We start from the raw sequence: 54920 nt of genomic DNA, 5'->3' as shown, positions 1-54920 counted from the left end.
GATCATGCCAAGACGCTCCATCAGCCCCCAACTGCGGGTATTGGCAATGTTCGTGATGGCCATGATGGCAGGGACGGAGAGGTTCTCCCATGCCCACGCGAGCGAAGCTTCAGCCGCCTCTCGTGCATAACCATGCCCCCAGGCGTTCTGTGCCAAACGCCAGCCGATCTCGTACTCGAAAATGGGCGGGCGCGGGGGAAGTATGCCGCAAAAACCGATGAAATCGCCTTCGGCTTTGCGCTCAAGTGCCCAGAATGCATGTCCATGTTCGCGCTCGATCGCAATCATCCGGTCAACCGCCTCGTCGCTGTCTGCGCGGGTGAGCGGAGGCAGATAAGCCATGACGCGGGGATCGCAAGCCATCGCCCAGAACGGCTCGCAATCACCCTTGCACCAAGGGCGCAAGATCAGCCGCTCGGTGTCAATCATGCAGCCTTCAGGAGCCCATCAGCCGAGCTGCATGAAGTGCATGGTATGTGAGCACACCCGAGCAACCTGCGCGCTTGAAGGCAAGGAGGGTTTCCAGCACGAGCGCATCGCGGTCACCCGCCCCCACTGCCGCCGCCGCCTCGATCATGGCATACTCTCCGCTCACCTGATACGCGAAGACTGGTACCTGGAAGGCTTCCTTCACGCGCAGCGCAATATCGAGATAAGGCAGTCCAGGCTTCACCATGACGCTGTCGGCGCCTTCGGCAATGTCGAGTTCGACCTCGCGAAGAGCTTCCTCGGCATTGCCGGGATCCATCTGGTAGGTTTTTTTGTTGCCCTTGAGCAATCCGCTCGATCCGACGGCATCACGGAACGGACCGTAGAAAGCGGATGCATACTTCGCCGCATAGGCCATGATCTGGACGTTGATGTGCCCTGCCGCTTCAAGCGCTTCGCGGATCGCACCAATGCGGCCGTCCATCATATCTGACGGAGCGATGATGTCAGCGCCAGCGGCCGCCTGATTGAGGCTCTGTCCGACCAGGACATCGACCGTTGCATCGTTGAGGACATACCCCTCGCCATCGATCAGACCATCCTGCCCATGGCTGGTGTACGGATCCAGTGCTACGTCGGTCAGAACGCCGAGTGACTCGCCGCAGGCATCCTTGATCGCCTTGATCGCGCGGCACATGAGATTGTCCGGATTGAGCGCTTCGGCACCGTCCTCGCTGCGACGTTCCGGTTGGGTGTTCGGAAAAAGTGCAATGCAGGGAATGCCGGCCGCAGCCGCCTCACGGGCCCGCTCAGCCACCAGATCGACCGACCAGCGCGATACACCAGGCAGCGACCCGATCGGATCCTCAACCCCGCGCCCCTCCGTCACAAACAGAGGCCAGATCAGATCGGCGGGGGTGACAAGCACTTCGCGGTGCAGGGCGCGGCTCCACGCAGTGGCGCGTGTGCGGCGAAGGCGAACGTTGGGATAGCCGGCAGACATGTCCCCGTTCTAGGCGCTGCAGCACCTTTGAGCAACAAGACGAACGCGTCTACCTAGCGCTGTGCGCCAAGGACAACCCCTGGCCGGATGGAAAGAAGCGCCTGCAACCGCGCCTTGAATGCAGCAACCTGCTTGGGATCAACGGTCTGGCGTCGCTGGACCATTCGCACTGAACGAGGATCGACAGCCTGCCCACCGCGATAAACCTCGTAGTGGAGGTGCGCACCGGTCGAAAGGCCGGTCGATCCAACATAGCCAATGATCTGCCCGCGTCGCACAAGCATACCCGGCGCAACCGCAATCCGGCTCATATGTCCATATCCGGTGGCGATACCTCCGCCATGATCAAGCCTGACGTAGTTTCCGTGCCCGCCATGCCAGCCGGCGTATTGCACACGGCCATCGGTGACAGCGTAGATCGGCGATCCCCAGGAAGCAGCGAAATCGATGCCGGAATGCATACGGGTATAGCCAAGGATCGGATGGCGGCGCATGCCGAACCCCGATGTCTCGTGTCCTGCGACCGGTGCGCCAAACAATCCCGCTTCTGCCTGCCCACTTCCGGAAAGGTCTGCCAGCGAGGTGAAACTGCCGTCAGGCCCCCACCGCAGCAACTGTGCACGCGGCTGACCCGAACGCATTATGCCTGCATACAGAAGCTCACCGGCCTCCCCCGCCCCATCCGCAGCATGCTTGTATGATACCACCAGATCGAAGGTGTCCGTCGGCTGGATCTCCTCGAATGGTACGGCCTGATCGATCGCGCGCAGATAATCCTGGACGGCGCTTGGCGGAGCTCCGGCTGCGCGAGCTGATCGATAGAGGCTCGAACTGACAAGCCCCTGAACTCTCAGCGGGGTAACGTCGATGGCAATCGCCTTGCGCGCGAGCGATAGGCCACCACCTTGCCGACTGATAGACAAGGCCAGATCGAACCGCGGGCGAAAGCCGATGGTGAGCAGCGGCCGAGGATCGGAAGCATTGCTGCGCGGCCCGAGCGTAATGGAAAAGCGGGTGCCGGGCGCGATATCCGAAAGGGGGACTGCACTGGCGACCATGGCAGCGACTTGCCCCGCATCCCCTGAACCGACACCGGCTCGCTGCAGCATCCGCGGTAGGCTGTCGTTCTCGCCGATCGTAGCCGAAAGCTGGATTTGCGGCCGCTCGGGAGCTGCAGCCAGACGGTTTACAGCGTCAGTTGCGGCGAAGTGCCGCCCCTGTGTCGACCCGGTCGAGAGCGATCGCAGCGATTGCGCGCGGAACTCGTTCAACGACGCTTCGTCCAGCGAAACCAGTGTTGCCGCCTCAAGCGGTGCGAAACGCGGCCAACACATGATTGCAATGAGGATGAGACCCAGAAGAAGACCAAAGCCTCGAAACCATCCGGCACTGCCGACATTCTCGGCAAGATCGATTGTAAGTTCATGGCGATCCGTCCACCGTTCAACACGGCGGCACCAGAGGGTCCATCGCCTTGAAGGGTGACAATCGCTCACCTGAGGTGGCGGCGGAGGAGCGATAGGCGCTTCTGACGTTGGAAGTATACGCGCGCGGCGTGCAGGTGCGACGCCCGGACGCGCGCGACCAAAGGTCACGTGGTTGGCCAGCCCGAAGTCCTCGCGTGGGCCCAACACTCCGGCTGCTTCCCTTTCCACCGCTGAACCCGATCCATGCGGATAGGCATCGCATGCTCCTGACAGGCGACAAGCCCTGCACCTTCAGGGTTAATTCGGCGTAAACTCATGGACCGCAGGTGCATTGGGCGCTTGCAAGGATTTCCGGTCTATTGCGGGCTGACTGCGTTTCCAAGCATGGTCAGCACGAGCAGGATTCGCTACCGTCAGGGCCTGATCCGAACACAGCAAGGCGGGACTGCGGGGCATGAGCGAGGCACAGGTACTGGGTGATGCCATTGGCGCAGGTCTGACCGCGCGGGCGTTCGAGCCTGAAGCAGGTGAGGGCGAAGACGGGCATACCCATGAAAGCGCGTGCCTCAACTGCAATACGCCCTTGATTGGCAGCCATTGCCACAATTGCGGACAGACAGCGCACGTGCATCGAACTCTTGGCGCCTTCTTCCACGACTTGCTCCACGGCGTATTTCACTTCGAAGGCAAGATCTGGCGCACACTTCCGCTGTTGGCCTTACGGCCTGGTCGGTTGACCCGCGAGTATATCGATGGCCGCCGAGCCAGCTACGTTTCTCCGCTTGCCCTATTTCTGTTCAGTGTATTCGTCATGTTCGCCGTCATTCAGCAGACGGCCGGCGAACTGGACCTGGACAAAGACAAGCAGGTCCAGATCAACGTTGGATTGTCCAAGGGCACCCAAGAGGTGGAGAGATCTCTAAATGCTTCGCGGGCAAGGCTGGCCGCAGCAGAAGCGAAAGGAGTGGATACGGACGACCTCGAGACCGAGGTCGCCCAACAGGAAAGAGCACTTGCTGCCATGCGCCGACTGGGCGGGGAAAAACTTTCGTCGACTGGCTTTTCGATCCTCGACGAAGTGATCGACGAGACGAAGAGCAACCCCAAGCTGGCGCTCTACAAGATGCAGAGCCATGCCTATAAATACAGCTGGGCCTTAGTGCCTATCTCGGTCCCGTTCCTGTGGCTGCTGTTTCCGTTCAGTCGGAGGTTTCACCTCTACGACCATACGGTTTTCGTTACCTACTCGCTCAGCTTCATGACCCTGCTTTTTGCGGCCAGCATGGTTGCGAGCGCGATCGGCGCTGAGTCATTGGGCGGTCTGCTCGCGCTGGTTCCACCCCTTCATATGTACAAGCAGTTGCGCGGCACCTACGGCGTTTCGCGTTTCGGCGCTTTTCTGCGAACGGGAGCGTTGCTCGTCTTCGCGTTCACCGCACTTGTGATCTACCTTGTCGTTATTGCCGCGGAAGCGGGCGCGGGCTGAACCCGCGACACGATCAACAATCGAGCACGAACGGACCGGCTGCCCGCGTTTCCAAGGCGCGATGCGCTTGTGCCGCATCTGCCAATGCATAGCGGCCGCCCAGCGTGAGCGGTAATTCGCGAGCTTCCATTGCTGCGAACAGCTTCCGTGCTGCGCCGAGGAGTGCATCGCGCGTCGAGATGTAAGGCCACAGGAACGGCCGCGAGACTTTGGCGGACCTGCTGCCAAGGCGGGAAAGATCGAACGCCGGAATGGGCCCGGACGCCTGACCATAGTGGACAAGGTGTCCCTTGATGGAAAGCGATGCCAACGAGCCCTCAAAGGTATCGGCGCCAACTGCGTCGTATGCCGCGCCGACACCTTCCCCGTTCGTCAAAGCCATGACGCGCGAAGCGACATCTTCCTCCCGATACAGAATCACTTCGTGGCATCCGGCAGCAAGCGCAATTGCCGCCTTCTCCGGAGATCCAGCAGTGCCGATCACGAATCCGCCCTTGCGACGCGCCATCCTCGCCACAAGTTGGCCGACACCGCCGCCTGCCGCCTGAACCAGCACGGACATGCCGGGCCGAACCGGCTCGACCTCGTCAACCAGCGCCTGCGCCGTAAGGCCTTTGAGGAACCAGGCCGCCGCCATCCCATGATCGAGGCCGGCCGGCACCGGCACAGCCAGCGCTCCATTGATGACACGGTGGCGTGCATAGCTGCCGTAGTTTCGGGCGATGTAAGCTATCCGGTCGCCTACGGCGAAGTCGGTCACCCCCTCGCCGACAGCCTCGACTGTAGCAACAGCCTCAAGGCCCGGGATGCCAGGAAGCTCGAGGGTCCGATAGGAACCCGAGCGAACATAGATATCATGAAAATTGACGGACGCTGCATGCTGGCGAACGAGCAGTTCGCCTGGTGCTGGCAGAGGGACTTTGACTGGTTCAAGTTGCAGGACGCCCGGTCCGCCATAGCGGCGGATGACAATGGCTTCGCTGTCAGTGCCCATATCTCGCTTACGAGCGCTTGCTCAGGCCCCGGCAGGGTGGGGATCGCCCGATCCAGCGAATCGCCGTCCAGCACGCGGTACGGTCGCTCCTTGCGAGGTCACAGGCCGCGCAGGACCGCTTGGCGCTTCGGGCCGGTCGAGCTTGCCGTTCTCCATCAAGGCGCGGATTTCTTCTCCGCTCAGCGTCTCGTACTCCAGCAGGGCCTGCGCCAGCAGATGAAGCTTGTCCTCATTCGACTTCAGGATGTCAGTGGCCCGGGCATGCGCCCCATCGACCAGCATCCGGATTTCGCTATCGATGAGCTTGTTTGTCTCGTCCGACATCATGGTGCGCTGCGAGCCGCCCATGCCAAGATAGCCTTCCTGCGCTTCTTCGTATTGCAGCGGCCCGAGCTTATCGGACATGCCCCACTTGGTGACCATGCTGCGCGCCAGGCTGGTGGCGTACTGGATATCGGACGACGCGCCGGACGAAACCTTGTCGTAACCGAAAATCAGTTCCTCGGCGACGCGGCCACCCATGCTGACTGAGAGATTGGCGTGCATCTTGTCGCGGTGATAGGAATAGCTGTCCCGCTCCGGCAGGCGCATCACCATGCCAAGTGCACGGCCACGAGGAATGATCGTGGCCTTGTGGATAGGATCTGACGCAGCTTCGTTGATCGACACAATCGCGTGACCGGCCTCGTGATAGGCGGTCATCTTCTTCTCGTCGTCCGTCATCACCATCGAGCGACGTTCGGCGCCCATCATGACCTTGTCTTTGGCGTCCTCGAATTCCTGCATCGCGACCAGCCGCTTGTTGCGGCGGGCAGCGAGTAGCGCCGCCTCGTTCACGAGATTGGCAAGGTCCGCACCTGAGAAGCCCGGGGTACCGCGCGCGATAACCCGCGGGAGGACGTCGGGAGCAAGCGGCACCTTCTTCATGTGCACGCTGAGAATCTTCTCACGCCCGTCTATGTCAGGGATTGGAACCACGACCTGACGGTCGAAGCGGCCAGGACGAAGCAAGGCTGGATCAAGCACATCAGGCCGATTGGTTGCAGCGATAATGATGATGCCCTCGTTCGCCTCGAAACCGTCCATCTCGACCAGCAGCTGGTTGAGAGTCTGTTCGCGCTCGTCATTCGAATTGCCAAGGCCATGGCCGCGATGACGGCCAACCGCATCGATTTCATCGATGAACACGATGCATGGCGCGTTCTTTTTCGCCTGATCGAACATGTCACGGACACGGCTGGCACCGACGCCGACAAACATCTCGACGAAGTCCGAACCGGAGATGGTGAAGAAGGGAACGCCAGCCTCGCCGGCAATCGCGCGGGCAAGCAGGGTCTTTCCGGTGCCTGGCGAACCAACAAGCAATGCACCCTTCGGAATCTGGCCGCCAAGCTTGGAGAAGCGGCTTGGATCTCGCAGGAATTCGACGATCTCCTGCAATTCCTCGCGGGCCTCGTCGATGCCAGCCACATCATCAAAGGTGACCTTGCCGGAACGCTCGGTAAGGAGTTTGGCCTTCGACTTGCCGAAGCCCATCGCCCCGGAGCCGCCACCCTTCTGAACCTGCCGCAGCGCGAAGAAAGCCACGCCCAAAATGAGCAGGAACGGCAGCGACTGTGCAAGGATATAGAGCAGGAGGTTCGGCTCTTCCTGCGCCTTGCCCGCGTAACGGACGCCATGTTCCTGCAGAAGCTTGGTCAGTTCGACGTCGCCAGGGACCGGGACTGTGCTGAATTGCTGGTCGTTCTTGAGCGTTCCGGTGATCCGGTCCGGCCCGACCTGCACTTCGCGCACGTTGTCCTGCACGACGCTGGCGCGGAAGTCGGAGTAGGGAATCATCGTGCCGGCCGGATCGGTCCGCGTGTTGAACATCGACACGACGAGCAGCAGTGCAAGAAAAATGCCGCCCCAGATCAGGAGACTCTTGATCCAGGGATTGCCCTGCGGCTGGTCATCATTCATGGCGCGGCTTTCGATCCGGGGTAAGTCACTATCTCCAATGTAGGACGACCTTGGGGAATGGCAATATAACCCGAGGTGCGATTTTCTTGCCCTTAGAGACGTCCCGTCTCGGAATCGGATGAAGTTCGCGGGTTCGGAGCACGTGCAAACCGCCATTCTGGCCTTCGCCCGTCACCACGTACCCCGGCAAGCGTAGCGATCCCGCCTGTCCGCAGGTGATCATGCCAGCGGGAGATAGCACTGCCGCGTGGCTTTCCGGCACCAAGTTCGCCTACAATCCGCTCGAGAACGCGCAGGGCCACGACCTTCGGGACATCACCCGGATCCCAGTATCCGATACCATCATCCATCCTGAAGCAGGCAAAGCAGTGCTCCACCGCCCATGTGATGGCGGTCTCTGCTTCGGCAAGATGCCGCGCGCTGGCGGCCACGGCCAAAGGGTCGAGACTCTTGATGGCGCCCAGCTGCTGGCGCATCCTTGCGCGTTCAAAGCGAAGGTCGCTGTTCGAAGGATCCATCACGGGCTGGATGCCGGCTTCGGCCACAATCCCCGCCAGTTCGCTACGGCGCCAGCCGAGCAATGGACGCAGCAGCAGGCATTCTGGGTGGCCGGGCAGCGGGGAGCGCGCGCGCATAGCCGCAAGTCCGCGCACACCGGCGCCGCGTGACAGGCGCATCAGAAGCGTTTCGGCCTGATCATCGGCGTGATGGGCTGTCGCAATGGCCGGCAGGCCGTTCTTGACCGCCCATTGCCCGAGCGCCGCATACCGAGCTCTGCGCGCACGCTCCTGCAACGCCGGCCCTGGGGATAATTCAAGGGTCAATGTGTCGTGCCGGACGCCAAGCTTGCCACACAGACTGGCGACATATCGCGCCTCAGCCGCACTCTCTGGGCGTAAGCCATGGTCAACCGTTGCGACCATGAAAGAGCCCGGGATCGCAGAACGGGCAAGCAGGAGGAGTCCCAGACTGTCAGGCCCGCCTGAAACGGCCAAGCCTACTGATCTCCGCTCGGGCCAGATCGCCTCCCACTCCGCCGCGAAGCGGGTTTCCATCACCCTATCAATTGCAAGCCACCGGCTTGGTCGCCGCCTCATATTGCGACTTCAGGCGCCCTGCCAGTTCCGAGGGATAAGTCTGGCGAAACTCTGCAAACGCGACACATGCACGCTTCTCTTCCTTCAGGCGGCTCATCGCGACACCAAGATAGAGCAAGCTGTCCGCTGCACGATCGCCCTTGCGATCGGCCTGATAGTTCTGGAGAAAATACTGCGCGGCGGTTCCGGGCTTTCCATCATCCAGATAGGCCCGGCCCAAAAGGTTGCGTGCATAGCTGATGCGGGCGTGGCGGGGATATTGCTGGACCACGCGCAGCAGCTGCTGCTGAGCCTCAGGGAAGAACTTGGCTTCCCAGAGACGGTAGCCGTACGTGTATTCGTCCTCACCCTTGTCGTCGCTCGAAGGCTTCTGGATAGCCATCACTGCGGCCACGCGGTCGGGAGATGCTTCGGCCTTCACAACATCAGGTTTCGTCGTCGTCGTCGGTTTCGAAGCGGGCTTGGGTGGTGTCACCGCTTCAGCAGAAGGCGACGGTGTGGAAGGGGCCGGATTTGTCAAAGGCTGTTGGGCAGCGGTCGAACCTGCTGTTGGCGCCGAAGAGCCAGCCGCCTCCAACGCCGCGAGGCGGGCTTCAAGCTTGGCGACGTGATTCTGGTTTTCCTCGCTTGCAGCTGTCAACCGCTGAAGCTGCGCTTCAACAGCGTCCATGCGCGTGAGGAGATCGGTGACCGCAGTAGGCGTCGGCACGGGCGGGATTGTGCCACTTGCGGGCGCCGTAATGTCAGGGCCGAAAGTCTTGCCGGCACCGTCGGGGAAGACCTTGCGCTGAACGGCCCGTAACTCCGCCTCGATTCGCCGCAGCCGAACGTCGGTGCTCTCAGATGCTGCTTGCGCTTGCGCGGCAGAGTGTTGCCCCAAGGGGGTCAAGGTTGCCGAGAAGGCCGCCAGGGCGAGGACCATCGCCGAACCTGTACGGCCAGAGCCGATCATGATCTTCATTGTCACTCCCGTCGGATTATCGCGCCTTCCATGCGCTGCGTTGCGGTGCGCGTGCAAGCATCAGGACGAGAATTCATTCGCCAATTGTCGGGTTTCTCACAGATTGCCACTGCTGCTCGACGCACTGCGACCGGTTGGCGAAGCACCTGCATCGGGAGATGGCTGGGGCGAAGCCGGGCGAGCGCGCAAGCTGGCTGCATCAACGGCCACGTCCTTGATGACCTTCTCGGCATCTGACAGCCGAGGGATCGCTTGGCCGCCAATCGTGATCGAAAGGGCGTCCGGCCGGCCTGTCCAAAGCCTCGGCTCGGCAGCGTCAGCAGGCACGGTGTAGCTTTCACCCTTGGCAAGCTGCTTCTGCATCAACTGCTTGCCTTGCCCATCGTAGAACTTGACCCAGATGCCCTCTTCCAGCGCGGTGAAGATCACGGGACCATTTTCGGGCACCCGAGAAGCAACTGCCTGAGGTGCAGCTACTTTGGTGGGCGGTGTACCGACCGGCAACTGCTCGGGCTCGCGCACCAACGAAGGCAGGGCCACGGCCGGCGCATAATAGCTGCGCCAGAACACGCCTCCCAAGGCGAGAATCGCGCCGACAAGCAGCAGCGCAAGCCAGCCGACAAGCCGTGAAGGGGTTTTGGCAGGATCACCTACCTCGAACTGGTTGAGCATACGCGGCTCAACGCGAGGTGCATTGCCCTGAAGCTCTGCCCGGACTGCATCAGCAATCTCTGTATCCGGCAGGCCTACAGCCCGCGCATAGGCCTTTGCGAAGCCGATTGCGTAAGGCCGCCCGGGCATCGCACCGTAATCCCCTGCCTCCAGAGCCTCGATATGACGCAGCGTGACGCGCGTGCGCAATGCCACTTCAGCCACACTAAGCCCTAGCGCCTGACGAGCCGCCGCGAGCCGGAGCGATACGCTAGCAGGTGCATCGGTACCGATCGGCAAAACAGACTCGACTTCGGAACTCTCCGAAGCGTGCGAGTGGTCAGCAGGGACCAGATTGCGGTCGCCGCCCTTGGCCACGGCGTAACTCCCGTCGTTCATTGTTGTTCCGGGTATTCTCTATCTGAGTGCGAGCCCGGGGAGAGGCAGCATGTACCGGCCAAGAAAGTCAATGATTTTGAGTCCGCAGCGGTATGATCCGACGCTATGCTGCGACGAGTTCAATCATAGTCAATGCCATGCGCGGTCGCCCAGGCAGCAATCTCTGCGCGCAGATCGGCAGGGGGCTGCGCAAGCCAGCCGGCCATTGCGGCCTGAATGGCAGGAAGCTCAACCTTGCGGACAAGCTCCTTGATCGGACCGACCGCCGCAGGGGTAATCGACAGCCGGGTGATGCCGATACCGAGCAAAGCCAGCGCCTCCAGCCGCCGACCGCCCATCTCCCCGCACACCGTGACATCGGTGCCCGAGGGTGCAACCGCCAGCACAACACGGCGCAAAAAGCGAAGGATTGCCGGAGATAGCCAATCATACCGCTCAGCCAGTTTTGGGTTGGCGCGATCGGCAGCAAAGAGGAACTGCGTCAGGTCATTCGTCCCGATGGAGAGGAATGACAAGCGCGGGGCCAGGATATCGAGACATTCGGCAAGCGCCGGCACCTCAAGCATGGCGCCGTAGCGAATCGCATCAGGCAAAAGCTTCTTCTGCTGCTTGAGAAACGCGAGCTGGCTTTCGAATACGGCCCGGGCCGCATCGAATTCCCAGGGTTCCGTGACCATGGGGAACATCACATTGAGTGTACGTCCACCCGCGGCTTCGAGCAGCGCCCGAGCCTGCACCTTGAGGAGACCGTCCCGCTCAAGGGCCACCCGCAATGCGCGCCAGCCCATGGCGGGGTTCTCTTCGGTCTCACCGTCGTTATGGCGCAGGTAGGGCAGAACCTTGTCGCCACCGATATCCACCGTGCGGAACACGACCGGACGATCGCCGGCGGCGTCCAGCACATCGCGATAAAGCCGTGTCTGACGCTCACGAGCGGGAAGCGTTGCAGAAACCAGAAACTGGAACTCGGTGCGGAACAGTCCGATGCCATCCGCACCGGTCAGGTTGAGCATCGGCATGTCATCGCGCAGACCCGCGTTGATCATCACTCGCACGCGCTGACCATCGGCCGAAATGGGCTCGACATCACGCATGGCCGCGTAAAGCGCCTGCCGTTCGCGATTTCGCGCAAAGCGGGCCTCGAACGCCTCCACAAGCGTGGGGGCTGGTCTGACATCAACGACACCCTGGTCGCCATCGAGCAACAACTGGTCGCCCTCGCGAACCTTTGCGCGCAACCCGCGAATGCGCCCGACAACAGGGATCCCCATCGCGCGTGCGACGATGACTACGTGGGCTGTGAGCGATCCTTCCTCCAGGATCACGCCCTTCAGCCGGCGCCGATCATATTCCAGCAGTTCGGCGGGACCAAGGTTGCGCGCAATGAGGATGGCATCGCCTTTAAGCCCCAGGCTGGCTGCCGTTCCCAGCTGCCCGGAAACGATACGGAGCAAGCGGTTGGAAAGGTCTTCGAGGTCGTGCATGCGATCGGCCAGCAGCGGATCGTCGATCTGCCGCATGCGCATGCGGGTTCGTTGCTGGACCCGCTCGATCGCCGCCTCAGCAGTAAGGCCCGAATCAATTGCTTCGTTGATCCGGCGGCTCCATCCCTCATCGTAGGCAAACATGCGGTAGGTCTCGAGGACCTCCTCGTGTTCGCCGCCCATGCCGAACTCGGCCTGGCTTGCCATCCGGTCGATCTGCTCGCGCATCTTGTCAAACGCGAGATAGACCCGCTGACGCTCAGCCTCAGTGTCTTCAGCAACGACATGTTCGATCGTCACGCGGGGCTGGTGAAAGACGGCAATACCGCTGGCGAGTCCCTTGACCAGCGTAAGTCCCGGAATGCGCTCATGCCCTGTGAGGTGCGCATCGGCCCCGAGCGCATCCTCTTCGTCGATCAGATCGGCGTTGGCGATGAGCTCGGACAGCACCATCGCAACGGTCTGAAGCGCCTCGATTTCAACTTCTTCATAGCGCCGCGGTTCGACATGCTGCACGCCCAGCACGCCAACCGCACGCGCGCGCCGGACGATCGGCACACCGGCAAAGGAATGGAAGCGTTCTTCCCCCGTTTCCGGAAAGAATGCGAAGTCCGGATGCGCTGCCGCTTCAGCCAGATTGAGCGTCTCGATATTCGCGGCAATGGTGCCGACCAGGCCTTCGCCCACAGCCATGCGGGTCACATGGACCGCCGCCTGATTCAGGCCGCGGGTGGCGAACAGCTCGAGCATGCCTTCGCGCAACAGGTAGATCGAACAGACCTCGCTGTTCAGCTTGTCGCCAATGATATCAACGATCTGGTTGAGCTTTGCCTGGGCACCGGCGCGGGATGCCATGACCTCGTGAAGCGATGTCAGGATCGCGCGGGCAGCGGCGGCAGCGGTGATCATGAGAGAAGGCCTAGCGCAGACCAGGCAGTTTGCAAACTGCAGCGCCGCTGGCGTTCATGAATTCGTATCCGATTGACGGGAAGCGGTGGCGGTATTGGCCACAGGTGGCGTCAACGCAAAGCCACACTGCGGTGCGGCGGGCCTGCCAAATGCTCGGGCTGCCCGCCGCCGACTAAAAGAGCAGGTAGGTCAATGCACCTGCTGCACCTGGGCCAACTCTTCTTTGATTCGCAGCTTTCGGCGCTTGAGTTCCTTCAGCAGGGCATCGTTGGGCGACGGACGGCCCTGTTCTTCGGCGATGCGCCGTTCAAGACCTGCATGCTTGGATTCGAGAGCGCTGATATGCGACAGTTCCATGCGGCAACCTCCTCAAGGACACCAGCTTCGCCTCATCCCGGCGGCAGGATCGCTGCCGGAGAATAGGAGCCGAAGTTTCGCGCCGGCAAGGACGTGTCGGCCTCGACTCGTCCGAGCGGGCGCGTTGTCATGGTCCCACAATCACCGTATCTTGCAAGCCTCTCTGCGCCGGGATGTCCAACACGCGCGTTTGTGCGTATCCGGTTGCAGAGAAGCGTTAACACGTGGTGGCCTGCAATCGCGCCAGACGGCGGAAGAGGACCACGGCGTGCGAGACAATATCTAGGAGTGGCGCGGTTGACCGAAGACGAAATGCGCAAGCGGCTCGAAATGCTGCGTATCGAGCATCGCGACCTCGACGCGGCCATCGATGCCCTGTCAGGCACCGGTGCCCATGATCAATTGCAAGTAGCCCGCCTCAAGAAAAGGAAGTTGCGGCTGAAGGACCAGATCGCCTTGCTGGAGGATTATCTGATTCCCGACATTATTGCGTGATTACAGATTCTTGGCTGCGCGCGAGCAACCCCCGCCGAACGGGGTTAGGCGTATCGTTCCGGCACAGTTTCAAAACGTGGTGAATGCGCCATAGGGCATGAGTTGAAGGGTGGGGCGCGATGGGCTTAAGCGCGTTCCATGGCACTCATGCCCGACCTCAACCCGCGCATCATCGAAGCGCTCTACGCCGAGGCACTCGTGCTCGCGGAGGAGGTACGCGCGGTGTTCGACCGGCTCCGGCAAGGGCATGACAGACGCGCGCTGGTAGGGGCAAACGACGATCCCGACGCTGATCTGGCGCATGTGCAAGTAAGCTGCGAGGCATTGCGTACGACGACCCGGATCATGCATTGCCTCGCATGGTTGCTCAATCATCGGGCCTATTTTGCCGGCGAACTCAGCGAATTGCAGCTACGCCGGCACGGGCGGCTGATCGCGAATTTCCCCCTCAGCGATCCAGTGCAGGTGCAGAGCCTGCCTGCCGAGGCCCAGCGCTGCGTGCATGAAAGCGAACGGCTCTATGCTCGCATCCAGCGGCTCGAACGTGCCTGGCGGGGCGACCAGTCAACGTCCGCAAGCGCGATCGAGCGCTTGCGCCAGCGACTGGCAGCCGCAATCCCGGCTCCAATGTAACCCTCGGTAATACCGATCAAGCCACGCAGCGTTGCGCGGCTGCCCGAAAATCCCCATACGGCATGCATGGCTTCTACCTCTCCTGCGCCGGGCGTCTCGATACCCGATCGGTCCGAATGGAATACCGGCCTTGCGGTGCTGGTCGAACCGCTGGTGCGTCGCGTGCTCGCTCCGAACCCTTCCCCCTTCACGTTCAACGGCACCCAGACCTATCTGGTGGGCAACGGACAAGATGTCGCGGTTATCGATCCTGGCCCCGCCGGCTCGGGAGTCCCCGGTCACGCGGACACGAACGGCGACGGGCATGTCGATGCAATCCTCAAGGCTATCGAGGGTCAGCGGCTGGTTGCGATAATGTGCACCCATACCCACCGCGATCACAGTCCTGCTGCGGTGCCTTTGCAGGCTGCGACGGGCGCGCCAGTCATCGGTTGCGCTGCGCTTGCCATCGATGACAGCGGCGCCGGTATCGGTGTCAGGGCCGATGCTGAATTTGATCCGCTCTATAAACCCGACCGGGTTCTTGCGGACGGGGAGCGGATTGCCGGCGATGGCTGGACGCTCGAGGCGATTTCAACCCCTGGCCACACCAGCAATCACCTGTGCTTTGCCTTGCTGGAAACCGGCGCCTTGTTCACAGGCGACCATGTCATGGGCTGGTCGACGACTGTCGTGTCCCCACCAGACGGCGACATGAGCGCCTATATGCTTTCGCTGCAGAAACTCCAAAGCCGTGCGGATCAGGTCTACTATCCGGCGCATGGCCCTGCCGTCACAAAGCCCCAGCAGCTCGTGCGCGGGATGATCGGACACCGGCGCCAGCGTGAAGCGCAGATCCTGCGCCTGCTTGGCGAGGCATCTTTCACCATCCCGGAAATGGTCGCCCAGATGTACAAGGGCCTCGATCCGCGCCTGAATGGTGCGGCGGGCCGTTCCGTGCTTGCGCACCTCATCGATCTCGAAACGCAAGGCCGCATCGCCCGCGGGCCCGAGGCGCCGGAGCTGCAATGGACCTTGATCGCCTGACCCCGTCGCCCCTGCCGTCGGCACAGGTGCAACCGGTTCGTCGACAACTGGCGGTTTTGCCTTGGCTGCTGTTCCTTGGCGCGGCCGCCATCGCGGTCTGGCTGGCTTGGCTGATCTGGCGACCGGAACCGATCGGCGATCCGCTTGCGACGAGCCTGGTCGCATTCGACAAGCAGGATCGCCTGACTGTGTTCAGCGCCGAACTCGCGCCGGTTGTCGCCAGCGATGATAGCCGGTTGTTTGGGCTCGTCACATCGCGACAGGTTGCCGTCATCCCGGCACGCGTGGATTACGCTATAGACCTTGGCAGAGTTGGCCGGGACCGCATGAGATGGGACGCTGCAAGCAAGACCCTGACCGTGCGCTTGCCCGCTCTCGAAGTCACGCGCCCGAACCTCGACGAAGCGCGCGCGCAGTATCTGAGGGAAGGCGTTTGGATCACACGCGCCGCGCAGGACAAGCTGACACGGGACAACACCAAGCTCGCCGAACAACTTGCGGTGCAGCAGGCAGCCAATCCGGTCCTCCTGGGATTGGCCCGTTCCGCGGCGAAAGACGCCATTCGTCAGAATCTTGCTATCCCCTTGCAGGTGGCCGGATTCGGCGACGTCAAACTGTCGGTTTCGATTGATGGAGAAGCCGCAAGGCCATAGCTTGCCCTTCCGGGGGATAGCTTGGCCCAGACGGTCACGTCACTGACAAACCATGGGAGTGGGCATATGGAACTTGCAGCAGTGCGGTCGCTGTCTTCGTATCAGTCCGATCAACAGTTCTTCACCCGCCTTGCGCAGGTGCTGGCCGCCCTTATCGTATTCGGGTTTCTGCAGTGGGCCTTGCGCGGATTCGTCAACCCGGTCAGGACTCCGTTCTATATCCATGCCCATGGCCTCGCCATGCTCGGCTGGCTTGGAACTCTCGTCGCGCAAAACAGTCTTGCGGCAAGCGGAAACCTCGTGCTGCATCGACGTCTCGGGTGGGCAAGTCTCGTGCTTGTTCTCGTCATTGTCGGGCTCGGCGCATTCGCGGGCCGAATGGCCCTCGCCATGCACCGCGTTCCGCCATTTTTCACGAATCCCTATTTTCTGGCACTCACGCATGTCGAGGTGACCGTCTTCGCGCTGATCGTGGCGACCGCGATTGCCCTGCGCAGGCAGACGCAGTGGCATCGGCGGCTGATGATCGTTGCAACCGTCATCCTCATGGAGCCGGCCCTTGGTCGGCTCCTGCCTATGCCGCTGCTCGGCCAGATCGCGGGCGCCTGGGTCGAGGCCGCCTTTCAGATCGGCTTCCTCGGAATCATTGCGCGGCACGACGCAAAGGTGCTCGGCCGCGTCCACCCGGCCACAATCCTCGGCATGGTGCTGATTGTCGCGGTTCACGGGCTCATCCAGCTGCTCTCCGGCATGCCGGTGGTGGCGGCGTACGCAGAGGCTATTGCCCGTAGCTCCGGGCCTGCCTAAGTGCCGGGCGCAACAGAGAGGGCACGGGCTCTCTCTCGACCAAGGGATTTCGAGCCATGACAGCCCAGCCCGCCAACCTCGCCGGTCTTGATCTGCGCGCCGAAATCGACCGGCTGCGCAAAGACCGCAAGGCAGTGATCCTGGCGCACTATTACCAGAAGCCCGAGATTCAGGACCTTGCTGATTTCGTTGGCGACTCGCTTGAACTCTCGCGCAAGGCTGCTGCGACCGACGCCGAAGTGATCGCCTTCTGCGGCGTGAAGTTCATGGCCGAGACCGCCAAGATCCTCAGCCCGGAAAAGGTCGTAATCCTGCCCGACATGGACGCGGGTTGCAGCCTCGAAGATTCCTGCCCGCCGGAGAAGTTCCGCGCGTTCCGCGAAGCCCATCCCGATCACATCGCGCTTACCTACATCAACTGCTCGACCGAAGTGAAAGCGCTCAGCGACGTCATCGTGACGTCTTCGAGCGCCGAGACGATCCTCGCGCAGATACCGCCAGAGCAGAAGATTATCTTCGGCCCGGACCGGCATCTTGGCGGCTATCTCAATCGCAAGTTCGGGCGCGAGATGCTGCTCTGGCCCGGTGTCTGCATCGTCCATGAGGCCTTCTCCGAGACAGAATTGCTGAAGCTCATGGCCCAGCATCCCGGCGCGCCGGTCGCCGCGCATCCGGAATGCCCGCCGACCATCGTCGACCACGCCGACTATGTCGGATCGACCAGCGGTATCCTGCAGTTTGCGCGCACATTCCCAGGTGACACGCTGATCGTAGCTACCGAGCCGCACATCATTCACCAAATGCAGCTGGCGCTTCCTGAGAAGACGTTCATCGGCGCACCGGGTGCGGACGGAAACTGCAACTGCAACATCTGCCCTTACATGGCGCTCAATACGCTGGAGAAGCTCTACATCGCCCTGCGGGATCTGACCCCGCGGATCGAAATCGAGGAGACGCTTCGCCTCGGCGCCAAGAAGAGCCTCGATGCCATGCTGGCGATGGCGAGTGGTACGATTGGCCATGGTGATCTCGGCGCACGCACGTAAGGCTGCAGGCAAGGCATGAGCTCTTCACCGTCGCCATCCCGGCCCGCGCCCGTGAAACGCCCGGCAAGGGCGCGGGAGATGCAGGACGCGCTCAACCACTACCTGTATCATCCACTCGCCTGGCAGCTTGCCCGGTTGCTTGCGCCAACGCCAATAACCCCCAACATGGTCTCCGTGTTTGGCGGACTGATGGTTGTGGCCGCAGGCATAGTCTACTGGAGCACATCCGGGCCGATCTGGGCGCTGCTGGGCTTGCTGCTGCACATGTCGTGGCATGTTGTGGACGGCGCGGACGGAGACCTGGCCCGCATCACGGGACGCACCAGCCCGCTTGGCGAACTAGTGGACGGCATCTGCGACTATGTCAGCCATATCGTGCTCTATGTGCTGCTGGCTTTCGTTCTAACCCGCACCTTCGGCGCAGGCTGGGCGTGGTTCTGGACCCTTGCCGCTGGTGCCAGCCACATTGTTCAGGCAAACCATGTCGAAGTGCAGCGGCGGTTCTACCAGCACTGGACCTACGGAACGCCGTGGCTCCACAACTCGAGCAGCAATGGGAAGGCCCTGTTCAGCGACAAGGGCGGCTTCGGAATTCTGCTACGGGTGGTCGTGGCCGGTTACTTGCGCCTTGCTGCGGGCATGAGCCCGAATGCCCTGCGCATCGATGCTGCAGTAACCGGCGCCATGGCGAGCGATCCGGCACTCCTTGCTCGCATTCGCGCCGAAGTTCAGCGCGAACAGCGGCCTTTGCTCGTAATGCTGCGCTATCTTGGGCCTAATCCGCGGGCGATCCTGCTGGGTTTCTCGATGATCGTCGGCAGTCCGCTGTGGTACTTCATGTACTTGTCGATCGTGCTCAACCTCATGCTGATGCTGTCGGTGCGGCTCCACGATGCGGCAGCAGGGCGCGTAGTTGCCCGTCTCAATCTGCCATAGCGGCATCAGGTTGCGGCATCGCGGCGCATACCGAACAGGCAAACCAGAATGACGGTCAGCGCAAGCAGCTCGACCACACCCCATGCCAGCCAGCTCGAGTGATTGTAGAGCCACACGCCAATCGCCGGCGAAATAATGTAGGCCGAACCATTCACCGCGGCGACGATCCCTGCTGACTGACCCTGTTCGGCCGGAGTTACCGCAAGGCTCGCGCCGGAGGTAAAGCCCGGGCGAAACAAACCGAAACCCAGCGAGCAGATGGCAAAGCCGGTGGCGATGGCATGAAGATCGCGGCCCGTTGCCATACAAAGGGTGCCAACGGCTACGAGGCCCATTCCCCACAGCGTCGACGTGCGGGGCCCAAGCTTCATCATGGGGATCAGGCCCCACTGTGCCAGCAGGGTGGCGACCGCGCCGCACATCAGGACAAGACCGATTGGCCCCGCTGCCGCATCGGGCTGATGCCGAAGGCCAAGTCGGTCGAGCAGCAGAAAGCCGATCACGCCAAGCAGAATCGACTGCGCCTGACCGCCCAATGTTCCAGCCGCGAGCCAGGCCCGCAAACGCGGATCACCCCAGCGCAATCTACCGGCTTTCGAATCGTCCGAATGGCCATCGAGTTCGAGATCGCCATGCAGACGGTCGCCTGCCTCGTCGCCCACTTTGCCCATCCGCGGGCTTGAGGAAGCGCTCATCGGCTCCCCGAGAATTTCGCCGCGGCCGGCAAATCGCGGATCATCGTCCGGTAGTCGCAGCCGCAGCAGAACGAGAACAATCACTGCGGCCAGCGTGAAAGCCGCGAATGGTCCAATCAGGCCAATACCGGGCAGGATCAGCAACGGGGCAAGTGCCGGCCCCAGCACGGTCCCCAGTCCGAAGCTCGACGAAACCATCGACAGCGCTTGCGTGCGCTCTGCGCGGCTTGTCCGGCTGGCGACATAAGCCTGCACGGCAGGCGGCGCAGCCGAACCGAAGCCGCCGTAAAGTGAGCGTGCCGCAGCGAACAGGAGAATGGCGGTGAGACCGCTTATGCTGCCCTTGAGCCCCGCGTAGAGGGCCGCTCCGCACAAAGCGAAAGAGACCGCGAAGCCGACAAGACCCAACGCCATCATCGCCTTGCGCCCCCGCCGATCGGAGCGGCGGGCCCAGAACGGCGCAAGCAACATCCACAGCAGGGCCGACCAGCTGTAGGCCAGGCTCACCCAGACATCGGCGATCTGGAGGTGCGTGCCGATCGAGGGCATCACCGACTGCATCGCGGTATTGCCGGCGGCCGTGACCAGCATGACCATGAACAGCAGCGCCATGCGGCTGCGCGGCAGCTGCACGTCAGTCTCGTCCACCCGGGTCACCGGCCTTCGGGGCCAGCCATATCGCTGGCAAGTTGGCTGTAAATGGCCGCGAGCATGGCCACAAAGTAGGTGTAGCCGATGGCCAGTAGCACGCCCGCCACGCCTTCGCCCAGCAAACGCTGGGGCTCGCCTTTGAACATCAGCACAAGCACCACGCCAACGAACATCATGACAAGGCCGTACACGACCAGAAACACAAACGCGGCGAGACCAATGAACAGGAGAATCCGCCCGGCATTGCGCCGTGTGAGCCGGATGCTCTCCCGTATCGCAGCAACGGGATTCCGCACGCCCTTACCCGCGACGACGGGCCCGACCAGCATCGTGCGCATGATCGGATAGAGCAGCAGGCCCAGCGCGACCGAGACCGCGAGCCGGTCATCCGGCAAGAGCAAGGCAAGCACGCTTGCGAGGGCCATCGAAACAGGCAGGATGGCCAGCGCGATCAGCAGCTGGGCAGCGAAATAGGAGGGCAGAGCGCGCAGACTGTGCCGGATCGCCTGCGCAACTGTTGGCCTTGCCGTATCAAGCATGGCCACGAGCATTGTCAGCATACCGGCCATGGGAAACAGCGAGAGGATCAACAGGGCAGGCAGGGAACTGGCATAATAATCCTGCATCACCGCAAGCACTTGTGCCTCGGTCATGTCAGGAGTCATTGCTGGTGACGGCACGAACACGGCGCCGGCGAGGCCCGGGAGCACATAGAACACTCCTGCTATTGCCATGAGCAGATCGCGGTTGGCAGCAACCATCCGCGTGGCACTTGCCCAAGCCGCACTGCTGTCCAAAGTCGTCACGCCGGTCATGTCCCTTTCGCTCGCAGCCCTAGCAGGACCGAAAGGGATGCGCACCCCTTGCCGTAGTGCAATCAACCTCCGGGTCTTGCCAGCAAGAAGGCACGCGTTCATGCGCATGGACCATGCAGGTTCCGGATCAGATAGAGATAAGACAGGCTCATGACCTGATACCGTATCGCGAGGCCCTCGATGAAATGACGGCCCGCAACGCAGCCGTGCATGAAGGCACGGCGCGGGAGCTCGTTTGGCTGCTTGAGCACCCGCCGGTCTATACAGCCGGAACCAGCGCAGCGGCTGACGAACTGCTCGATCCTCGCTTTGATGTCGTGGAGGCCGGACGCGGCGGGCGCTATACCTATCACGGCCCCGGCCAGCGCGTCGGCTATCTGGTCCTCGATCTAGGCAAGCGCGCGCGCGACGTGCGCGGGTTTGTCCATGCCGTCGAAGGTTGGGTGATCGAGACGTTGGGTGATTTCGGCGTCAACGCGTGGCGGGCCGAAGGGCGCGTTGGAATCTGGACTCGCGGCGCTGACGGCGGGGAGGCCAAGATCGGCGCGATCGGGATCCGCATTCGCCGGTGGGTAACGATGCACGGCTTTTCGGTGAATCTTGCACCGGATCTGACGCATTTCGGCGGAATTGTGCCCTGCGGCATCGAGGATTATGGCGTCACCAGCCTCGCCGCACTCGGCATTGCGGTCGCGCCGGAGGAGTGGGATCGGGCATTGCTGGCAAGGACTGAAGCCTTCCTTGCCCGCCTTGAACCGCGTGGGGCGCAAGACTTTGGCGATAAGGACCTTTCATGACCAGACTGCTGTTCTCACCTTCGCTTGTTGTCGTGCTGGCGCCGGTCCTGCTCCTTGGCGCCTGCGGCAAGTCTTCGGCTCCGCAGGCGGGCCCGACCGCCAGCGGCGAGGTACTGCCGGGCACCGTCAGCGACGCTATGCTTGAAACCGATCGGTCGCAGGCCCTTGCACCATTGGCTCCCGCCGCACACAGCGCTGCTGCACGGCCGGACGCAAGCACGGCTGCCGATGCTTCCGAAGCTGCCAGTGATCCTGCCGCGCCTGCCGAAGCCACGCCCGCAGGTGAGGCGTCAAACCGGCCAAAGCCAGCCGCCAGCGCCAAGCTGGCCGTACCCTAGCATCCCGCCGGGCTATTCCATTCCGAGTAGCGCCTTTGCCTGGCGCAAATGCGGCTGATCCAGCATCCGCCCATTGAGCTGGATCGCCCCGACCCCGGGGTTTGCCGCGAACGCATCGACGATGGCACGCGCGGCGGCAAGTTCATCCTCGCTTGGGGTAAAAGCAGCGTTGATCAGCGGCACTTGCGTGGGATGTATGGCCAGCATGCCCGAAAAGCCATCAGCCCGTGCCGCCTGTGCCGCCCGCCTCGTACCCTCGACGTCCCTGAAGTCGGCATAAAGGGTATCGATCGCCCAAACGCCTCGGGCGTGCGCAACGAGCAATGTCTGCGCTCGGACGAAACAAAAAGCATCTGTCCACTGGCCATCATCATCGCGCTTGCGCGCCGCCCCAAGCTCGGCGGAAAGGTCCTCGGCGCCCCACGTCAGGCCGGCCAGCCGGGGCATCGAAGCATCCATGTAGGCTGGAATGGTGAGGGCCGCCCGCGGCGTTTCGCTCACGAGGGGTAGCAGCCGGGTCTGGCCATTGGGAATGCCGTGGCGCTGCTCAAGCTCATAGATTTCCGCCGCCACCTGCCGGATCTGTTCAGGCCCTTCTGCCTTGGGCAGCATGATGCCCTCCGGAGCTCCGGGCATCACCGCCGCGAGGTCTTCCCGCCACAGCCCCGTTTCAACGGCATTGATGCGCACCCAGCGCGCCTGCTTGCGCATCGTGATCTGGCGCTTGTGGGCCTCCAGCCAGTCGCGCGTCATCCGGCGCGCAGCCGGCTTTACGGACAGGGCGACCGCATCCTCCAGATCGACGATCAGCGCATGCGCGCCCGTCTCTGGCGTCTTGAGCAGTTTCTTCTCGCTATCGCCCGGGACAAAGAGCCAGGATCGCGGAACCGTGCGCATGTCTTGCTCCTATTATCTCCTGGTGCAGCGCCGCGCGGTCACGCTGTAGCGCGTGCACGTTCCTCGGCGAGCGTCGGATAATCGATATATCCGGCCTCACCTGGGAAATACCATGTCTGCGGCACGCCGACATTGGGTGCGAGCTCTGCACTGATCCGGATGCGATCGACGAGATCGGGATTGGAGATATAGGGCCTGCCAAAGCTGACAGCGTCCGCGCGGCCAGACCCCACATCGGCGGCCGCGCTTTCGGGCGTGTAGTCGCTGTTGAGCACCAGTGGCCCGGTGTAGTGCGCGCGGAAGACATGGTCCTGCGGCGGAACGGTCGTCGCGCCAAAGGTGCCGTCCGGCCCAGGCTGGCGCAGCTCGATGAAGGCAACTTTAAGCGCTTCGAGCACGCGTGCCGCTTCGGCAAACAGGGTTGCGGGGTCGCTGTCGTCAACACCCTGGCTCTCACCGTTGGGAGAGAGCCGGATGGACACGCGATCGGCGCCCCAGATCGCGACAAGACGCTCCATGACCTCGCGCATCAACCGCACGCGGTTCTCCGGGCTGCCACCGTAATCGTCATCGCGAAGATTCGAGGAATCGCGCAGGAACTGGTCGATCAGATAGCCGTTTGCACCGTGGAGTTGCACACCATCGAACCCGGCCCGCTTCGCGTTTTCGGCAGCGCGGCCATAGTCGTCTACGACGCGCGGCATCTCGTCGAGCCGGAGGGGGCGCGCAATTGCGTTCTCCTTGCGGCCTTCCGGCGTGTGGGCATGCCCAGGCGCCTTCGTTGCCGAGGCGGAGACCGGCGGTTCGCCGCCGAGGAAGTAGGGATGAACGACCCGCCCCATGTGCCAAAGCTGCAGGATGATCCGCCCGCCCGCCTCGTGTACGGCCTCGGTTACAGGCTTCCATGCCTCGACCTGCTCGTCGGACCAGATGCCCGGTGCGCTCGGCCAGCCGGAGCCTTCGCGGCTGATGCCGGTGGCTTCACTAATGATGAGACCCGCGCCCGCACGCTGGCGGTAGTAGGTCTGCATGATCTCGGTCGGCACGGCATCAGGGCCAGCGCGACCCCGCGTCAGCGGAGCCATCAAGATGCGGTTCGGCGCGGTAATCGCACCAAGCTGGATCGGCCGGAACAGCGATTCGTGCATCAACGGGGCTCCTTCTCGGGATAGGGATGCTCAAACTGATTGATCACCATGCGCTAGGCGCGTGGAACATGAAGACGCGGGGCTTGGGAAACACGAGCGGGCGCTCTATGGCCATGCCCGAGAGTGAGGCATCGCCTGATCGGCGTCAGCCCCACAAACATGATAGCCCGACCCCGTCACGCCCGACAGGGTTTCCATTTGCAACCCAGCTAGGATGCCGGTGTCCGCATGACAAGCGCGAGTTGAATAGCGGGCCATGACGAGCATCGACGACCGGCGTGAGGTCACGCCGCCCAATCCCTGGCATTTCGTGGCGCTGCTGGGCGGCAACTTTGCCCTGGCGCTGGGGCCGTGGTTCGTGCGGCTGGCGGATTCGGGCCCGGTTTCGGCCGGCTTCTGGCGCCTTTTTCTGCCGCTCCCGCTGCTTGCCCTCCTGGCTCTGCGACAGCGTGGCAGCGCAAGGCCGGCAGCGCCGCTTGCAACATGGATGCTGATCATCACGGCGGGCGTGGCCTTTGCGCTTGATCTGGCCAGTTGGCACATCGGCATAGCCCATACCCGGCTCGGTAATGCGTCCCTCTTCGGGAACTCGGGCAGCCTGATCCTTATGGCATGGGGCCTTGTCGCCGCCCGCCGTTTGCCAAGACCATTCGAGATCGCTGCCATCGCTCTCGCCTTAGGCGGTGCCGCCATTCTGCTGGGACGATCGATGGAGATCGATCATGCTACGTTGATCGGTGACCTGTTCTGCATCCTCGCCGGGGTATTCTACTTCTTCTACATCCTCTTGCTTCAGGGTGCGCGCGGACGGTTCGAGAGTTGGGAACTGCTGTTCACCTCTACCCTCGCGAGTGCACCCGTCATGCTCGGAATAGCGATCTGGCTGGGTGAACCGATCTGGCCGCACGTCTGGTGGCCGCTCGTGGCTCTGGCGTTCTGCAGCCAGGTCGTCGGTCAGGGGCTGATCGTTTTTGCGCTGCGCCATTTCTCCGCCCTCATCATCGGGGTCGTGCTGCTGACCCAGCCCGCAGTCTCCATCCTCGTCGGCTGGCTTGCGTTTGGTGAGACTATGGGGCCTCTCGACGCGCTCGGCATGGTTCTCATCGCCGCTGCACTCTTGCTCGGAAGGCTCAGCGAGGGCGAAACGCGTTGATTCGTGACCAAAGAGCAGTCTCCCTGGCGCGCTTCCACTAGGGGCAAGGGCAAGCTGGAGAGCGCTTGGACGGCGTTCCACGTTGCAAGACGGCATAACACCGGGCGGCCAATCGGAACATCCAAGTCACGCAATCATTGATGAAAATTGCTGCCTCATCGCCCCCGCGCTGCCAGCTTGCACGGCATGTTTCGCTTTTGCAGCAAGGGCCGAGGGTGACAGGTCGGCCACCACTTTGTCGCCGCTTGCGTGACGCCGCGGAAATATCCTTGCAATCTGGCTCTTTTGTGTGGAGTGAGGCAGTTTAGTTACAACGGCATTCCGTTTGTCCAAGGGGATCGGGTTACAATGAAGCCAATCAAGGTCGCAGTGATCGGCGTGGGCAACTGCGCAAGTTCGCTGGTGCAGGGTGTAGAGTTTTACCGCAACACCAACTCTTCCGCAGGCCTGATCCATGAGCGGATTGGCGGCTATGGCGCCGGCGACGTCGAGTTCGTGATGGGCGTGGACGTCGATGCCCGCAAGGTCGGCAAGGATATTGCCGAAGCCATCTTTGCGGCGCCGAACTGCACTGCCGTGTTCCAGGAGAACGTCCCCGCCACCGGCGCCAAGGTGATGATGGGCAAGATCCTCGACGGCGTTGCGGACCACATGACCGGCATGGGCGAACGCGGCTTCATTCTGGCCGATGCGCCCGAAGCGACGCACGAATCGATCGTTGCCGCACTCCGTGAATCAGGCGCGGAAGTCCTGCTGAACTTCCTGCCGGTTGGTTCGGAAACGGCCACAGAGTTCTACATGGAATGCGCGCTTGAAGCGGGTGTCGGTGTCGTGAACTGCATGCCGGTGTTCATCGCCAGCCGGCCCGAATGGGAAGCGAAGTTCCGCGCCAAGCGCATCCCGATCGTGGGTGACGACATCAAGGCGCAGGTCGGTGCGACAATTGTGCACCGCGTGCTCTCGAGCCTGTTCGGCGCGCGCGGCGTGACGGTCGAGAAGACCTACCAGCTCAACACCGGTGGCAACACCGACTTCATGAACATGCTCGATCGTCAGCGTCTTGGCTCCAAGAAAGAATCGAAGACCGAAGCGGTCCAGGCCATGCTCGCGCAGCGCCTCGCTGACGAGAACATCCACGTCGGCCCGTCGGACTATGTGCCTTGGCAGAAGGACAACAAGCTGTGCTTCCTTCGCCTTGAAGGTACGCAGTGGGGCAATGTCCCGATGAACCTCGAGCTGCGTCTCTCGGTCGAAGACAGCCCGAACTCGGCGGCTTGCGTGATGGATGCCATCCGCTGCTGCAAGGTTGCGCTGGAGCGCGGCGAAGGCGGGGCCCTGATCGGTCCTTCGGCCTACTTCTGCAAGCATCCCCCGCAGCAGTTCAACGACGATGTCGCGGCCCAGCTGGTCGATGAATACATCTCGGAAACGGCGCTCGCCGCAGAGTAAGCGCCCGACTTCGAAGAAACTGGCGGCGCCGGTCCTGATAAAGGATCGGCGCCGTCGGCGTTAAGGGACCCGGCCCGGAAAGAGGACTGCCCAAATGGATGCCGTGATCATCGCCGCCGGTTATGGCAGTCGGCTCGCTGCGCTTTCGCCATCAAAGCCGCTCACACCCGTGTGCGGTGTCCCGCTGATCGAGATCGGCATCCGCCAGGCCGCTGCTGCCGGTGTGACGCGGGTTGTTGTGGTCACCGGCCACAAGGCTGAGGCTGTGGAGGGTTTCCTCGCCGAACTCGCCCAGCGCGTTACAGTCGAGATCGAAGCGGTACGCGTTGACGACTGGAGCAAGCCGAACGGCTACTCGGTCATGGCTGGGGCCGCCCGGTGCGCGGGCGAATATCTGCTGATGATGGCCGACCATATGTTCGACAGCGCCATCCTCGCCGCCTTGCGCAGCGTTGGAGGCGAAACCCGCGATGTCACCCTGGCGATCGATAGACATACGCAAAGCCCTCTCATCGATCCGGATGACGCCACGTGGGTCAAGCTCGACGCAAAAGGCTTCATCACCGCCATCGGCAAGACGATCCCGGCATGGGATGCGGTCGATTGCGGTGCGTTTCTCGCCACACCGCGCCTAGCCGAAGCCATTGCGGCGGCGATTGACGCCAGCAAATCGGGCAGTCTTTCCGATGGCATGCAGTGGCTGGCGGACAGGGGCCGTGCCGCCACCTGCGATATCGGGACTGCGTGGTGGATGGATGTCGATGATCCGCGCGCCCACACGCTCGCGGAGGAACTGGCTCCGCGCTATCTCACAGCTGCCTTTGCGTCGACCTGATCGACCTGATCAGAATTTCCTCACGTTGATCGTGATGGACTGATTGGGGTGTTCGACCTTCACGAGAGTCGAGCGGAGCGACGGCGGACCGAGGAAGATCGTCGGATTGTTGGAGAAACCCACGGCTTCGCTCGGAATCCCGAAAAGGCCCCCTCGATTGATCGTGCCCGACGAATCCTCGTCGTGATAGATCGCGATGGCATAGGTTCCGGGATGCGGGACAAACAGGCAGAACCTCGTCTGCCCGGCGGCTGCGGGTGTACTCGCGACATACAGCGAACCGTTCTTGACCAGAAACCGCTTCGGGTCGTTCGGATATAGCGTCGCAGTGATCAGACCCTTACTGTTGCGAACGCGGTCTACCGAGATGTTGATCCAGGTGTCGCTGGCAGGCCCGATGCAAGCTGGCGCGGCATGTGCCGATGGGGCAAGTAGCTCGGATGGCGCAGCAATCGTTCCCAGCGCGAGGGCCAGGGCAAGGCGCCCCTTCGGCACGTTCATGGCATTAATCCCGAAAACGGCTACCTCTGGGCGAGGCTGCTCAGTCTGGGCGGGGAATAGGCAAGCTTTAGGCCATTCGGCAAGACCAACCTTGCGATGCCTTGAGGATGGTTAACCGCATGCCGGATCAGGCTTTGCGCCGAAACGGCTTGGATTAGGGATAATGCGTGTGGAAAAGCGGGGCATACGCGCTTGTTCCGCCGATTCGCGACCGGTAATCGCTTGAAGACATGGTCGCCTTCGCGCGTTTCAGCGCCAACTGCCGCCGATCCTTGTTTGCGAGTTTTCGTAATGGCCGCGCCGCTGATTTCCCCTTCGATTCTTTCCGCCGATTTCGCCCGGCTGGGTGAAGAGGTGCGGGCGATCGATGCTGCGGGGGCCGACTGGATTCATGTGGACGTGATGGACGGGCACTTCGTGCCGAACCTCACGATCGGCCCGGGCGTAGTCAAGGCGCTGCGCCCGCACAGTGCAAAGCCGTTCGACGTCCACCTGATGATCGCCCCGATCGACCTGTACCTTGAAGCCTTTGCGGCCGCAGGCGCAGACATCATAACGGTCCATCCGGAAGCCGGGCCGCACATTCACCGCACCGTTCAGGCCATCCATGGGCTTGGCAAGAAGGCGGGCATCGCGCTCAACCCGGCCACACCCGCCAAAATGCTCGACTACCTGATCGACGAGATTGATCTGGTCCTCGTGATGAGCGTCAATCCCGGCTTCGGCGGGCAGAGCTTCATCACCAGCCAGCTTCGCAAGATCGAAGCCTTGCGCAAGATGATCGACAAGACGGGTCGGTCGATCCACCTGGAAGTTGATGGCGGGATCGACGCCGTCACGGGCCGGCAGTGCACAGACGCTGGTGCCGACGTGCTGGTCGCCGGTACGGCCTCCTTCAAAGGCGGGCCCTCGTGCTACGCCGCCAATATCGCCGCGCTGAAGGTCGCTGACTGACGCCATGGCCCGCCTTTTCCCCGGAACTCGTGAAGCCCCGGAGCTGGGCACGATGCCGGGGCCGGCAGAGCGCACCGCACTTGAGGGTGATACGCAGGCCCCGGCCTTGCCGCTTGGCGCGGAACCGGAACCGCTCGTCATCGCAAAAGCATCCGGACGGCCCGTATCTGTGGCAGAGCCCCCGGCGGCTGACGCAAGTGAACCGGATGTCGCGCCGCTCGAGCCCAACCGAGCATTGGCCCTTGCCGATTTCTCTCCTCCGCAGGTCAGCGCCGGCGAACGTCTGATCCGGCTGGCATACGGTCTTGGCCTGCCGCCCTCGGCGCTCAACCCCTTTCGCAAGCGCGCCCGGCCCCGCCTGACAGCCACTGTTGCCAGTCCGCTTGCCGGTGACCCGGCATCCGGAACCGCGCTTAGAGCCGGGCATTTCCTGCTTCATGGCGTCAAGTTGCCCATCGCCGATACCGAGTTCGCCGGGCCTCGCCTCTCCCCGCCCTTCGAGCGGTTGGTGCATGGCTTTGGCTGGCTTGGCGATCTGGCCAGCTGCGCCGCGCGCCCGCAATGCGCGCCTGTTGCCGAGCGAATCTTCGCGGCATGGCTCAACGCCAATCCGCGCCCGACGGCGGGCCCCGCATGGGCTATCGGCCATGCCGGTCACCGGCTGCTTTCGTGGCTGATCCACGCGCCGCTGCTGCTCTCGAGTCAGGACCGCAAGCTTCGCGCGCGGGTGCTTACAACGTTCGAGGAGACAGCCCGCTGGCTTGATCGCCATGTGGGCCGCGCAGAGGATACCCTCGCCGAAGTGGCAGGCTGGACCGCGATCACTGCCGCCGGACTGCTTCTGGCCGATGGTCGCGCGCGCAGGCTCTATGGCGAAGGCGGATTGATCCGCGCCCTGGGCAATCTTGTGAGCGACGATGGTGGCGTCCTCTCACGCAGCCCGCTCGGCCAGATCGAGGCCAGCGAACTGCTGATCGAACTGCGCGCCTGCTATGCCGCGGTGCGCAGCACGCCGCCGGCTCAGCTTGATGCCATTCTCGAACTGCTGGTCCCGCCCTTGCTGACACTGCTGCACGCTGATGGCGGACTCGGCTCCTGGCAAGGCGCCGGTGCGGTTGCGCCGGATCGGATTGCAGCGCTCATCAAGGCAAGCGGCGTGCGCACGCGGCCACTGCGCGACGCCCGTCATTGGGGCTATCAGCGGGTGAGCGCTGGCAAGGCCGTGCTGCAATTCGACGCTGCCCCGCCTCCGCTTGCGCGCCACGCCCGCGATGGCTGCGCCTCCACGTTGGCCTTTGAGCTCAGCCACGGCGGTGAGCGCCTTATTGTCAACTGCGGCGGTGCGGCGTTTGCCGGCGGACTCATCCCGTTGCGGCTTGCCCAGGGCCTGCGCGCCACTGCAGCGCATTCAACGCTCGCGATCGATGACTTCAACTCCACGGCCGTGCTCATCAACGGCAAGCTTGGCCCCGGCGTTTCCGAGGTCGAGGTCGATCGGCGGATCCTCACCGGCGAGGGCGGAGGAGCCACACGGATCGAGGCAAGCCACAACGGTTACGTCGGGCGCTATGGCCTCACCCATCGCCGCATTCTGATCATCCGCGACGACGGCAGCGAGCTGCGCGGCGAGGACCTGCTGGTACCGACCGGTCGGCGCGGCAAACGCGGCATGATCGGCGTTGCCTTGCGCTTCCACCTCGGCCCGCATATCGAGCTGGCGCAAGGGCGTGATGGTCTTGGCGTCACGCTGGCACTGCCCGATGGCAGCCTATGGCAGTTCCGCTCCGGCCGCGACCCGGTCACGCTTGAGGAAAGCCTGTGGTCCGACGGCATGGGGCGGCCGCTTGCCACCCGGCAACTGGTGATCTCCGCCAAGATCCCGCGCAGCGGCGAGTCGTTCTCGTGGCTGCTCAAGAAGATGCGCTAGACAGGAACTTCCACTGTGACTGACGTGACGATCAAACGGGCACTGCTTTCAGTGTCCGACAAAACCGGTCTTGCTGACCTCGGCCGCGTGCTTGCCGACCAAGGTGTCGAGCTCGTCTCGACCGGCGGAACGGCGGCGGCGCTGCGCGATGCAGGCCTCGCCGTGCGTGATATCTCCGAGCTTACCGGCTTTCCGGAGATGATGGATGGCCGCGTCAAGACGCTCCATCCCAAGGTCCACGGCGGTCTGCTTGCTGTGCGGGATGATCCTGCGCATGCCGCATCCATGGCGGAACATGCCATTGGCGCGATCGATCTCGTCGTCGTGAATCTCTACCCCTTCGCTGCGACCGTCGCCAAAGGTGCTGGGCGTGAGGAAGTGATCGAGAACATCGACATCGGCGGCCCGTCGATGGTCCGCTCGGCCGCCAAGAATCACCACTATGTGACGATCGTGACCGACCCGGCCGATTATCCGGTGCTGATTGCGGCAATCGAAGCGACTGGGGGCACTACGAGTCTTGATTTCCGCAAGGCCATGGCCGCGAAGGCCTTTGCGGCAACTGCTGCCTATGACGCAGCGATCGCGCATTGGTTCGCAGTTACCGACCAGCAGCAGCACTTCCCGGCAACGCTGCTCAGCGCCAGCAAGCTCGTCTCTACGCTGCGCTATGGCGAGAACCCGCACCAGAGCGCCGCGCTCTATGTGCCAGCGCAAGGCAGTGCCGTCAGTGGTCTCCCGCAGGCGCGGCAGATGCAGGGCAAAGAACTATCCTACAACAATTACAATGACGCCAATGCGGCATTGGAACTCATTGCAGAATTCGGTTCGGACAAGCCGGCGGTGGTCATCGTCAAGCATGCCAATCCGTGCGGCGTGGCGGTTGCCGAAACCCCGCTCGAGGCATGGAAGGCCGCGCTCGCCTGCGATTCGGTTTCCGCGTTCGGCGGTATTGTCGCGCTGAATCGCCCACTTGATGGTCCCACGGCGGAGGCGATCTGCGAGATCTTCACCGAAGTCGTCGTTGCGCCGGGTGCGGATGATGCCGCACTTGCGACCTTTGCCCGCAAGAAGAACTTGCGCCTTCTGCTTATCGATACGTTGCCAGCGCCGGACCGCAGCGGTCTTGTGACGGTTCCGATCGTAGGCGGCGTGCTGGTGCAGGACCGCGATAGCGGAACGCTCATGGACGACATGCTGCAGGTGGTGACCAAGCGCCAGCCGACCGAACAGGAACTGGCGGACTGTCGCTTTGCCTGGACCGTGGCCAAGCACGTCAAGTCCAACGCGATCGTCTACGCCCGCGAGGGCGTGACGGCAGGCATCGGGGCTGGCCAGATGAACCGGCGCGACAGCGCCCGGATTGCAGCGGCGAAGGCGCAGGAAGCAGCAGAAACGCATGGCTGGGATGCACCGCGAACTGTGGGCTCCGCCGTCGCCTCGGACGCTTTCTTCCCGTTTGCCGATGGGTTGATGGCTGCCGTCGAAGCGGGTGCGACGGCTGTCATTCAGCCGGGCGGTTCAATCCGCGATGACGAAGTGATCGCGGCAGCCGACGCCGCCGGCATCGCCATGGTGTTCACGGGGATGCGCCACTTCAGGCACTGAAGTCGGAGGGCTTTGTCGGGCGCTAGCTTGTGCAGCGCCCGACAAGAGCGTCTCAGCGATAGAAGACGTGATTGTCGACCCGCGCCATGCGGATCTTGCCCCAGGACGGCGCGACATGCGCGGCGTGGAAGAACATGGCGCCTTCCACCGGGCTTTTCCACGCACCGCTGTCAGCGATGAGCGCGATCTTCACGGCCTGCTGCCACAGATGGCTATCGTGATTCACGGCAGGCATCCCGTTGGCGCGCACAAACGAGAACTGTGAGGGCTGGTAGACCACGCCGCAGTACGAACTTGGGAAACGACCCGATGACGCCCGCGTCACGATCACGCGGCCAACTGCGAGCTGTCCAACCAGCGTTTCGCTGCGGGCTTCGAAATAGATGGCGCCGGCAAGGCACTCCATCTCGCGCGAGAGCGAAGCGGGAAGCGGGGTGCGTTCAACCAGATTGGCAAGCGATGCCGCAGTCGGGTAGGCCTCACCGGTGTCGGGATCGGCTCGCTCAGGTTGAGGGAGGGGCTGTTCGGCCGGCCGGAACACGCTCTGACGGGGTTCGACGGTAATAGCCGAAGATCCAGGCGCTTCAACAACCGGGATCTGGATATCCTGCGCCTTCGCACCGGATCCGCCGGTGCTGAACAGGATGGTAGCAAGACTTGCAGCAATGCACACGGCACTGGCAACGCGGAACTGGCGGCTCATGCAACTTCGTCATTGGGCGGTGAACGTCGGCACAAGGCGCGATTGGTTCCGGTGCCGCAGGTCATTCCTGCAAGACCGCAAACCGTTCGAAGGCCTTGGCGTCTGCCCCCCGTCTGCGTGCTGGCGGGGATGGCCTCCTTGCCGTCCCGACGCTGCCTACGCATGGTAGAGGGCGCCCCTTATGGCGTGAAGCCGTCAAGTCAACCCATGAATCCGGTTTTGTTCTCACCAGCCGCGAGATTCAGGATAAACCGTTCGCGCTCAGCGATGGTCAGTTCGATAACCCACAGGTCTGGGTCCTGTGCCGTGCGCCGCGCCAGGTAGCTCTCGAACTCCGCTTTGTTTTCAGCATCTTGCGCCTTTGCGAGCGCCCATCCGCGAGTGCCGTCTGCCTTGGGGAGTCGTTCGAATGCGCAGGCAATCGTCTGCCCAAAGCCTTGATTATCGAGGATAACAATCAGGACCGTGCCACTATCCGGTTCGCCGCGATGCAACACCATGCCGAAGCCGCCGTTGGCCTCGGCCAGCCGAATCAGGGCAGAGACCTCGAGTGCCGCAGGCAGACGCCCGGTGCTCATGCCGCGCTCCCGCCCGCGATGGCGCCGCTCGCATTGTCAGTTTTTACGCCGAGATTCACCGCGAGGCGCGCGCCACCGATCACTGCTGCAAGATCAGGCAGCGTCGCGATCAATGACGTTGACGAGCAAGGCGTAAATGGCATCTGCATCCGGCGCGGCAACAAGCCGTTCGTGCATGCGCTCATCCCGCATGAGGCGGGAAATGGCGGCGAGGGCCTGCAGGTGCGTCGCACCTGCCTGCTCGGGCGAGAGAAGACCGAACACGCAATCGACGGGCATGCCGTCGGACGATGAGAAATCAACCGGGCTTTCAAGCCGGAAGAACGCCGCAACCGGTCGCGCCAGGCTTTCCAGTCGTGCATGGGGAATGGCAACGCCGCGCCCGAAACCGGTGCTACCAAGTGTTTCGCGTTCCTCGATCCGTTCGAGCACGACCGCCCGATCAAGACCGTAGACCTCAGCGAAGCAATCCGCGAGCGCGCCGAGGATCTGCGTCTTGTTTTCGGCACGGACAATGCGCACCGCTTGAAGATCGATCGAGAAAAGAGCGGTCATGGAAACAATGATGCCGGAAAATGCGCTCGCGCGCCGGATGTGAAGGGGCCCATGCGCCCGAACGCGGCGCGGTGCAAGCACCGAATCGTGTCCGCAGTGTGCCAGATCCCTGCAATGGACATGGGATTGCGATCGGGTCTTGTCGATCCGGTTACTTGGTTGGTTCGACCCAGCCGATGGAACCATCGCCGCGGCGATAGACCATGTTGTGCACACCGGTGCCGGCGTTCTTGAACAGAAGTGCATTGGTGTTGCGCAGATCAAGCATCATCACCGCATCCGATACACTGGCCGTCGGCACGTCGACACGCGTCTCCGCAATCACCAGAGGTGCGTCGGCGGGTTCTTCAGCTTCGGTCTCTTCGACAACAAACACCGTGTAGGCTGCGTCCTCCTCGCGCCGGGCGTGATCGGCCTGATCCTGCCGCGCGGTAATCCGGCGCTTATAGCGACGCAGCTGCTTGTCGATCTTCTCGGCCGACTGATCGAGCGCGATGTGGGCATCCTGCGCGACCGCGCTGCCCTTGAGGATCAGGCCCTGCGCCACATGCGTGACGATATCGCAGCGAAATCCGCCATGCGGCGCCTTGCCAAGCGTCACGTGCGAGGTGAGCGCGCGCGAGAAGTACTTGTCGACAATTGCGGAAAGACGCTCTTCAGCATGAGCTTCGAAAGCGGCGCCGGTATCGACCTGGTGGCCAGAAACACGAATATCCATAAGTCCACTCTCCTTCGCTCAATCCGTTGCCCGGGCTGAGCCGGGCATGGCAGATTCATTGCAGCCAGATGGCTCCCTTGATCGCATCGACAAAGGCGGCATGCCGGGCGAGCTCCTCTGCACTCGGTGCATGCGGCCGCGCGGGCCGCGGTGTGCGCACAGCAGTGGTGCGGATCGGAGCGACTGCCACGGCTTCCTTGATCCCGACTTCGGCCGCGAGCTCCAGACCAATCTGCCGGCCGCCCATCAGCTCGACATAGAGCTGTGCCAGAAGTTCTGCGTCGAGCAGCGCTCCGTGGCGCACGCGGTGGCTGCGATCTATCCCATAACGCGAGCAAAGCGCATCAAGGCTGAGTTTTGCGCCGGGGTGCTTGCGGCGGGCGATGGCCACCGTATCGACCATGCGCGAGCGGTCGACCGGCGGCAGGTCGCACATGGCTAGCTCGGTATTGAGGAAGCCGAAGTCGAACCCGGCGTTGTGCGCAACCAGCGGTGCCTCGCCGAGAAACGCGAGCAGTTCCTCGGCGCGCTCGGCAAAGCGGGGTTTGTCGGCCAGAAAAGCGCTGGACAGCCCGTGGACCGCCTCCGCCTCGGCGGGCATGGACCGGTCCGGGTTGAAATAGGCGTGAAACACGGCGCCAGTAGGCACACGGTTGAGCATTTCGATGCAGCCAATTTCCACCAGCCGATCACCGCTTTGCGGGTCGAGGCCGGTCGTCTCTGTATCGAAAACGATCTCACGCATTGGGTGTAGTCTGGACCCGCTAGCAGGGGCTGGCAAGGCTTCAGCGCGGGTTTTTTTGCCGGATGGAAGCGATCAGCGCCGCCACCTGTTCGCGGGTCTCGGCGAGGGTTACGCCGGTGTCGATGATATGATCGGCACGCGCGCGCTTCTCGGTATCCGGCACCTGAAGCGAGAGGATCTGCGCGAACTTCTCCGGCGTCATACCGGGCCGCGCGAGGACGCGATCACGCTGCATGTGGGCAGGCGCGGAGACGACGACAACAGCATCAAGCCCGGCGCCATGGCCTTTCTCATAAAGCAGCGGGATGTCGAACACGACAATGGGCTGCCCGGCGTGTTCCAGCAGGAAAACCGCACGCTCTTCGGCAACCGCCGGGTGAACAATCGCCTCGAGCCGACCGAGCGCTTCGGGATTGCCGAAGACCTGCGCGCCCAGAGCCTGGCGGTTCACTCCGTCAGCGCCGGTCGTGCCCGGAAAAGCCGCCTCGATGGCAGGCAGCAGTCGGCCGCCTGGCCCCTGCAGGCGATGGACGGTCGCGTCGGCGTCGAACACAGGTACGCCAAGCTCGCGCAGCATCAACGCGACGGCAGACTTGCCCATGCCGATCGAGCCGGTGAGGCCAAGTATGTAGGGACGGGTCATGCGCCTAGGACCTTGCGCAAATCGGCATCCCGCTCGCGGGGCGGCATTGCAGAGAAGAAGCGGCGGAAGGCGTGGTCGGCCTGGCCGATCAACATCGACAATCCGTCAATCGTCCGAAACCCCGCCGCTCGTGCTGCTTGAAGGAGCGGTGTCTCGAGCGGGCTGGTCACGATGTCGTAGAAGATGGAGCCGGGCGGAGCGTGGCTCATGTCGAAGACCAGCGGCGGCTGGCCGGTCATGCCGAGCGAGGACGCGTTGACGACGAGATCGAGGCAACCGTCGCGATCGTCGAAGGCGAAGTCGGTGGGATCGGCAAAGTGGGCGATGTCGACGACATGGTGCTCACCGGCTGGGTCGAGCTCGTCGAGCAGGGCACGGGCCTTGTCGGGGTTGCGACCGGCCAGCACGATGACGAGCCCGGCACCGGCAAGACCCTTGATGATGGCACGTGCCGCGCCGCCAGTGCCGAGGACGCGGGCCATGCGGAAGTAGTGCGTCTGATCAAGTTCGGCGCGTAGGGGTTCGAGGAAGCCGGGGACATCAGTGTTGTAGCCGACGAGTTCGCCTGTTTCGGGCACGATCGTGTTGACCGCACCCACTGCGGCGGCGAGCGGATCAAGGCGGTCGAGGAGAGGAATCACGGCCTGCTTGTGCGGCATGGTAACGTTGCAGCCGCACCAGAGAGGGTCGGGGCGGCGGGTGTTCAGATATTCAGCAAGTTTACCCGTGTGAACATGCGTAGCCTGATAAGTTGCTTTTATATCAAGAGCTTGCAGCCAGAACCCGTGAATCGCCGGTGACTTCGACTGGACGATCGGATCGCCGATCACTTCGGCATAGGGCAGGCTCATGCGGCAAGCTCGCCTTGCGTGCGAAGCGCGCCGAGGAGGGCGAGGAGCGGCATGCCGAGCACCGTGAAATGGCTGCCCTCGATATGTTCGAAGAGCTGGACGCCGAGCGCCTCGATCCGGAACACGCCGACGCAGCCGCTGACCGCGGGCCATTCCTGCGCCAGATAGCTCTCGATGAAATCGCCCGACAGCGAGCGCACACGCAGCTTGGCGGTTTCGACATGCCGCCAGACCGGCACGCCATCGCGCACCAGAATCGCGGCGGAATGGAGATGCATGGTCTGCCCAGAGAAGAACGCGAGATGTCGCGCCGCATCCTCGCGGGTCGCAGGCTTGTCGAAGGTGCGACCGCAGACTTCGACGAGCGAATCGCCGCCCAGCACCAACCGCCCCGGCGTGCCGACCGAGACGGCAAGCGCCTTGGCCTCGGCCAGGATCATGGCAATTTCGCTGCCGGGCACACCGATGAGCTCGCGCTTGATCTCCGCCTCGTCAACATCGGAACCGCGCGCCTCGAACGGCACCCCTGCCGCAGCGAGCATCGCCTTCCGGCTCGCGCTTTGTGATGCCAGTATCAGCATGTCTTCACCTTCAAAACGCGTGCCCACCGCCACCCACACCGCCATCGGGGCGGCGCTCATTGTAGAGATTGATCACCGCGGCGGCGGTTTCCTCGATGGAACGGCGCGAGACGTCAATCACCGGCCAGCCATTATCCGCGAACATCCGCCGCGCATACTGCACCTCGCGCGCCACGTGCTCGCTATCGACATACGCCGTCTCGGGCGCCTGATTGAGCGAAAGCAGCCGGTTGCGCCGCACCTGGATCAGTCGTTCAGGGCTCGTCGTCAGCCCCACAACCAGCGGGCGGCGCAGGCTGAACAAGGCAGGCGGCGGGGGACTCTCGACGACGATGGGGATGTTCGCCACGCGGTAGCCACGATTGGCAAGGTAGATCGCAGTCGGCGTCTTGGACGAGCGCGAGACGCCGGCAAGCAGGATATCTGCCGCTTCCCAATCTTCCCAGGCAATGCCGTCGTCATGCGCGATGGTGAACTGGATCGCCTCGACCCGGCGAAAGTAGGCATCATCCATCGCATGCTGGCGACCCGGCCGGCCCTTGGCCGCCTGCCCGAGCTGCGCTTCGAGCGCGAGCGTCACTGCGTCGAGCGCGGGAACGCTCGGCAGACCCAACGCAGCGCAGCGGCTTTGCAGCAGCTCGCGGGTTTCGGCATTGACCATGGTGAACAGCACGAGGCCGGGATTGGCGGTGATTTCCCCCATGATCCGATCCAGATGCTGCTGCGAGCGCACCATCGGCCAGAAATGGCGTACGACATCGGCATCATCGAACTGCGCGAGCGCGGCCTTGGCGATCATTTCGAGCGTCTCACCGGTGGAATCGGAGAGAAGATGCAAGTGCAGACGCGCCATCGCCGTTCCTGACCCGCCCCGGGAAGAGGCTGTGGAGAACGCTAGGATAAACCACGGGAGGAAAGCGCCGACAAGTTTGCGTTGCAATTGTACCCCCGGCATCGGTCTTCAGGCAGCCACATTGCGAACAGGCGGGAAACTCTATCCACAGGCCGGGGACAGCGGGGAGAAGTTTCGCTTGCCCCAGCAAGCGTTCAGAGTCGCTGACACTCTTTTTTGTGGAGACGGCAGGACAATTCGGGCAGATGCATGTCGTCCCCGCTTTCCACAGGGCCAACTAACTACCTCAATCTGATTCAAAAGAATCTATAGATTTGATTTGGACCGACGCACTGATGTCTAGCCCTGCCGACAAGCCGCTTCTCGCCACCCTCAAGGGGGCCAATCTTTCCCGCCGTCCGATCTGGCTGATGCGCCAGGCGGGGCGCTACCTTCCCGAGTACCGCGAATTGCGCGCGGAAAAAGGCGGTTTCCTTGCGCTCGTCTACGATTCCGAGGCGGCTGCGGAAATCACGCTCCAACCGCTTCGCCGGTTCGGCTTTGACGGGGCGATCCTGTTTTCGGACATCCTGATCGTACCCTATGCGATGGGTCAGGATCTCCAGTTTCTTGCCGGCGAAGGCCCGGCGCTCTCGCCCCGCCTGCTCGATGCCGGTCTGGAGACGCTCAGGAGCGTGCCTGAGCGCCTTACGCCGATCTATGATACCGTGGGCCTCGTCAGCGCGGCCTTGCCGCCTGAGGCCACCATGCTGGGCTTTGCCGGCAGCCCCTGGACCATCGCGACCTACATGGTGGCGGGCGAAGGCAGCCGCGACCAGCACGAGACGCGCGCAATGGCCTATCGCGATCCGGGCGCGTTCCAGGCGATCATCGATGCGATCATCGATGTGACGGTGGAATACCTCAGTGGCCAGGTGAAGGCAGGTGCCGAAGGCCTGCAGCTGTTCGACAGCTGGGCCGGCAGCCTTGCTCCCGCCGAGTTCGAACGCTGGGTGATCGGCCCCAATGCGCGGATCACCGAGGCGATGCACAAGCTGCACCCCGACGTGCCGATCATCGGCTTCCCCAAGGGCGCGGGCGAGAAGCTGGCCGCTTATGCACAGGGCACCGGAGTCGATGCCGTGGGTGTGGATGAAACGATCGACCCGGTCTGGGCGGCAAAGACGCTGCCCGCCGGCCTGCCGGTGCAGGGCAATCTCGATCCGCTGCTTCTGCTGGCAGGCGGCCCGGCGCTGGAAGACGGGGCGCGGCGCGTGCTCGATGTGTTTGCCGACCGGCCGCATGTGTTCAACCTTGGGCACGGTATCGGACAGTTCACGCCAATCCCGCATGTCGAGCGGCTGCTCGAGGTTGTGCGCGGCTGGTCGCACTGAGACGTACCAGGGGCGGGGTGATCCGCCCCAAATCTCAAGTTCCGGACCAGCTGCGAAAGCGCTAGTCTTCGCAGAATGATGCAGGTGCTCGCGATGCTCTATCTCTGGCTCAAGGCCGGCCACGTCATATTCGTGATCTTCTGGATGGCGGGGCTGTTCATGTTGCCGCGCTTCTTCGTCTACCACCAGGAAGCGCCCGAAGGATCGCCCGAAAACGCGATCTGGATCGACCGCGAGCGCAAGCTGATGAAGATCATCATGTGGCCTTCGCTGTTCGTGGTCTGGGGCTTCGGCCTCGCGCTGGCGGTTAGCGGCGAGTGGTTCACGCAAGGCTGGTTTCACGCCAAGCTTCTGCTGGTGCTGGTGCTGAGCGCCTATCACCTGTGGCTGGCGAGCTATGCCGCAAAGCTGGCGCGAGGCGAGCGGCAGCTGACCGGGCGCCAGCTGCGCCTGCTCAACGAGATTCCGGGCGTGACCGCAGCGCTGATCGTGGTGCTGGTGATCGTGAAGCCGTTCTGATGCACGCCGTTCTTTGATTGACGCATACTGCGGCGGGGCCTAAACGCGCTCTTGCATTCCGGTTTGGCAGCGCGTTCTCGCCCTGCCCCCTTTGGTCCGCTTTCCCCAAGCCCAACGACCCTCCGGCGCGCGCGATTGCCCCTACTCGGATAATGACAAGATGCATCTCAAGGAACTCAAGAAGAAGACGCCCGCCGAACTCGTCCAGATGGCCGAGGAACTTGATGTCGAAGGCGCAAGCACGCTGCGGCGGCAGGACCTCATGTTCGCCATTCTCAAGGAAGTGGCTGAAGACGGCGAGGAAATCCTCGGCATCGGCACGATCGAAGTGCTGCCCGATGGCTTCGGCTTTCTGCGCAGCCCAGAGGCAAACTATCTGGCCGGGCCGGACGACATCTATGTCTCGCCCAACCAGGTCCGCAAATGGGGCCTGCGTACGGGCGACACCGTGGAAGGCGAGATCCGCGCACCAAAGGACGGCGAGCGCTATTTCGCGATCACGCGGCTCATCAAGGTCAACTTCGACGAGCCCGACGCTGTGCGCCACCGCGTCAATTTCGACAACCTGACGCCGCTTTACCCGAATGAGCGCCTGCGGCTCGATACGCTCGACCCGACCGTAAAGGACAAGTCGGCTCGCGTGATCGATCTCGTCAGCCCGCAGGGCAAGGGCCAGCGCGCACTGATCGTGGCGCCGCCGCGCACCGGCAAGACCGTGCTGCTGCAGAACATGGCGAAGGCGATCACCGACAACCATCCGGAAGTGTTCCTGCTGGTGCTGCTGGTCGACGAACGCCCCGAGGAAGTGACCGACATGCAGCGCAGCGTGAAGGGCGAGGTGATTTCCTCGACTTTCGACGAGCCGGCCAGCCGCCACGTGCAGGTTGCCGAAATGGTGATCGAAAAGGCCAAGCGCCTGGTGGAGCACAAGCGTGACGTTGTCATCCTGCTCGATTCGATCACCCGCCTCGGCCGCGCCTACAACACCGTGGTGCCGAGCTCGGGCAAGGTGCTGACGGGCGGTGTCGATGCCAACGCACTGCAGCGGCCGAAGCGCTTCTTCGGCGCCGCACGCAACATCGAGGAGGGCGGCTCGCTCTCGATCATCGCCACCGCACTGATCGATACCGGCAGCCGCATGGACGAAGTGATTTTCGAAGAATTCAAGGGCACTGGCAACTCGGAAATCGTGCTCGACCGCAAGGTTGCGGACAAGCGCATCTTCCCGGCGCTGGATGTGGGCAAGAGCGGCACCCGCAAGGAAGAGCTTCTCGTGCCGCAGGATCAGCTCAGCAAGATGTGGGTGCTGCGCCGCATCCTCATGCAGATGGGCACCATCGATGCGATGGAATTCCTGCTCGACAAGATGAAGAACTCGAAGACCAACGAGGACTTCTTCGCCACGATGAATCAGTAAGTGGCGAATCAGTAGGGAATCCCGGCGGCGCTCAGGTGTTCTGCAGCGCCGCCGCCATCATTTCCCAGAGCTTGTTCATGGCCTTGAGCGGCCGCACCATCACCTTGAAATCGATGATCTTTCCTTCGAGATCGAAGCGGATCAGATCGATACCGTTGACGTGGATGCCGTCCACCGTCGCAGTGAATTCGAGCAGGGCCTCGGGCCCGTCGACCAGTTCGCGGACATAGGTGAAGCCGGTATCGGCGAAGACCTGACCCGCAGCGGTGAGGTACATCAGCACCTTGGCGTGGCCTTCCTGCGGGGTGTGCACGACCGGTGAATGGAACACCGCATCGGACGCGATGAGGTCAGCCAGCAGGGCGGTGTCGCCGGTGTGCATATAGCGGTGCCAGGCGGCGAGGCCGGTGTGCATGATGTCTCTCTCCTTATCTTCTCGCAGCCTTGTCGCACGCCCGGGTGCGCCTGCCATTGATCCAGCGCAGGTTTGCGCTAGTCGTGGCGGCATGACAACTATTTCACCGGATGTGCTCATCACGGAAGGACTCGCGGCATTGCGGGCGCGGGATGCGGCGCGCGCAGCGGCACTTCTGCGAGACGCGAGTGCTTGCGCGTCACCCGAGCGGATGCCCTGGCCGGCGCTCGCACAGGCAGAGCTGGCGCTGGGTCAGCACGCTGCAGCCGAAGCTGCGCTCGACCGGCAGCTGGCGCTGACTCCGCGCGATGTGGGCGCGCTGCTCGCCAAGGGACAGCTGCGCCAGCGCGCGGGGGACGACCGCGCGGCGGTGAGCTTCTATACCACCGCACTGGCACAGGCGGCGGTCAGCGGCATTCCGCGCGGTATGGAAGGCATGGCAGCGGCGGCGCAGGCGTTCATGGGTGAGGCGCAAGGGTCGTTCCAGCGGCATCTCGATGCGGTGATGACGGGTGGGCTTTCGCCGGCGATGGAAGAAGCGCTGGGGTTGCTGCGCGGCACGCGCGAGATCGACCTGCAGCAGCCCTCGCTATTCTACTATCCCGGCCTGCCGCAGCGGCGGTTCTACGATCCGGCGGAGTTCAGCTGGATGGAGGGCGTACTCGATCTGCTGCCCGCGATGCAGGCTGAGCTTGCTGCGGTCATGGCCGAAGAGGCGGAGGACACCTTCGCGCCCTATGTGACGGCATCGGAGGACCGGCCGGCGCCCAACAATCCCCTGCTGGGAGATCCGGCATGGGGCGCGTTCTACTTTTGGAAGGATGGCGCTGCGGTTGCGGCAAACGCGGCTCGCTGCCCCGCGACCATGGCAGCGCTCGCGCTTGCGCCAATGCCGATCATCCCCGGACGCGCGCCGAATGCGCTGTGGTCACGGCTGAAGCCTGGCACGCACATCGCACCGCATACGGGTATGCTCAACACCCGCCTGATCTGCCACGTGCCGATCCGCACGGCGTTCGGCTGCACGCTGCGGGTGGGTAGCGAGACGCGCACTTGGGAGCCGGGTGTGCCGCTGATCTTCGACGATTCGATGGAGCACGAGGCGCGCAACGCCGGGCCCGAGACGCGCACCGTGCTGCTGTTCGAGATCTGGCGGCCCGAAGTGCCCGAGGAAGACCGCGCCGCGATAGCCCGCTTGCTCGAAGGCATTGCGGGCTACGACGGGACAGCGGCCTGAGCCGGACTCAGGTGAGGTGGGCCTTGAAGAAGTCGCGCGTGCGCTGATCCGCAAGCTCGGCGCCCGCCACATCGCGGCGCGCGCCCATTTCAGCGGCGAATCCGTGATCGAGGCCGACGTAATCGTGCAGCACCACCTTGGGATGGGCGTCGAGCGCGGTGTGGATCGCGGCCTGCGCTTCGGGGCCGACGAAGTGGTCGGCGGTCGGGATATGCAGCATCAGCGGGTTGGCGATGGCGTGCGCTTCGTTCAGCATCTGGTCGATCATCACGCCATAATAGCCGACTGAAGCGTCGATATCGGTGCGCGCCGCGGCCATGTAGGCCATCCGCCCGCCGAGGCAGAAGCCGACGAGGCCGACCTTGTCGACTGCCTGCACGTGGCGGAGCCAGCGGATCGCAGCTTCGATATCCTGCACGCCGAGGTTGGCATCAAACTGCCCGAAATAGCCGAGCGCGGTCTGGAATTCCTCGGGCACATCCGGGTCGAGCTCAACCCCGGGCGCGAAGCGCCAGAAGACATCGGGGGCGAGCGCGACATAGCCGAGCGCAGCCCAGTCTTCGCACTTCTTGCGGATTCCGGCATTCACGCCGAAGATCTCCGGGATGACGATGATGGCGGCTTCGGTCTGTTCCTCGGGGGTGGCGATGTAGACCGGAAACTCGTTGTCGCCATCAAGGGTGGGAATCGTCGTCATCTCGCCCATGGTGCTGGTCCTTGTGTTGTTGCGGTTGGTCGATGCGCTGTTTGGCTGGCAGCGTGGACTTTGCCAAGCGTGCATGACAGTGTTGAGGCCAACCATCGAGAAGGGTGCCGCCATGAAAGTCAATGTCGAGGTGGAATGCACGCCGGAAGAGGCGCGCCGCTTCCTGGGTCTGCCGGATGTGACGCGCGCGAATGACGTCTATGTCGATGCAATTGCCAAGGCGATGCAGGGCATGAACAGCGTGGATCAGCTGCAGGGCTTCGCCAAGCAGATCGCGCCGATGGGCGAGATGGGACTCAAGCTGTTCCAGCAGTTTGTCGAGCAGGGTGCAGGCGCGGCCATGGCCGGGTTCAAGGCGGGCGCTGCCGGGGGCGACAAGCCCAAGACCTGAGCGATCGATCCCTGCCAGTGACTGACACAATTTTTGCGCTTTCGTCGGGCGCGCCTCCGGCTGCGATTGCAGTGATCCGCGTGAGTGGTCCGCAGGCCAGCACTGCGCTGGAGGCGTTAGCCGGCACGCGCCCGCCGCCGCGCCGGGCTGTACTGGCGGTGCTTCGCGACCAGGCCGGGGACACGCTCGACCGGGCGGTCGCGCTCTGGTTGCCTGGGCCGGGCACCGCAACGGGTGAGGACAGCGCCGAACTGCATCTTCATGGCGGTCGTGCGGTTGTGGCAGCGGTCGAAGCCGCGCTCAGTGCGTTGCCAGGTCTACGCCGCGCCGAGCCGGGCGAGTTCACGCGCCGGGCCTTTGCCAACGGCCGCTTCGATCTCGCCGAAGCGGAGGGACTGGCGGACCTGCTTTCTGCCGAGACCGAGCTGCAGCGGCGCAGCGCGCTCGCCATGGCAGGCGGTGCGCTATCGCGGGAGGTGGGGGATTGGCGCGGGAGGGTGCTGGCGCTTTCAGCCGCACTCGAGGCGGGACTCGATTTTGCGGGCGATGACGATATCGATGATGACGGTGCCATGCCGCAAGGCATCGTGCAGAGCTGCGCGGCCCTCGCCGACGAGCTTGGGGTCTGGTTGGCCCGGCCACGGGCGGAGCCGCTGCGCGAGGGTTTCCGGGTCGTCCTCGCCGGGCCGCCAAATGCGGGAAAGTCCACGCTGTTCAATGCTTTGGTCGAGGATGAGGCGGCGATCACGGCCGCCGAGCCCGGCACGACCCGCGACGTCCTCGTGCGCGGGGTTGCCATTGGGGGAGTGCCGTTCGCGTTCGTCGATACCGCGGGCTTACGAGACGAGGGCGCCGGAACCATCGAGCAGATCGGGATTGCCCGTGCCCGTGCCGAGGCCGAGCGCGCCGATCTCGTGCTGTGGTTGGGGCCGGAGGGCGCAGGGCCAGACCATCCGTCCGTGTGGGAGATTGCTGCGCAATGCGACCGGGCGGATGTACCTGCGAAGCGTCATGCCCGGTTCCGCGTTTCCGCGCTGACCGGGGAGGGGCTCGACGCGCTGCGCGATGGACTGGTCGACCACGCCCGGCTGTCGCTCCCCCGGCCAGGTGCACTCGCGCTCAATGGCCGGCAGCACGCGCTGCTCTCCGAAGTCGCTGTGGCGGCGCGTGACGCGGCGCGGTGCAGCGATCCGCTTCTGGCGGCGGAGAACCTGAGGCTGGCGCGGGTGGCACTCGATCGGTTGGTCGGGCGCGCCGGGACCGAGGACATGCTTGACGCGCTGTTCGGGCGGTTCTGCATCGGCAAATGATGTTCCACGTGAAACACTGACGCTGACACTAACACTGACCTTGGCCTTGGCCTGGTGACTTTGACGCGGCCGCGCGAATCGCATATCGCGGGCGCCATGCAGCAGTTCGACATCATCGTGGTCGGCGGCGGTCACGCCGGCGTCGAGGCGGCGGCAGTCGCCGCGCGCATGGGTGCGCGCACGGCCCTGGTGAGTTTCGATCCGGCCGCGATCGGGGCAATGTCGTGCAATCCCGCGATTGGCGGACTGGGCAAGGGTCATCTCGTGCGTGAGGTTGATGCCTTCGACGGACTGATCGGCCGTGCGGCAGACGAGGCCGCAATTCATTACCGGATGCTCAATCGAAGCAAGGGTTCTGCGGTGCAGGGCCCGAGGGTGCAGGCCGACCGCCAGCTGTTTCGTGCCGCGATCCAACGCATGGTGGCTGCGCAGGATGGGCTGACGGTTGTGGCGGGCGAGGCCGCAGCGCTGCGCCTTGCAGGCGGGGCAGTGTGCGGCGTGGATATGGCAGATGGCACGGCGCTGGTAGCGCAAGCGGTGGTGCTTTGTACCGGTACGTTCCTTGGCGGACGCCTGTTCCGCGGCGAGGAGCGGATGGAAGGTGGCCGCATTGGCGAGCAGGCAGCGCACCGCCTTGCGCAGCAACTGCGCGGGGCAGGGCTGCCGATGGCACGCCTCAAGACGGGGACGCCGCCACGGCTCGATGGCCGCACCATCGACTGGTCGCGACTGCCGGTGCAGCCAAGCGATGCCGAGCATTGGACGATGTCGCCGCTGACCGGGGTGCGCCAGCAGCCGCAGGTGTTCTGCGCAATTGCCCGAACCAACGCACGAACCCATGACGCCATTCGCGCCGGGCTCGATCGGTCGCCCTTGTTCAGCGGTGCGATCGACGCGCAGGGTCCGCGCTACTGTCCCTCGATCGAGGACAAGATCCACCGCTTCGGGGATCGCGATGGCCATCAGGTTTTCCTCGAACCCGAGGGCCTCGACACCCATGTGATCTACCCCAATGGCGTCTCGACATCATTGCCGACCGATGTGCAGGTCGCGATGATGCGTTCAATGGATGGGCTGGAAGCGGTCGAGATTCTCGCGCCCGGTTACGCGGTCGAGTATGACCACATTGATCCGCGCGCGCTGCGGCGCAGTCTGGAACTGCGGGCAATGCCGGGGCTTTATTGCGCCGGGCAGATCAATGGCACGACGGGGTATGAGGAAGCAGCGGCACAGGGACTGGTTGCCGGGATGCATGCAGCCGCGGCGGTGCTGGGGCGAGGTGCACCCGCGCTCGATCGGGCTTCGAGCTACATGGCGGTCATGATCGACGACCTCACGCTGCACGGGGTCTCGGAGCCTTACCGGATGCTGACCGCGCGAGCGGAGTACCGACTGCGGCTGCGGGCAAACAACGCCGGCACGCGGTTGACGCCGCTGGGGATCGCTGCCGGTTGCATCGGCCCCGAGCGTGCGGCGTGGTTTGCGTCACGCGAGGAGCACCGAAGGCTGCTCGCGGCGAAGTTGGAGCAGGCCGTTCTGCCGAGCGAGCTCAACGCGCGTGGCGTCATGGTGCGCGGCGATGGGGTGCGGCGGTCGCTGTCCGAGTGGCTTCGGTTTCCGGAAGTGACGATGGAGGCTTTGGCGTCGTGGTTGGGTGATACCATGCCGGATGCCGATCTCGGCGAGGAGATGACGGAGGACGCCGCTTATGCGCCTTATCTCGTGCGGCAGGAGGCGGAGCTGAGGCAGCTTCGGGCCAGCGATGGCGTGCCGCTGGGTGATCACTTTCCCTATGGCGAGGTACCAGGACTTTCGCGCGAGATGGTTGAGCGGCTTGAGCAGGCGCGGCCTGACACGCTGGCGGCGGCAGGGCGCGTGCCCGGGATTACTCCGGCCGCTCTGGCCACCCTGTTGGTGGCGGCGCGGCGCCGCGTGGCGGCATGAGCATGTCGGCGGAGACCGAGGCGCAGCGTTGGCTGGCGGAGCGGCATGGTGATGCGATGGCGCGGCTGGAGACGCTGGTTTCTGCTTTGCGGGCGGAGAATGTCCGCCAGAACCTTGTTTCGCGGCCATCGCTCGAATCGGTCTGGCAACGGCACATTCTCGATAGCGCTCAGTTGCTTCATGTTTCACGTGCAATAGTGCCGGCCGGTCCCTGGCTCGATCTGGGGAGCGGGGCAGGCTTTCCCGGCCTGGTGATCGCAGCGCTACAGCCGGAGCGGATGGTGACGCTGGTGGATTCGCGGCGGTTGCGGACCGAGTGGCTCGAGCGTGCGGCTGCGGAGATGGGCTTGGCCAATGTCGAAGTCGTGCTCTCGCGCGTCGAGGATCTGGCAGACCGGACGTGGGCCGTGATCTCCGCGCGGGCGTTTGCGCCGTTGGATCGGTTGCTGGACATGGCAGCGCGCTTTTCCACACCGGAAACTTTGTGGCTGTTGCCGAAAGGGGCCAAGGCGCAGCATGAGCTGGAAACGCTTGGTGCCGATTGGAATCGCGTGTTTCACGTGGAACAGTCGTTGACCGATTCATCGGCCGGCATCATCCTTGGCCATCTGCACGGGCGAACGGGCAGGAACGCATCACGCAAGCGAGGTTCAGGTCGATGATCACGATAGCCGTCGCGAACCAGAAGGGCGGGGTGGGCAAGACCACCACAGCGATCAACATTGCCACGGCGCTGGCCGCGACCGGATGGAAGGTGCTGCTGATCGATCTCGATCCACAGGGCAATGCCTCGACCGGGATCGGCGTATCAGCGGCGGAGCGTGAGCGCTCGTCGTATGATCTGCTGATCGAACAGGCGAGCGTGGCTTCGTGCATGATCCCGACGCGGATTCCGGGGCTGGATCTGATCCCGGCAACCGTGGACCTGTCGGGCGCCGAGGTGGAGCTCGTCAGTGCAACCGACCGCACCGGTAAGCTGCGCGCGGCTCTGGCCGAGGATGCCGGACATGAGATATGCCTGATCGATTGCCCGCCCTCGCTGGGCCTGCTCACGCTCAATGCGATGACGGCGGCCAATTCGCTGCTGGTGCCGCTACAGTGCGAGTTCTTCGCGCTGGAGGGACTGAGCCAGCTGCTGCAGACTGTCGAGCGGGTGCAGGACCGCTTCAACCCTGATCTCGGCATCCTGGGCATCGTGCTGACCATGTATGACCGGCGCAATCGGTTGACTGACCAGGTGGCGGACGACGTGCGCTCGTGCCTGCATGGTCTGGTGTTCGAATCGGTGATCCCGCGCAATGTCCGGCTTTCCGAAGCGCCGAGCCATGGGCTTCCGGCGCTGATCTACGATCACGCCTGCGCCGGATCGCAGGCCTACATGAAGCTGGCGCGCGAGTTGATCGGTCGCCTGCCGGAGCGGAGGAAAGCAGCATGAGCGGGGAAGCGGAAGGCACCGGCGCGGCTGGGAACCTTGGCGTCAAGGCAGCCAAGCGGCCTGCGCTGGGCCGGGGGCTGGGCGCGCTGCTGGGTGAGACGCGGCGCGAGGAAGCGGTTTCGCGGATTTCGGTCTCGGCGCCGGGTGAGCAGGTGGTCAGCGGGCTGGCTTCGCTCTCGGTGGCCTCGATCGAGCCGCATCCGGAGCAGCCGCGGCGGCACTTCGACGAGGATGCGCTGGAAGAGCTGGCGCGCTCGATCGCGGCGCGCGGGGTGATCCAGCCGGTCGTGGTGCGGCCCATGGGTGGCGGGCGCTATCAGCTGGTTGCCGGCGAGCGGCGCTGGCGCGCGGCGCAGCGCGCACGCGTGCACGAGATTCCGGCGATCGTCCGTCAGCTGGATGACCGCGAAGTCACCGCGCTGGCGCTGATCGAGAACCTCCAGCGCGAGGACCTCAACCCGATCGAGGAAGCGCGTGCCTATCAGCGGCTTTCCGAGCAGGACGGGCTGACGCAGCAGGAGATTGCCACGTTCGTCGACAAGTCGCGCAGCCATGTCGCGAATCTGATGCGGCTGCTGGTGCTGCCGGGCGAAGTGCTCGACATGGTCGAGCGCGCGCAGCTATCGATGGGGCATGCGCGCGCGCTGGCGGTGCTGCCCGATCCGGTTCCCCTGGCGCGCGAGACAGTCGCCAAGGGTCATTCGGTGCGCGATGTGGAGCGGCTGGCCAAGCGTGCGATGCGCCCGGATGCGGCGCCGCGGCGGGCACGGGCAGGGCGCGATCCGGCAAGCTCTGCCGACATTGCGGCGGTGCAAGCGCATCTCGAGGAGTTCCTCGGGCTCAAGGTGACGATTCAGGCCGATGCCGACCCGAGGACGGGTTCGGTGACGATCCGCTACAAGACGCTCGATCAGCTCGACCTGATCTGCCAGCGGCTGACGGGCGGGGCGATCTGAAGGCCGCATAGCCTGCCCTCAAGGACTAGTTAACCGGTCGATTAATTTCGATTGACCGGAGCGGACGGGTTTGCCTATCTTTCAGAGCAATAAGAGACCCGAAACCGGAGAGCCTGCCATGTCGCTCGATCTGATTCCCCGCTCCGCCTATACGCCCGACCACGAGGCGTTCCGCCAGACGGTGCGGCGCTACCTCGAAACCGAAATTGCGCCGCACGCCAACGAGTGGGCTGAGGCGGGCATCGTGCCCAAGTCGATCTGGCCCAAGGCGGGCGAACTCGGCATGCTGTGCCCGACCGTACCCGAGGAATACGGCGGCCTCGGCCTCGACTTCGGATACAACGCCATCGTCGATGAAGAGAGCGCCTATTACGGCCGTGTCGCCACGGGTTTCTCGCTGCAATCCGACATCGTGGTGAACTACCTCGTTTCGTATGGCTCGGAAGAGCAGAAGCGCAAGTGGCTGCCCAAGATGGTCTCGGGCGAGGTGGTCACGGCCATCGCGATGACCGAGCCGGGCACCGGTTCCGACCTTCAGGGCATGCGCACGAGCGCCAAGAAGGACGGCAACCACTACGTCATCAACGGGTCCAAGACCTACATCACCAACGGCCAGAACGCCGACCTGATCCTCGTGTGCTGCAAGACCGACACCGAGGTCCAGCCGGCGTGGAAGGGCGTCTCGATCGTGCTGGTCGAGGCGGACCGCGAAGGCTTCAAGCGCGGGCGCAACCTCGACAAGATCGGCCAGGACGAAGCCGATACCTCGGAGCTGTTCTTCGAGGATGTGCGCGTGCCGATCACCAACTGCCTCGGGGAAGAGGGCAAGGGCTTCATCTACCTGATGAGCGAGCTACCGCAGGAGCGCCTTTCGATTGCGGTGAGCGCACAGGCTTCGGCGCAGAAGGCGTTTGACGACACCGTGGAATTCACGCGTGAGCGCAAGGCGTTCGGCAAGCCGATCCTCGATTTCCAGAACACCCGCTTCACGCTGGCGGACCTCAAGGCCAAGCTGCAGGTGGGTTGGGCGCACCTCGACTGGGCGCTGGCCCGCCACCTCAAGCGCGAGCTGACCGCCGAGGAAGGCGCGGCGGCCAAGCTGTGGCATACCGAACTGCAGTGGGAAATCATGGACAAGTGCCTCCAGCTCCACGGCGGCGCCGGCTACATGAACGAATACGCGATTGCCCGCGCCTGGCGCGGTGCGCGCGTGACGCGCATTTTCGGCGGCACGAACGAGATCATGAAGGAACTGATTGGCCGTAAACTCTAGGATTTGCCGCAGGGCGGGCTGCGGAAGCCAGCCATTCTCGCTCCACCCTCAGCCAGATCCGGAGTAAGTCTGGCTCCAACGAAAAACCCCGCCGGGCGACCGGCGGGGTTTTCTGTGTGACTTGTTCCCGGCGCTGCTGGTTCAGCTGCCGACGTAGACCCGCTTTTCCTTGACACGCTTGGTGTGCACCGGGCGGTAGACCACCTTGCGCGCACGTTCGCGGACATAGGTGACCGTGGTAGTGCGGGTTTCGGTGCAGGGGGCGGGGTTCTGGCAGCAGCCATTCTGCATGGTCATCACCGGGACCATGACATAGCCGTAGGGCGCGTAGCCATAGGCCGGATAGCCCCCGGGATAGCCACCTTGGGGACCATAAGGAAACACGCCGGGATAGGGCTGTTGCGGCGCATAGCTGCTGAAGAATTCCTCGCACTCGCGTTGGCGATTCTTGTCGATCGACTTGCCGATCGCACTGCCCGCCGCTGCGCCGACAGCAGCGCCGGCCACGGTGCCGAGGACGCGGTTGCCTGACGCGATCCGATTGCCGACCACGCCGCCAAGCAACCCGCCGACGACCGCGCCTGTCGTGCCGCTATGGCGCCGTTCGACACCCTGACACTTGTCGAGCATTTCGCGGTAGCGGGGATCGGCTTCGGGCGGCGGATAGACGCCGGGCTGGGGATAGCTGCCCGGCGGAGGGGCATAGGTACCGGGCGCCCCGCCCGGTGGCGGTGCATAAGTTCCCTGCCATGTGCCCTGCCATGTCCCTTGATAGGCGCCCGGATAGCCCGAGGCCCACGCGCCCTGCGGCGCTGACGGCGGCGCCTGGTCCTGCGCATACGCCGGCGCTGCGAGCGAAGCGGCAACACCGACAATCAGAAGGGCACGGATACGTTTCGCCATGGTGATCCCCTGCACGGGCCGGATACGCGGGACTGCCGCGCACTACTCCGGTCTTAACGCGCTGTTTAGCATCGCAAGCCGCAGCCGACCAAGGCTTGTGGCGTGCCTGTACCGAAACGGGGCACTGCTGGCGGCGCTGCGTGCCCGAGAGATCAAATCCGCTCGGCGAGAACCTTGGCGAGGGTTTCGATTCCGGCGGCGTCCTCGGAGTCAAAGCGGGCTGGAAGCGGGCTGTCGAGATCGATGACCGCGATCACCGCGCCTTCGCGGACAACGGGCACGACCAGTTCGGACCGGCTGGCGGCATCGCAGGCGATATGGCCGGGAAAGGCATGAACGTCGGGCACGAGCTGGGTTTCCCCGCTGGCGGCAGCCGTGCCGCAGACGCCCTGACCCAGCGCGATGCGGATGCAGGCGGGCTTGCCAACGAAGGGGCCGAGCACGAGTTCGCCGCCGACCATGCGGTAGAAGCCTGCCCAGTTGAGATCCGGCAGGAACTGGCCAAGGAGCGCGGCGCAATTGGCCATGTTGGCAACCCCATCGGGCTCATCATGGGTGATCGCGCGTGCCGCATCGATCAGATCGGCATAGAGCGCGGGCTTGGTCTGGCCGGGAGTGGGGGTAAAATCGTACATGGCGGGAACTTAGCAGGCTGCGGAGCGTACCGCGAGGACCATTGCGGGACTGCGGTGCGGCTTCTAGACAGGGAACCATGTTGACCATTCGCAAGGCCCTGACCGGGCTCATCATCGTCCTTGTCATCCTTGGCCTCGGCGCCTTCTGGCTGCTGCGTGGCGATACCGCGCAGCTCGCGCTGGAGAAGACCACCGGGCCGAAGCCCGAGCTGGCCGAAGCCGCGCCGCAATGGTTTCCCACGATCGGCATCGCCAAGCCCGTCGGCTGGGCGGCGGGCGAGACACCGGTGGCTGCGGAAGGGCTGGTCGTGACCCGCTTTGCCGACAAGCTCGATCACCCGCGCACCCTCACCGTGCTGCCCAATGGCGATGTGCTCGCAGCCGAAACCAACGGCCCGCCGCAGCGCGGCCCGGGCGGCATCACCGGCCTTGTGATGGGCTATCTGTTTTCGGCCGCGGGTGCGGGCGAGGCTTCGCCCAACAAGATCGTGGTGCTGCGCGACAGCAATGGCGACGGCACGGCTGACCAGCGCTTCGTGATGAGCAATCCCGGGCTGAGTTCCCCCTTCGGCATGGTGGTGCGCGAAGGTCGGCTCTATGTCGGCAACCACGATGCGGTGGTTTCGTGGCCCTTCACGCCGGGCCAGACCACGCTCGAGGGCAAGCCGGAAAAGCTGATGGATCTGCCCGGCGGCGGCAACCACTGGGCGCGCAATCTGGTGCTGAGCCCGGATGGCAAGCTGCTCTATGTCACCGTCGGCTCGGCCTCGAACATCGCGGAGAACGGCCTCGACAAGGAAAAGGGCCGCGCCGCGATCTATGAGTATGATTTCGACCGCAAGAGCTCGCGCACTTACGCCGAGGGCTTGCGCAATCCCAACGGCCTCGACTGGAATCCGCGCAGCGGCGAGCTGTGGACGACGGTGAACGAGCGCGACATGCTGGGCTCGGACCTCGTGCCGGATTACCTCACCAACGTACCGCTGGGCGCACAATACGGCTGGCCGTGGGTCTACTGGAAGAAGAACATCGACTGGCGCGTGACCGATCCGATGCCGCGCGACATGTTCTCCTATGTGCGCAAGCCGGAGTATGGCCTTGGCTCGCATGTCGCGCCGCTTGGTCTGGCTTTCGCGCGCGGGGGCAATCTGATGGGCGAGCGTTTCGCCAGCGGCGCCTTTGTCGCGCGGCACGGGTCGTGGAATCGCAAGCCGCTTTCAGGCTATGACGTGGTCTTCGTGGCGTTCGACAACAACGGCAATGCGTTGCCGAGGCCCCCGGTGCCGGTGCTGAGCGGGTTCCTCACCAAGGACAACAACACGCATGGTCGGCCGACCTGGGTCGCCTTTGCCAAGGATGGCGCGCTGCTGGTGAGCGATGATACCGGCGGGGTGATCTGGCGGGTGACCGCGCCGGGTGCGAAACCCGCCGCGGAGATCACGCCGATCCCGGGAACGCCGATGCCACCGGCTCCGAAGCCGGGCACCAAGTTCATCGTCAAGCCCGCGACCGATTCGGATCTGACGAAGGCGCAGAACTAGAGCGTCCTGCGGAAAATCTGAATCGTGGGATTCCCATTGTTTGTGATTTGTGATTCACCCTCATTGGAGGTGGATCATGGGCAAAGCACATTCGGCTGATCTTCGGGTTCGGGTT

The 54920-nt window shown here is 63.6% G+C and carries 56 protein-coding genes (1 of these 56 running past the window's edge); 28 read left to right on the top strand and 28 right to left on the bottom strand.

The window, feature by feature from the left end; genetic code table 11:
• The 3 genes in view from Q0082_RS10175 to Q0082_RS10165 are tightly spaced (at most 53 nt apart) and all read right to left on the bottom strand, a layout consistent with a single transcriptional unit that may run on beyond the window.
• A protein-coding gene (locus tag Q0082_RS10175; protein ID WP_298192138.1) for a GNAT family N-acetyltransferase crosses the window boundary here: on the bottom strand, nucleotides 1-429 show its 5' portion. 105 nt of this gene lie to the left of the window's left edge; the window shows 429 of its 534 coding nt (coding positions 1-429); it begins with the start codon at nucleotides 427-429; its stop codon lies beyond the left edge, outside the window.
• Between the two features lie 7 nt (nucleotides 430-436).
• Nucleotides 437-1432, bottom strand: coding sequence for a porphobilinogen synthase (hemB, locus tag Q0082_RS10170; RefSeq protein WP_298192136.1), 996 nt, complete (start codon nucleotides 1430-1432; stop codon nucleotides 437-439).
• A 53-nt stretch (nucleotides 1433-1485) separates the two neighbouring features.
• A complete protein-coding gene (locus Q0082_RS10165) occupies nucleotides 1486-2766 on the bottom strand; it encodes a M23 family metallopeptidase (RefSeq protein ID WP_298192134.1) in 1281 nt (426 codons plus the stop codon).
• Nucleotides 2767-3313: 547 nt separating this feature from the next.
• On the opposite strand from Q0082_RS10165, the gene Q0082_RS10160 reads away from it, so the two are divergent.
• On the top strand, nucleotides 3314-4345 hold the full coding sequence (locus Q0082_RS10160) for a DUF3667 domain-containing protein (RefSeq protein WP_298192132.1): 1032 nt from the start codon (nucleotides 3314-3316) through the stop codon (nucleotides 4343-4345).
• Nucleotides 4346-4358: 13 nt separating this feature from the next.
• Here Q0082_RS10160 and Q0082_RS10155 read toward each other — a convergent pair whose 3' ends face one another.
• From Q0082_RS10155 to Q0082_RS10125, 7 genes are all read right to left on the bottom strand, one after another.
• The gene (locus Q0082_RS10155) at nucleotides 4359-5339 is read right to left on the bottom strand and encodes a quinone oxidoreductase (RefSeq protein ID WP_298192129.1); all 981 of its coding nucleotides are present in this window, start codon (nucleotides 5337-5339) and stop codon (nucleotides 4359-4361) included.
• A 21-nt stretch (nucleotides 5340-5360) separates the two neighbouring features.
• Complete coding sequence (gene ftsH, locus Q0082_RS10150; RefSeq protein WP_298192202.1) at nucleotides 5361-7301, bottom strand: ATP-dependent zinc metalloprotease FtsH; 1941 nt, start codon at nucleotides 7299-7301, stop codon at nucleotides 5361-5363.
• 92 nt (nucleotides 7302-7393) lie between these two features.
• The gene (tilS, locus tag Q0082_RS10145) at nucleotides 7394-8356 is read right to left on the bottom strand and encodes a tRNA lysidine(34) synthetase TilS (protein ID WP_298192126.1); all 963 of its coding nucleotides are present in this window, start codon (nucleotides 8354-8356) and stop codon (nucleotides 7394-7396) included.
• A 7-nt stretch (nucleotides 8357-8363) separates the two neighbouring features.
• Nucleotides 8364-9359, bottom strand: coding sequence for a tetratricopeptide repeat protein (locus tag Q0082_RS10140; protein ID WP_298192124.1), 996 nt, complete (start codon nucleotides 9357-9359; stop codon nucleotides 8364-8366).
• A 96-nt stretch (nucleotides 9360-9455) separates the two neighbouring features.
• Complete coding sequence (locus Q0082_RS10135) at nucleotides 9456-10409, bottom strand: RodZ domain-containing protein (protein ID WP_298192122.1); 954 nt, start codon at nucleotides 10407-10409, stop codon at nucleotides 9456-9458.
• Nucleotides 10410-10528: 119 nt separating this feature from the next.
• The gene (ptsP, locus tag Q0082_RS10130) at nucleotides 10529-12802 is read right to left on the bottom strand and encodes a phosphoenolpyruvate--protein phosphotransferase (RefSeq protein WP_298192120.1); all 2274 of its coding nucleotides are present in this window, start codon (nucleotides 12800-12802) and stop codon (nucleotides 10529-10531) included.
• 189 nt (nucleotides 12803-12991) lie between these two features.
• Nucleotides 12992-13159 (bottom strand): DUF465 domain-containing protein, encoded by a 168-nt coding sequence (locus tag Q0082_RS10125; RefSeq protein WP_298192117.1) that lies wholly within the window; start codon nucleotides 13157-13159, stop codon nucleotides 12992-12994.
• A 297-nt stretch (nucleotides 13160-13456) separates the two neighbouring features.
• Between Q0082_RS10125 and Q0082_RS10120 the strand changes: the two genes are divergently transcribed.
• The 7 genes from Q0082_RS10120 (at nucleotide 13457) to Q0082_RS10090 (ending at nucleotide 18755) form a co-directional block, all read left to right on the top strand.
• On the top strand, nucleotides 13457-13654 hold the full coding sequence (locus Q0082_RS10120) for a DUF465 domain-containing protein (RefSeq protein ID WP_054122704.1): 198 nt from the start codon (nucleotides 13457-13459) through the stop codon (nucleotides 13652-13654).
• A 138-nt stretch (nucleotides 13655-13792) separates the two neighbouring features.
• Nucleotides 13793-14287 carry a DUF1465 family protein gene (locus tag Q0082_RS10115; protein WP_298192114.1) on the top strand — a complete coding sequence of 165 codons (495 nt, stop codon included), beginning with the start codon at nucleotides 13793-13795 and terminating at the stop codon, nucleotides 14285-14287.
• 66 nt (nucleotides 14288-14353) lie between these two features.
• Entirely contained in the window at nucleotides 14354-15313 is a 960-nt protein-coding gene (locus Q0082_RS10110; RefSeq protein WP_298192113.1) for an MBL fold metallo-hydrolase, read from the top strand.
• Entirely contained in the window at nucleotides 15295-15966 is a 672-nt protein-coding gene (locus Q0082_RS10105; protein ID WP_298192111.1) for a DUF4230 domain-containing protein, read from the top strand. The genes Q0082_RS10110 and Q0082_RS10105 overlap by 19 nt, the downstream gene beginning before the upstream one ends.
• A 21-nt stretch (nucleotides 15967-15987) precedes the next feature.
• Complete coding sequence (locus Q0082_RS10100; protein ID WP_298192109.1) at nucleotides 15988-16773, top strand: adenylate cyclase; 786 nt, start codon at nucleotides 15988-15990, stop codon at nucleotides 16771-16773.
• Between the two features lie 56 nt (nucleotides 16774-16829).
• Nucleotides 16830-17819, top strand: a complete 990-nt coding sequence (gene nadA, locus Q0082_RS10095) for a quinolinate synthase NadA (protein WP_298192107.1) — start codon at nucleotides 16830-16832, stop codon at nucleotides 17817-17819.
• A gap of 51 nt (nucleotides 17820-17870) precedes the next feature.
• Nucleotides 17871-18755, top strand: coding sequence for a CDP-alcohol phosphatidyltransferase family protein (locus Q0082_RS10090; protein ID WP_298192105.1), 885 nt, complete (start codon nucleotides 17871-17873; stop codon nucleotides 18753-18755).
• 5 nt (nucleotides 18756-18760) lie between these two features.
• On the opposite strand, the gene Q0082_RS10085 is transcribed toward Q0082_RS10090, so the two are convergent.
• A complete protein-coding gene (locus tag Q0082_RS10085; RefSeq protein WP_298192104.1) occupies nucleotides 18761-20098 on the bottom strand; it encodes an MFS transporter in 1338 nt (445 codons plus the stop codon).
• Between the two features lie 5 nt (nucleotides 20099-20103).
• Nucleotides 20104-20916 (bottom strand): hypothetical protein, encoded by an 813-nt coding sequence (locus tag Q0082_RS10080; RefSeq protein WP_298192102.1) that lies wholly within the window; start codon nucleotides 20914-20916, stop codon nucleotides 20104-20106.
• Nucleotides 20917-21029: 113 nt separating this feature from the next.
• On the opposite strand from Q0082_RS10080, the gene lipB reads away from it, so the two are divergent.
• Both lipB and Q0082_RS10070 read left to right on the top strand, forming a co-directional pair.
• Nucleotides 21030-21713, top strand: coding sequence for a lipoyl(octanoyl) transferase LipB (lipB, locus tag Q0082_RS10075; protein WP_298192099.1), 684 nt, complete (start codon nucleotides 21030-21032; stop codon nucleotides 21711-21713).
• A complete protein-coding gene (locus tag Q0082_RS10070) occupies nucleotides 21710-22051 on the top strand; it encodes a hypothetical protein (protein WP_298192097.1) in 342 nt (113 codons plus the stop codon). The genes lipB and Q0082_RS10070 overlap by 4 nt, the downstream gene beginning before the upstream one ends.
• Before the next feature lie 12 nt (nucleotides 22052-22063).
• Here the strand turns inward: Q0082_RS10070 and Q0082_RS10065 are convergent, their stop codons facing one another.
• Both Q0082_RS10065 and Q0082_RS10060 read right to left on the bottom strand, forming a co-directional pair.
• Nucleotides 22064-22948, bottom strand: coding sequence for a CoA ester lyase (locus Q0082_RS10065; protein WP_298192095.1), 885 nt, complete (start codon nucleotides 22946-22948; stop codon nucleotides 22064-22066).
• Nucleotides 22949-22986: 38 nt separating this feature from the next.
• Complete coding sequence (locus Q0082_RS10060) at nucleotides 22987-24096, bottom strand: alkene reductase (RefSeq protein ID WP_298192093.1); 1110 nt, start codon at nucleotides 24094-24096, stop codon at nucleotides 22987-22989.
• A gap of 256 nt (nucleotides 24097-24352) precedes the next feature.
• On the opposite strand from Q0082_RS10060, the gene Q0082_RS10055 reads away from it, so the two are divergent.
• The 3 genes from Q0082_RS10055 (at nucleotide 24353) to Q0082_RS10045 (ending at nucleotide 27533) form a co-directional block, all read left to right on the top strand.
• Nucleotides 24353-25249, top strand: coding sequence for a DMT family transporter (locus Q0082_RS10055; protein WP_298192091.1), 897 nt, complete (start codon nucleotides 24353-24355; stop codon nucleotides 25247-25249).
• A gap of 348 nt (nucleotides 25250-25597) precedes the next feature.
• A complete protein-coding gene (locus Q0082_RS10050; RefSeq protein WP_298192090.1) occupies nucleotides 25598-26698 on the top strand; it encodes an inositol-3-phosphate synthase in 1101 nt (366 codons plus the stop codon).
• Nucleotides 26699-26792: 94 nt separating this feature from the next.
• Complete coding sequence (locus Q0082_RS10045; protein ID WP_298192088.1) at nucleotides 26793-27533, top strand: NTP transferase domain-containing protein; 741 nt, start codon at nucleotides 26793-26795, stop codon at nucleotides 27531-27533.
• A gap of 9 nt (nucleotides 27534-27542) precedes the next feature.
• On the opposite strand, the gene Q0082_RS10040 is transcribed toward Q0082_RS10045, so the two are convergent.
• Nucleotides 27543-28034, bottom strand: a complete 492-nt coding sequence (locus Q0082_RS10040) for a DUF2141 domain-containing protein (RefSeq protein WP_298192086.1) — start codon at nucleotides 28032-28034, stop codon at nucleotides 27543-27545.
• Between the two features lie 291 nt (nucleotides 28035-28325).
• Here Q0082_RS10040 and rpe point away from each other — a divergent pair, with 291 nt between their 5' ends.
• The 3 genes from rpe to purH are packed head-to-tail and all read left to right on the top strand — an operon-like array spanning nucleotide 28326 to nucleotide 32523.
• Nucleotides 28326-28988, top strand: a complete 663-nt coding sequence (gene rpe, locus Q0082_RS10035) for a ribulose-phosphate 3-epimerase (RefSeq protein WP_298192085.1) — start codon at nucleotides 28326-28328, stop codon at nucleotides 28986-28988.
• A 4-nt stretch (nucleotides 28989-28992) separates the two neighbouring features.
• Nucleotides 28993-30915, top strand: a complete 1923-nt coding sequence (locus Q0082_RS10030) for a heparinase II/III family protein (protein WP_298192083.1) — start codon at nucleotides 28993-28995, stop codon at nucleotides 30913-30915.
• Nucleotides 30916-30930: 15 nt separating this feature from the next.
• On the top strand, nucleotides 30931-32523 hold the full coding sequence (gene purH / locus Q0082_RS10025) for a bifunctional phosphoribosylaminoimidazolecarboxamide formyltransferase/IMP cyclohydrolase (RefSeq protein ID WP_298192081.1): 1593 nt from the start codon (nucleotides 30931-30933) through the stop codon (nucleotides 32521-32523).
• 52 nt (nucleotides 32524-32575) lie between these two features.
• On the opposite strand, the gene Q0082_RS10020 is transcribed toward purH, so the two are convergent.
• From Q0082_RS10020 to Q0082_RS09980, 9 genes are all read right to left on the bottom strand, one after another.
• Complete coding sequence (locus Q0082_RS10020) at nucleotides 32576-33226, bottom strand: cell wall hydrolase (protein WP_298192079.1); 651 nt, start codon at nucleotides 33224-33226, stop codon at nucleotides 32576-32578.
• 200 nt (nucleotides 33227-33426) lie between these two features.
• On the bottom strand, nucleotides 33427-33804 hold the full coding sequence (locus tag Q0082_RS10015; protein WP_298192077.1) for a DUF1491 family protein: 378 nt from the start codon (nucleotides 33802-33804) through the stop codon (nucleotides 33427-33429).
• 93 nt (nucleotides 33805-33897) lie between these two features.
• The gene (locus tag Q0082_RS10010; RefSeq protein ID WP_298192200.1) at nucleotides 33898-34359 is read right to left on the bottom strand and encodes a PTS sugar transporter subunit IIA; all 462 of its coding nucleotides are present in this window, start codon (nucleotides 34357-34359) and stop codon (nucleotides 33898-33900) included.
• A 151-nt stretch (nucleotides 34360-34510) separates the two neighbouring features.
• Complete coding sequence (gene raiA, locus Q0082_RS10005) at nucleotides 34511-35077, bottom strand: ribosome-associated translation inhibitor RaiA (RefSeq protein WP_298192074.1); 567 nt, start codon at nucleotides 35075-35077, stop codon at nucleotides 34511-34513.
• Nucleotides 35078-35132: 55 nt separating this feature from the next.
• Nucleotides 35133-35822: a DNA polymerase III subunit epsilon gene (dnaQ, locus tag Q0082_RS10000; protein ID WP_298192072.1), complete on the bottom strand. Its 690-nt coding sequence runs from the start codon at nucleotides 35820-35822 to the stop codon at nucleotides 35133-35135.
• 40 nt (nucleotides 35823-35862) lie between these two features.
• Nucleotides 35863-36465: a dephospho-CoA kinase gene (gene coaE / locus Q0082_RS09995; protein WP_298192070.1), complete on the bottom strand. Its 603-nt coding sequence runs from the start codon at nucleotides 36463-36465 to the stop codon at nucleotides 35863-35865.
• Complete coding sequence (locus Q0082_RS09990) at nucleotides 36462-37316, bottom strand: shikimate dehydrogenase (RefSeq protein ID WP_298192068.1); 855 nt, start codon at nucleotides 37314-37316, stop codon at nucleotides 36462-36464. The genes coaE and Q0082_RS09990 overlap by 4 nt, the downstream gene beginning before the upstream one ends.
• A complete protein-coding gene (locus Q0082_RS09985; RefSeq protein WP_298192198.1) occupies nucleotides 37313-37897 on the bottom strand; it encodes a nucleoside triphosphate pyrophosphatase in 585 nt (194 codons plus the stop codon). Before Q0082_RS09985 ends, Q0082_RS09990 begins: the two co-directional genes overlap by 4 nt.
• 10 nt (nucleotides 37898-37907) lie before the next feature.
• Nucleotides 37908-38750 (bottom strand): pyruvate, water dikinase regulatory protein, encoded by an 843-nt coding sequence (locus Q0082_RS09980; RefSeq protein WP_298192065.1) that lies wholly within the window; start codon nucleotides 38748-38750, stop codon nucleotides 37908-37910.
• 335 nt (nucleotides 38751-39085) lie between these two features.
• Here Q0082_RS09980 and hemE point away from each other — a divergent pair, with 335 nt between their 5' ends.
• From hemE to rho, 3 genes are all read left to right on the top strand, one after another.
• Nucleotides 39086-40123, top strand: a complete 1038-nt coding sequence (hemE, locus tag Q0082_RS09975) for a uroporphyrinogen decarboxylase (protein ID WP_298192063.1) — start codon at nucleotides 39086-39088, stop codon at nucleotides 40121-40123.
• 75 nt (nucleotides 40124-40198) lie between these two features.
• Entirely contained in the window at nucleotides 40199-40642 is a 444-nt protein-coding gene (locus Q0082_RS09970; RefSeq protein WP_298192061.1) for a CopD family protein, read from the top strand.
• Nucleotides 40643-40802: 160 nt separating this feature from the next.
• A complete protein-coding gene (gene rho / locus Q0082_RS09965) occupies nucleotides 40803-42059 on the top strand; it encodes a transcription termination factor Rho (protein ID WP_292939583.1) in 1257 nt (418 codons plus the stop codon).
• Nucleotides 42060-42090: 31 nt separating this feature from the next.
• Here the strand turns inward: rho and Q0082_RS09960 are convergent, their stop codons facing one another.
• Nucleotides 42091-42474 (bottom strand): nuclear transport factor 2 family protein, encoded by a 384-nt coding sequence (locus Q0082_RS09960; RefSeq protein WP_298192059.1) that lies wholly within the window; start codon nucleotides 42472-42474, stop codon nucleotides 42091-42093.
• A gap of 91 nt (nucleotides 42475-42565) precedes the next feature.
• Here Q0082_RS09960 and Q0082_RS09955 point away from each other — a divergent pair, with 91 nt between their 5' ends.
• Nucleotides 42566-43711, top strand: coding sequence for an aspartyl/asparaginyl beta-hydroxylase domain-containing protein (locus Q0082_RS09955; protein ID WP_298192057.1), 1146 nt, complete (start codon nucleotides 42566-42568; stop codon nucleotides 43709-43711).
• A gap of 7 nt (nucleotides 43712-43718) precedes the next feature.
• Here Q0082_RS09955 and Q0082_RS09950 read toward each other — a convergent pair whose 3' ends face one another.
• Complete coding sequence (locus Q0082_RS09950) at nucleotides 43719-44417, bottom strand: dienelactone hydrolase family protein (protein ID WP_298192055.1); 699 nt, start codon at nucleotides 44415-44417, stop codon at nucleotides 43719-43721.
• Nucleotides 44418-44529: 112 nt separating this feature from the next.
• Between Q0082_RS09950 and Q0082_RS09945 the strand changes: the two genes are divergently transcribed.
• The 7 genes from Q0082_RS09945 to Q0082_RS09915 all read left to right on the top strand — a co-directional run bounded on the left by Q0082_RS09945 (nucleotide 44530) and on the right by Q0082_RS09915 (nucleotide 51726).
• The gene (locus tag Q0082_RS09945) at nucleotides 44530-44808 is read left to right on the top strand and encodes a DUF6489 family protein (protein ID WP_298192196.1); all 279 of its coding nucleotides are present in this window, start codon (nucleotides 44530-44532) and stop codon (nucleotides 44806-44808) included.
• A 17-nt stretch (nucleotides 44809-44825) separates the two neighbouring features.
• Entirely contained in the window at nucleotides 44826-46118 is a 1293-nt protein-coding gene (mnmE, locus tag Q0082_RS09940; RefSeq protein ID WP_298192053.1) for a tRNA uridine-5-carboxymethylaminomethyl(34) synthesis GTPase MnmE, read from the top strand.
• 96 nt (nucleotides 46119-46214) lie between these two features.
• Nucleotides 46215-48062, top strand: coding sequence for a tRNA uridine-5-carboxymethylaminomethyl(34) synthesis enzyme MnmG (mnmG, locus tag Q0082_RS09935; RefSeq protein ID WP_298192051.1), 1848 nt, complete (start codon nucleotides 46215-46217; stop codon nucleotides 48060-48062).
• A 2-nt stretch (nucleotides 48063-48064) separates the two neighbouring features.
• Nucleotides 48065-48724, top strand: a complete 660-nt coding sequence (rsmG, locus tag Q0082_RS09930; protein ID WP_298192049.1) for a 16S rRNA (guanine(527)-N(7))-methyltransferase RsmG — start codon at nucleotides 48065-48067, stop codon at nucleotides 48722-48724.
• Nucleotides 48721-49497 (top strand): AAA family ATPase, encoded by a 777-nt coding sequence (locus Q0082_RS09925; protein ID WP_298192048.1) that lies wholly within the window; start codon nucleotides 48721-48723, stop codon nucleotides 49495-49497. The genes rsmG and Q0082_RS09925 overlap by 4 nt, the downstream gene beginning before the upstream one ends.
• Nucleotides 49494-50453 (top strand): ParB/RepB/Spo0J family partition protein, encoded by a 960-nt coding sequence (locus Q0082_RS09920; RefSeq protein WP_298192046.1) that lies wholly within the window; start codon nucleotides 49494-49496, stop codon nucleotides 50451-50453. The genes Q0082_RS09925 and Q0082_RS09920 overlap by 4 nt, the downstream gene beginning before the upstream one ends.
• A 118-nt stretch (nucleotides 50454-50571) precedes the next feature.
• Nucleotides 50572-51726: an acyl-CoA dehydrogenase family protein gene (locus Q0082_RS09915; protein WP_298192045.1), complete on the top strand. Its 1155-nt coding sequence runs from the start codon at nucleotides 50572-50574 to the stop codon at nucleotides 51724-51726.
• A 141-nt stretch (nucleotides 51727-51867) separates the two neighbouring features.
• Here the strand turns inward: Q0082_RS09915 and Q0082_RS09910 are convergent, their stop codons facing one another.
• A complete protein-coding gene (locus Q0082_RS09910) occupies nucleotides 51868-52629 on the bottom strand; it encodes a glycine zipper 2TM domain-containing protein (RefSeq protein ID WP_298192043.1) in 762 nt (253 codons plus the stop codon).
• Between the two features lie 152 nt (nucleotides 52630-52781).
• A complete protein-coding gene (locus Q0082_RS09905; protein WP_298192041.1) occupies nucleotides 52782-53264 on the bottom strand; it encodes a GAF domain-containing protein in 483 nt (160 codons plus the stop codon).
• Between the two features lie 77 nt (nucleotides 53265-53341).
• Between Q0082_RS09905 and Q0082_RS09900 the strand changes: the two genes are divergently transcribed.
• Nucleotides 53342-54805, top strand: a complete 1464-nt coding sequence (locus tag Q0082_RS09900; protein ID WP_298192032.1) for a sorbosone dehydrogenase family protein — start codon at nucleotides 53342-53344, stop codon at nucleotides 54803-54805.
• The last annotated feature ends 115 nt before the right edge of the window (nucleotides 54806-54920 follow it).

The sequence above is a fragment of the Novosphingobium sp. genome, assembly GCF_027489515.1.
GTDB lineage: Bacteria > Pseudomonadota > Alphaproteobacteria > Sphingomonadales > Sphingomonadaceae > Novosphingobium.
Note: the sequence above shows the minus strand (reverse complement) of the source record. Positions and strands in the feature narration are given on the sequence as shown.

Bases quoted from the DNA above. Each gene is read 5' to 3' on its own strand.
- Q0082_RS10070 (WP_298192097.1), top strand. From the start codon at position 21,710: ATGACCAGACTGCTGTTCTCACCTTCGCTTGTTGTCGTGCTGGCGCCG.
- lipB (WP_298192099.1), top strand. From the start codon at position 21,030: ATGCAGGTTCCGGATCAGATAGAGATAAGACAGGCTCATGACCTGATA.
- raiA (WP_298192074.1), bottom strand. From the start codon at position 35,077: ATGGATATTCGTGTTTCTGGCCACCAGGTCGATACCGGCGCCGCTTTC.
- Q0082_RS10155 (WP_298192129.1), bottom strand. From the start codon at position 5,339: ATGGGCACTGACAGCGAAGCCATTGTCATCCGCCGCTATGGCGGACCG.
- Q0082_RS09915 (WP_298192045.1), top strand. From the start codon at position 50,572: ATGTCGCTCGATCTGATTCCCCGCTCCGCCTATACGCCCGACCACGAG.
- Q0082_RS09970 (WP_298192061.1), top strand. From the start codon at position 40,199: ATGATGCAGGTGCTCGCGATGCTCTATCTCTGGCTCAAGGCCGGCCAC.
- nadA (WP_298192107.1), top strand. From the start codon at position 16,830: ATGACAGCCCAGCCCGCCAACCTCGCCGGTCTTGATCTGCGCGCCGAA.
- Q0082_RS09920 (WP_298192046.1), top strand. From the start codon at position 49,494: ATGAGCGGGGAAGCGGAAGGCACCGGCGCGGCTGGGAACCTTGGCGTC.
- tilS (WP_298192126.1), bottom strand. From the start codon at position 8,356: ATGGAAACCCGCTTCGCGGCGGAGTGGGAGGCGATCTGGCCCGAGCGG.
- Q0082_RS10115 (WP_298192114.1), top strand. From the start codon at position 13,793: ATGGCACTCATGCCCGACCTCAACCCGCGCATCATCGAAGCGCTCTAC.
- Q0082_RS09985 (WP_298192198.1), bottom strand. From the start codon at position 37,897: ATGCTGATACTGGCATCACAAAGCGCGAGCCGGAAGGCGATGCTCGCT.
- rho (WP_292939583.1), top strand. From the start codon at position 40,803: ATGCATCTCAAGGAACTCAAGAAGAAGACGCCCGCCGAACTCGTCCAG.
- mnmG (WP_298192051.1), top strand. From the start codon at position 46,215: ATGCAGCAGTTCGACATCATCGTGGTCGGCGGCGGTCACGCCGGCGTC.
- Q0082_RS10020 (WP_298192079.1), bottom strand. From the start codon at position 33,226: ATGAGCCGCCAGTTCCGCGTTGCCAGTGCCGTGTGCATTGCTGCAAGT.
- Q0082_RS09905 (WP_298192041.1), bottom strand. From the start codon at position 53,264: ATGTACGATTTTACCCCCACTCCCGGCCAGACCAAGCCCGCGCTCTAT.
- Q0082_RS10040 (WP_298192086.1), bottom strand. From the start codon at position 28,034: ATGAACGTGCCGAAGGGGCGCCTTGCCCTGGCCCTCGCGCTGGGAACG.
- Q0082_RS09955 (WP_298192057.1), top strand. From the start codon at position 42,566: ATGACAACTATTTCACCGGATGTGCTCATCACGGAAGGACTCGCGGCA.
- Q0082_RS10065 (WP_298192095.1), bottom strand. From the start codon at position 22,948: ATGCGCACGGTTCCGCGATCCTGGCTCTTTGTCCCGGGCGATAGCGAG.
- dnaQ (WP_298192072.1), bottom strand. From the start codon at position 35,822: ATGCGTGAGATCGTTTTCGATACAGAGACGACCGGCCTCGACCCGCAA.
- Q0082_RS10165 (WP_298192134.1), bottom strand. From the start codon at position 2,766: ATGTGTTGGCCGCGTTTCGCACCGCTTGAGGCGGCAACACTGGTTTCG.
- ftsH (WP_298192202.1), bottom strand. From the start codon at position 7,301: ATGAATGATGACCAGCCGCAGGGCAATCCCTGGATCAAGAGTCTCCTG.
- hemE (WP_298192063.1), top strand. From the start codon at position 39,086: ATGTCTAGCCCTGCCGACAAGCCGCTTCTCGCCACCCTCAAGGGGGCC.
- Q0082_RS09925 (WP_298192048.1), top strand. From the start codon at position 48,721: ATGATCACGATAGCCGTCGCGAACCAGAAGGGCGGGGTGGGCAAGACC.
- Q0082_RS09945 (WP_298192196.1), top strand. From the start codon at position 44,530: ATGAAAGTCAATGTCGAGGTGGAATGCACGCCGGAAGAGGCGCGCCGC.
- Q0082_RS09980 (WP_298192065.1), bottom strand. From the start codon at position 38,750: ATGGCGCGTCTGCACTTGCATCTTCTCTCCGATTCCACCGGTGAGACG.
- Q0082_RS10010 (WP_298192200.1), bottom strand. From the start codon at position 34,359: ATGACCGCTCTTTTCTCGATCGATCTTCAAGCGGTGCGCATTGTCCGT.
- hemB (WP_298192136.1), bottom strand. From the start codon at position 1,432: ATGTCTGCCGGCTATCCCAACGTTCGCCTTCGCCGCACACGCGCCACT.
- Q0082_RS10060 (WP_298192093.1), bottom strand. From the start codon at position 24,096: ATGCACGAATCGCTGTTCCGGCCGATCCAGCTTGGTGCGATTACCGCG.
- Q0082_RS09960 (WP_298192059.1), bottom strand. From the start codon at position 42,474: ATGCACACCGGCCTCGCCGCCTGGCACCGCTATATGCACACCGGCGAC.
- Q0082_RS09910 (WP_298192043.1), bottom strand. From the start codon at position 52,629: ATGGCGAAACGTATCCGTGCCCTTCTGATTGTCGGTGTTGCCGCTTCG.
- Q0082_RS10125 (WP_298192117.1), bottom strand. From the start codon at position 13,159: ATGGAACTGTCGCATATCAGCGCTCTCGAATCCAAGCATGCAGGTCTT.
- Q0082_RS10135 (WP_298192122.1), bottom strand. From the start codon at position 10,409: ATGAACGACGGGAGTTACGCCGTGGCCAAGGGCGGCGACCGCAATCTG.
- Q0082_RS10045 (WP_298192088.1), top strand. From the start codon at position 26,793: ATGGATGCCGTGATCATCGCCGCCGGTTATGGCAGTCGGCTCGCTGCG.
- Q0082_RS10050 (WP_298192090.1), top strand. From the start codon at position 25,598: ATGAAGCCAATCAAGGTCGCAGTGATCGGCGTGGGCAACTGCGCAAGT.
- ptsP (WP_298192120.1), bottom strand. From the start codon at position 12,802: ATGATCACCGCTGCCGCCGCTGCCCGCGCGATCCTGACATCGCTTCAC.
- Q0082_RS10160 (WP_298192132.1), top strand. From the start codon at position 3,314: ATGAGCGAGGCACAGGTACTGGGTGATGCCATTGGCGCAGGTCTGACC.
- Q0082_RS10105 (WP_298192111.1), top strand. From the start codon at position 15,295: ATGGACCTTGATCGCCTGACCCCGTCGCCCCTGCCGTCGGCACAGGTG.
- Q0082_RS10110 (WP_298192113.1), top strand. From the start codon at position 14,354: ATGGCTTCTACCTCTCCTGCGCCGGGCGTCTCGATACCCGATCGGTCC.
- rsmG (WP_298192049.1), top strand. From the start codon at position 48,065: ATGTCGGCGGAGACCGAGGCGCAGCGTTGGCTGGCGGAGCGGCATGGT.
- Q0082_RS09990 (WP_298192068.1), bottom strand. From the start codon at position 37,316: ATGAGCCTGCCCTATGCCGAAGTGATCGGCGATCCGATCGTCCAGTCG.
- coaE (WP_298192070.1), bottom strand. From the start codon at position 36,465: ATGACCCGTCCCTACATACTTGGCCTCACCGGCTCGATCGGCATGGGC.
- Q0082_RS10030 (WP_298192083.1), top strand. From the start codon at position 28,993: ATGGCCCGCCTTTTCCCCGGAACTCGTGAAGCCCCGGAGCTGGGCACG.
- Q0082_RS10140 (WP_298192124.1), bottom strand. From the start codon at position 9,359: ATGAAGATCATGATCGGCTCTGGCCGTACAGGTTCGGCGATGGTCCTC.
- Q0082_RS10080 (WP_298192102.1), bottom strand. From the start codon at position 20,916: ATGACCGGCGTGACGACTTTGGACAGCAGTGCGGCTTGGGCAAGTGCC.
- Q0082_RS10015 (WP_298192077.1), bottom strand. From the start codon at position 33,804: ATGAGCACCGGGCGTCTGCCTGCGGCACTCGAGGTCTCTGCCCTGATT.
- Q0082_RS10055 (WP_298192091.1), top strand. From the start codon at position 24,353: ATGACGAGCATCGACGACCGGCGTGAGGTCACGCCGCCCAATCCCTGG.
- Q0082_RS09900 (WP_298192032.1), top strand. From the start codon at position 53,342: ATGTTGACCATTCGCAAGGCCCTGACCGGGCTCATCATCGTCCTTGTC.
- Q0082_RS09950 (WP_298192055.1), bottom strand. From the start codon at position 44,417: ATGGGCGAGATGACGACGATTCCCACCCTTGATGGCGACAACGAGTTT.
- rpe (WP_298192085.1), top strand. From the start codon at position 28,326: ATGGCCGCGCCGCTGATTTCCCCTTCGATTCTTTCCGCCGATTTCGCC.